41 protein-coding genes and 3 pseudogenes (1 of these 44 running past the window's edge) are annotated in these 57671 nt (G+C 67.5%); 22 read left to right on the forward strand and 22 right to left on the reverse strand.

Going from position 1 to position 57671, the window contains the following annotated elements; all coding sequences use genetic code 11:
* From NM2_RS09990 to NM2_RS10030, 9 genes are all read right to left on the reverse strand, one after another.
* Positions 1–2900 (reverse strand): condensation domain-containing protein (locus tag NM2_RS09990; protein ID WP_245717940.1); only part of this gene is annotated, 2900 nt, incomplete at its 3' end.
* Positions 2897–11983, reverse strand: a complete 9087-nt coding sequence (locus NM2_RS09995; protein ID WP_067666930.1) for a hybrid non-ribosomal peptide synthetase/type I polyketide synthase — start codon at positions 11981–11983, stop codon at positions 2897–2899. The genes NM2_RS09995 and NM2_RS09990, both read right to left, overlap by 4 nt.
* Positions 11980–17415, reverse strand: coding sequence for a non-ribosomal peptide synthetase (locus tag NM2_RS10000; RefSeq protein WP_067666932.1), 5436 nt, complete (start codon positions 17413–17415; stop codon positions 11980–11982). The genes NM2_RS09995 and NM2_RS10000 overlap by 4 nt, the downstream gene beginning before the upstream one ends.
* A complete protein-coding gene (locus NM2_RS50155; RefSeq protein ID WP_067666934.1) occupies positions 17412–17660 on the reverse strand; it encodes a phosphopantetheine-binding protein in 249 nt (82 codons plus the stop codon). Before NM2_RS50155 ends, NM2_RS10000 begins: the two co-directional genes overlap by 4 nt.
* Before the next feature lie 52 nt (positions 17661–17712).
* Positions 17713–18495, reverse strand: coding sequence for a YqcI/YcgG family protein (locus NM2_RS10010; RefSeq protein WP_084530652.1), 783 nt, complete (start codon positions 18493–18495; stop codon positions 17713–17715).
* On the reverse strand, positions 18495–19910 hold the full coding sequence (locus NM2_RS10015; protein WP_067666936.1) for a cupin domain-containing protein: 1416 nt from the start codon (positions 19908–19910) through the stop codon (positions 18495–18497). Before NM2_RS10015 ends, NM2_RS10010 begins: the two co-directional genes overlap by 1 nt.
* Positions 19911–20133: 223 nt before the next feature.
* On the reverse strand, positions 20134–21153 hold the full coding sequence (locus tag NM2_RS10020; protein WP_084530653.1) for an ABC transporter substrate-binding protein: 1020 nt from the start codon (positions 21151–21153) through the stop codon (positions 20134–20136).
* 146 nt (positions 21154–21299) lie between these two features.
* On the reverse strand, positions 21300–23075 hold the full coding sequence (locus NM2_RS10025; protein ID WP_067666940.1) for an ABC transporter ATP-binding protein: 1776 nt from the start codon (positions 23073–23075) through the stop codon (positions 21300–21302).
* Positions 23072–24886, reverse strand: a complete 1815-nt coding sequence (locus NM2_RS10030; RefSeq protein WP_067666942.1) for an ABC transporter ATP-binding protein — start codon at positions 24884–24886, stop codon at positions 23072–23074. Before NM2_RS10030 ends, NM2_RS10025 begins: the two co-directional genes overlap by 4 nt.
* A gap of 142 nt (positions 24887–25028) precedes the next feature.
* Between NM2_RS10030 and NM2_RS10035 the strand changes: the two genes are divergently transcribed.
* A complete protein-coding gene (locus NM2_RS10035) occupies positions 25029–25733 on the forward strand; it encodes a siderophore-interacting protein (RefSeq protein ID WP_067666944.1) in 705 nt (234 codons plus the stop codon).
* Positions 25734–25748: 15 nt separating this feature from the next.
* Here NM2_RS10035 and NM2_RS10040 read toward each other — a convergent pair whose 3' ends face one another.
* From NM2_RS10040 to NM2_RS10050, 3 genes and pseudogenes are all read right to left on the reverse strand, one after another.
* The gene (locus NM2_RS10040) at positions 25749–26570 is read right to left on the reverse strand and encodes an ABC transporter ATP-binding protein (RefSeq protein ID WP_245717941.1); all 822 of its coding nucleotides are present in this window, start codon (positions 26568–26570) and stop codon (positions 25749–25751) included.
* Positions 26567–27670, reverse strand: a complete 1104-nt coding sequence (locus NM2_RS10045; protein ID WP_067666948.1) for a FecCD family ABC transporter permease — start codon at positions 27668–27670, stop codon at positions 26567–26569. The genes NM2_RS10040 and NM2_RS10045 overlap by 4 nt, the downstream gene beginning before the upstream one ends.
* Positions 27667–28749, reverse strand: a pseudogene (locus NM2_RS10050) (FecCD family ABC transporter permease); the annotation flags it as partial. The gene NM2_RS10045 and the pseudogene NM2_RS10050, both read right to left, overlap by 4 nt.
* Before the next feature lie 653 nt (positions 28750–29402).
* On the opposite strand from NM2_RS10050, the gene NM2_RS10055 reads away from it, so the two are divergent.
* From NM2_RS10055 to secA2, 9 genes are all read left to right on the forward strand, one after another.
* Complete coding sequence (locus tag NM2_RS10055) at positions 29403–30092, forward strand: GntR family transcriptional regulator (RefSeq protein WP_067666952.1); 690 nt, start codon at positions 29403–29405, stop codon at positions 30090–30092.
* On the forward strand, positions 30089–30874 hold the full coding sequence (locus NM2_RS10060; RefSeq protein ID WP_067666953.1) for a LamB/YcsF family protein: 786 nt from the start codon (positions 30089–30091) through the stop codon (positions 30872–30874). The genes NM2_RS10055 and NM2_RS10060 overlap by 4 nt, the downstream gene beginning before the upstream one ends.
* Positions 30871–31506 (forward strand): 5-oxoprolinase subunit B family protein, encoded by a 636-nt coding sequence (locus tag NM2_RS10065; protein WP_067666955.1) that lies wholly within the window; start codon positions 30871–30873, stop codon positions 31504–31506. Before NM2_RS10060 ends, NM2_RS10065 begins: the two co-directional genes overlap by 4 nt.
* Complete coding sequence (locus tag NM2_RS10070; protein ID WP_067666957.1) at positions 31506–32423, forward strand: 5-oxoprolinase subunit C family protein; 918 nt, start codon at positions 31506–31508, stop codon at positions 32421–32423. Before NM2_RS10065 ends, NM2_RS10070 begins: the two co-directional genes overlap by 1 nt.
* A 186-nt stretch (positions 32424–32609) precedes the next feature.
* Positions 32610–33917, forward strand: a complete 1308-nt coding sequence (locus tag NM2_RS10075; RefSeq protein WP_067666959.1) for an MFS transporter — start codon at positions 32610–32612, stop codon at positions 33915–33917.
* On the forward strand, positions 33914–34696 hold the full coding sequence (locus NM2_RS10080) for a D-glutamate cyclase family protein (protein ID WP_067666961.1): 783 nt from the start codon (positions 33914–33916) through the stop codon (positions 34694–34696). The genes NM2_RS10075 and NM2_RS10080 overlap by 4 nt, the downstream gene beginning before the upstream one ends.
* A 40-nt stretch (positions 34697–34736) precedes the next feature.
* Positions 34737–35186: a VOC family protein gene (locus tag NM2_RS10085; protein ID WP_067666963.1), complete on the forward strand. Its 450-nt coding sequence runs from the start codon at positions 34737–34739 to the stop codon at positions 35184–35186.
* Between the two features lie 5 nt (positions 35187–35191).
* Entirely contained in the window at positions 35192–35851 is a 660-nt protein-coding gene (locus NM2_RS10090; protein ID WP_084530658.1) for a helix-turn-helix domain-containing protein, read from the forward strand.
* A 737-nt stretch (positions 35852–36588) separates the two neighbouring features.
* Positions 36589–38949: an accessory Sec system translocase SecA2 gene (gene secA2, locus NM2_RS10095; RefSeq protein ID WP_439956856.1), complete on the forward strand. Its 2361-nt coding sequence runs from the start codon at positions 36589–36591 to the stop codon at positions 38947–38949.
* 7 nt (positions 38950–38956) lie between these two features.
* On the opposite strand, the gene NM2_RS10100 is transcribed toward secA2, so the two are convergent.
* Entirely contained in the window at positions 38957–39589 is a 633-nt protein-coding gene (locus NM2_RS10100) for a siderophore-interacting protein (RefSeq protein ID WP_245717943.1), read from the reverse strand.
* Between the two features lie 196 nt (positions 39590–39785).
* Here NM2_RS10100 and NM2_RS53375 point away from each other — a divergent pair.
* Positions 39786–39896, forward strand: a pseudogene (locus tag NM2_RS53375) (glycosyltransferase family 4 protein); the annotation flags it as partial.
* A gap of 14 nt (positions 39897–39910) precedes the next feature.
* Entirely contained in the window at positions 39911–42022 is a 2112-nt protein-coding gene (locus NM2_RS10110; RefSeq protein ID WP_067666969.1) for an amylo-alpha-1,6-glucosidase, read from the forward strand.
* A 15-nt stretch (positions 42023–42037) separates the two neighbouring features.
* On the opposite strand, the gene NM2_RS10115 is transcribed toward NM2_RS10110, so the two are convergent.
* Positions 42038–42700, reverse strand: a complete 663-nt coding sequence (locus NM2_RS10115) for a YbaB/EbfC family nucleoid-associated protein (protein ID WP_067666971.1) — start codon at positions 42698–42700, stop codon at positions 42038–42040.
* Positions 42701–42703: 3 nt separating this feature from the next.
* On the reverse strand, positions 42704–43015 hold the full coding sequence (locus tag NM2_RS10120; protein WP_067666973.1) for a WXG100 family type VII secretion target: 312 nt from the start codon (positions 43013–43015) through the stop codon (positions 42704–42706).
* Between the two features lie 307 nt (positions 43016–43322).
* Between NM2_RS10120 and NM2_RS10125 the strand changes: the two genes are divergently transcribed.
* Together NM2_RS10125 and NM2_RS10130 are read left to right on the forward strand one after the other, a co-directional pair.
* Entirely contained in the window at positions 43323–46754 is a 3432-nt protein-coding gene (locus NM2_RS10125; protein WP_067666975.1) for a WXG100-like domain-containing protein, read from the forward strand.
* 14 nt (positions 46755–46768) lie between these two features.
* On the forward strand, positions 46769–47095 hold the full coding sequence (locus NM2_RS10130; protein ID WP_157121009.1) for a hypothetical protein: 327 nt from the start codon (positions 46769–46771) through the stop codon (positions 47093–47095).
* Positions 47096–47125: 30 nt separating this feature from the next.
* Here the strand turns inward: NM2_RS10130 and NM2_RS10135 are convergent, their stop codons facing one another.
* The gene (locus NM2_RS10135; RefSeq protein WP_067666979.1) at positions 47126–47509 is read right to left on the reverse strand and encodes a hypothetical protein; all 384 of its coding nucleotides are present in this window, start codon (positions 47507–47509) and stop codon (positions 47126–47128) included.
* Positions 47510–47611: 102 nt separating this feature from the next.
* Complete coding sequence (locus NM2_RS10140; RefSeq protein ID WP_245717944.1) at positions 47612–49645, reverse strand: M13 family metallopeptidase; 2034 nt, start codon at positions 49643–49645, stop codon at positions 47612–47614.
* A 309-nt stretch (positions 49646–49954) separates the two neighbouring features.
* Here NM2_RS10140 and rplN point away from each other — a divergent pair, with 309 nt between their 5' ends.
* Genes rplN through NM2_RS10160 form a run of 4 tightly spaced genes read left to right on the forward strand, consistent with a single transcriptional unit; the run spans position 49955 to position 51395 of the window.
* A complete protein-coding gene (gene rplN / locus NM2_RS10145; RefSeq protein WP_040818501.1) occupies positions 49955–50323 on the forward strand; it encodes a 50S ribosomal protein L14 in 369 nt (122 codons plus the stop codon).
* A 1-nt stretch (position 50324) separates the two neighbouring features.
* Positions 50325–50639 carry a 50S ribosomal protein L24 gene (gene rplX, locus NM2_RS10150; protein ID WP_040818503.1) on the forward strand — a complete coding sequence of 105 codons (315 nt, stop codon included), beginning with the start codon at positions 50325–50327 and terminating at the stop codon, positions 50637–50639.
* Positions 50639–51205: a 50S ribosomal protein L5 gene (rplE, locus tag NM2_RS10155; protein WP_067666980.1), complete on the forward strand. Its 567-nt coding sequence runs from the start codon at positions 50639–50641 to the stop codon at positions 51203–51205. Before rplX ends, rplE begins: the two co-directional genes overlap by 1 nt.
* Positions 51206–51209: 4 nt before the next feature.
* Entirely contained in the window at positions 51210–51395 is a 186-nt protein-coding gene (locus NM2_RS10160; RefSeq protein WP_029923637.1) for a type Z 30S ribosomal protein S14, read from the forward strand.
* A gap of 189 nt (positions 51396–51584) precedes the next feature.
* On the opposite strand, the gene NM2_RS48895 is transcribed toward NM2_RS10160, so the two are convergent.
* The 3 genes from NM2_RS48895 to NM2_RS10175 are packed head-to-tail and all read right to left on the reverse strand — an operon-like array spanning position 51585 to position 53562.
* On the reverse strand, positions 51585–51878 hold the full coding sequence (locus tag NM2_RS48895; RefSeq protein WP_157121010.1) for a hypothetical protein: 294 nt from the start codon (positions 51876–51878) through the stop codon (positions 51585–51587).
* 40 nt (positions 51879–51918) lie between these two features.
* Positions 51919–53328, reverse strand: coding sequence for a hypothetical protein (locus NM2_RS48900; RefSeq protein ID WP_157121011.1), 1410 nt, complete (start codon positions 53326–53328; stop codon positions 51919–51921).
* Positions 53329–53370: 42 nt separating this feature from the next.
* Complete coding sequence (locus tag NM2_RS10175; RefSeq protein ID WP_157121012.1) at positions 53371–53562, reverse strand: hypothetical protein; 192 nt, start codon at positions 53560–53562, stop codon at positions 53371–53373.
* A gap of 279 nt (positions 53563–53841) precedes the next feature.
* On the opposite strand from NM2_RS10175, the gene NM2_RS10180 reads away from it, so the two are divergent.
* Both NM2_RS10180 and NM2_RS47340 read left to right on the forward strand, forming a co-directional pair.
* Positions 53842–54693 (forward strand): RpnC/YadD family protein, encoded by an 852-nt coding sequence (locus tag NM2_RS10180; RefSeq protein WP_067666988.1) that lies wholly within the window; start codon positions 53842–53844, stop codon positions 54691–54693.
* Positions 54694–55024: pseudogene (locus tag NM2_RS47340) on the forward strand (IS256 family transposase); the annotation flags it as partial. It abuts the gene before it with no gap.
* 60 nt (positions 55025–55084) lie between these two features.
* Here the strand turns inward: NM2_RS47340 and NM2_RS10185 are convergent.
* Together NM2_RS10185 and NM2_RS10190 are read right to left on the reverse strand one after the other, a co-directional pair.
* Complete coding sequence (locus NM2_RS10185; RefSeq protein ID WP_067666990.1) at positions 55085–55738, reverse strand: Uma2 family endonuclease; 654 nt, start codon at positions 55736–55738, stop codon at positions 55085–55087.
* A 51-nt stretch (positions 55739–55789) separates the two neighbouring features.
* Entirely contained in the window at positions 55790–56197 is a 408-nt protein-coding gene (locus NM2_RS10190; protein WP_084530662.1) for a type I restriction-modification enzyme R subunit C-terminal domain-containing protein, read from the reverse strand.
* A 40-nt stretch (positions 56198–56237) separates the two neighbouring features.
* Here NM2_RS10190 and NM2_RS10195 point away from each other — a divergent pair, with 40 nt between their 5' ends.
* Both NM2_RS10195 and NM2_RS10200 read left to right on the forward strand, forming a co-directional pair.
* A complete protein-coding gene (locus NM2_RS10195) occupies positions 56238–56453 on the forward strand; it encodes an uS14 family ribosomal protein (protein WP_067667044.1) in 216 nt (71 codons plus the stop codon).
* A 204-nt stretch (positions 56454–56657) separates the two neighbouring features.
* Positions 56658–57671, forward strand: the 5' portion of a protein-coding gene (locus NM2_RS10200; RefSeq protein ID WP_067666994.1) for a serine/threonine-protein kinase. The gene runs 972 nt beyond the window's last position; only the first 1014 of its 1986 coding nucleotides appear in the window; its start codon is at positions 56658–56660; its stop codon lies off the right edge, out of view.

Genomic DNA, 57671 nt, shown 5'->3' on the forward strand with positions numbered 1-57671 from the left:
GCCGCGGCGGTGATGCGTTCGGTCTCCACCCTATCGAGTACGGGAATGCGTTGCAGCGCAACAGTATCGATGCGCCCGGCCGCATCGAGCGGCAGTGCGCCGGGCAGGGTGACCACGGCGTCCGGGACGAGTGCGCGCGGTACGTCGTCGTCGAGCAGGCGCAGTACCGCGCGGCCTTCGATGGCGGTGGTGCGTGAGACGTAGGCGACGGTTTCGCGCAGGCCCGAGGCATTCGTGCGTTCGAGTACGGCGGCTTCGCGCAACTGCGGCAGAGTCAGCAGGGCATCGCGGATGCGGGCGGCGAGCACCGGCCCGCGCCCGGTCCAGACCGCGGTGTCCGCGCGGTCGGCGTCGATCCGCAATCGCGTCCCGATGACGGCGCCGCGCAATCCGGTCGGCCTGCCGTCGATGTGGATCGCGCCGCGGAAACCGTGTGGTACCACCGTGTCGAAGGAGTCCCGCACGGTCAGCTCGCCGGTGCTGTGGGCACTCGCGTCGGCGTCGACCCGCAGGTACCAGCCGCGGGCCTCGTCGCCGTAGACAGTATGGGCGTGGACGGGGGCGGCCACGGACTCGCCGACGACGATGGCCGTGCCCGCGAAGCCGGACAGTTCCGCGCCGGAGCCGAGTGCCACGTCCGCGGCGTCCCGCGTGTCGCTGATCCACCCGAATTCTCGTGCTGCCCAGAGTATGTCGGCTGCGTGTGCCGCGTCGCCGAGCCAGATCGCCCGATCCGCGCCGCCGGGGAACCACGCCCGCATGGTGCGCACCTGCGCGGTCACGGTCGCGCGGTCCAGCAGGACCCGGCCGCCCGGAGCCGTCGCGAGGATCGCGGGCAGGTCGGGCGGGAGGTCGACGGGTGGCGCAGCGGTGACGTCGGCGGATTCGACACTGCCCGGTGCGTGCAGCGGGCGGGCTCCCGGCGTCCGGAAGCCGACGGCGAACCAGTTCTCGGGCCGGTACGCGCGATCGGCGGCGGAGATCTCCTGTGCCAGAGCCACATCCGAGTCACGCGGGTCCAAGGGCAGCCATACGCCGCCGCGCCGCAGCGTCGCGAGCGCGGCGATCAGCACATCGCTCGAGTGCGGATGCCCGGAAGTCGCGACGACGTCGCCCGGCCGCATTCCCGCTTCGCGCAGCACGGCCTCGTATCGCGCGACCGCGTCGGTGTCGAGACCGAAGGCCGCGTCCGTCAGCGACTCTCGGTGCGCCGGAGAGGCGGGCGACGTCGACTCGGTGGGCTGCCGGAGTCGATCGGCTCCGAGATGCGCTGCGGTGTTGTGACCGAAACGCTGGTCCGCCAGAAACTCTCGGTGATCCCCTGAAGCGGGCGGCGTCGATTCGGTGGGCGGCGTGCGGTTGTCGCGTTCGACATCCGGTGGGGCGTTGTTGCCGAAATGGTGGTCCGGTCCGGGCTCTCGGCGCGCCGGAGAAGCGGTCGAGGTCGATTCGGCGGGCGGCGCGAGCCGATCAGGATCGAGATCGGCTGCGGTGTTGTGACCGAAAGGCCGGTCCGATGGTGACTTTCGATGGACCGGGGAGGCGGGCAGCACGGACTCGGCGGGTAGCGTGAGCTGGTTGAACTCGAGATCCGGTGCGGCGCAGCAGCTTCGAAGCATCGTGGTGAAGGTGCGCGCCAATTGTTCTACGGTGTCCGCGTCGAACAGGTCGGTGCTGTAGACCAGCGCCGCGCGCAGGCGGTCGGGATGCTCCCAGATGTGCAGTTCCAGCTCGAATCGGGTGGAGCGTTCGTCCTCGTCGATGCGCACCACGTCGAGGCCGGCGAAGCGGACTCGCGCGTCGGCGAAGTTCTGCAACGCGAACAGCAGCGGGAACGTCACCTCGCTGGTGTCCCGCGTGCGGCGCAGGGCGGGCACGATCTGCTCGACGGGCGCGTCCTGGTGGGCGAAGACGTCCATGGTGGCGGCGCGCACGCGGGCCAGCAGGGCACGGAAGGTCGGCTGCCCGCTCAGGTCGACCGGGATCGGCAGCGTATTGACGAACAGGCCGATCAGATCGACGATCTGCGGATTGTCGCGGTTGGCCAGAAGTGTCGCGGCGGTGACGCTCTCGCAGCCGCCGCTGGCCCGCGAGACGGTCGCGGACCAGGCCGCCAGCAGCACCATGTACAGCGTCGCGCCGTCGCCGCGGGCCAGCGCACGGGCGGCATCGGCGGTCGTGGCGTCGATATCGAACTCGTGACGCGCCCCGCTCGAGGTGCGCGTGGCCGTGCGCGGACGGTCGGTCGGCACGGCCGAGTCGGCCAGGCCGCGCGGGAAAAGCCCGCGCCAGTGCGCGATTTCCGCCTCGAGCGCGGTCTGATCGGCTTTGCCGTGCTGCCACTCGGAGTAGTCGGCGTACTGGATGTCCAAGGTGGGCAACGCAACCGGGACATCCCCGACGCGCGCCCGATAGAACGCGTCGAGTTCGCCGAGCAGAATCTTCAGTGAAATGCCGTCGACCACGATGTGGTGCACCACGATCGCCAGCAACCGGTCCTCACCGCCGAGGTCGAGCAATGCCGCCCGCAGCGCACCGGGCTCGCCCAGGTCGAATGGCGCATCGATGAGGCCGCGCAGCACCTCGGCCACGGCGGGCCGGTCGACCAGCTCGGCGTCGGAGGCATCACTCGCCTCGACGTGATTCCGGACCAGCTCGAACCGGCCGCGCGGATGCACCCGCTGCTGGAGTTCGCCGTCCACATCGGCGAACGAGGTGCGCAGCTGCTCCTGACGCTCGATCACATCCTCGAACGCTCCGGTGAGCGCGCCGACGTCCAGCGGCCCGCGAATGCGCAGCAGCAGCGGGACGTGATACGACGGATCCGCGGGATCGAGCCTGTGCAGGAACCACATTCGCTGCTGGGCGAAGGATGCGGGAAAGTTCAATGTCTCGCTCATGACCGCACCGCACGCCGCGCGCTGGGGATGATCACGTCCACCGACCGGTGCGCGCCGCTGTCCGAACGGGCGCGTTCGACCAGTTCGGCCAGCCCGGTGACGGTCAGATTCCCGGAGGAGAAGAACTGTTTGACCGACAGGCTCACACCCAGCTCCTTGCGCAGACTGGTCACCAGCTGCATCGCCAGCAGCGATTCGCCGCCGAGGTCGAAGAAGTCGTCGTCGGCGCCCACCTTGTCGATGCCCAGCACCGCCTGCCATGCCTCGGCGATGCGGGCCTGAAGCGGTCCGTCCGGTTCGCGGTAGGGGACCGACAGGGCGGGCCGGGCGTTGAATGCCGAACCGCCGCCGAACATTCCGCGACCGGCCGGAGCCTGCTGGGGTGCGTCGGAGGTGGCGGTGAGTGCGCGGGAGCCGACGATCAGCGCGTGGTCCACCGGCGCGACGTCGTACGTGTCGGCGTCGGACTGCACTCGCACATCGGCGAATCCGGCGCCGCGCAGCAACTCGGCCCACTGCTTGGGGGAGACCAGCGGTGAATGGGTGCGCATCGAGTCGGTGAAGTACCACCAGCCCTCGAACAGACCCGCGGTCAGCATCGAAACACGGCGCTGCTGAGCGGATTCCAGCAGCAGCAGGCTGCCGCCGGGGGCGAGCAGCGAGTGCACCTCGGCGACCGTCGTGGCCAGCTCCGGGGTGGCGTGCAGCACGTTGAACGCGAGCACCACGTCGAACTGCTCGGTGAAGCCCTGCGCCTCGGCGTCCGAGGTGACGTCCAGCACCCCGAAGCGCATCCAGTCGTAGCCCTGCTCCCGGGCCTGGCGCTGTGCGGCGACGACGAACGAGCGCCCGAGGTCGGTGAAGGTGTACTCGACCGGAGTGCCGTGCACCGCCTCGGCCACCGCCCAGGTCAGATAGCCCTGGCCCGCACCGACTTCCAGGATCCGCAGCGGCCGGTCGCGTCCGGCGGCGAGTTCGCGCAGAGCCGAGCCGACCAGGCGGGTGTAGATCGCGACGTCGCTGTGTGCGAGACGCTTGTCGACCACATCGGTCGAGCGATCGTCCGACCCGTTCGCGAACATCACCTCGGTACCGGCGATTTCACCGGTGCACACCTGCAGGTAGCGGGCCGAGCAGTAGTCCAGGAAGGCCAGTTCCTCCTCGGCATCGGGGTACTGCGTCAGCAGCGCGGCCCGTTCGCGGTCGAGTTCGCCCTCGTCGCAGGGCTTCTCGGTGATGCGCAGGCGATCGCCCTCGCGCACGGCGTAACCGTCGGCGAGCAGCAGGGACAGCAGCGCGTCGAAGAAGCGCTCGTAGGGCGCGACGAACTTCTGCTCGGTGGCGATCGCCGCCGGGTCGATGAGCGTGCCCGGCGCTGTGGCGCAACCGATCTCGCGCAGGAACCGGGCGACGTACAGCGCGCAGAGCGCCTCGAGCCGCGAATCCAGGCCCTGTTCGACGTGTTCGACCGGAATCTGCTGGCGCAGTTCGTTTTCGCGTCGATCCAGGTAGCCGAACAGGTCGAAGCGGCGCGGCGCGCTGCGGGCGGGCGGGTCGATCCAGAACCGGCGACGCTCGTAGGCATAGCCCGGCAGGGTCACCTTCCGCGCGTCCGCAGACCCGGTGAGCGCCAGATCCACCGCGCCGCCCCCGGCCCAGATGCCGCCGAGCGCGGCGCGCAGGACGACCCGGTCGTCGCTCTCGTCACGGCGATGCCGCATGGCCGGTGGCGCGACCGCGTCCTTACCCGCCTGCAATTCGATCAGCCGCGTCATTCCGCGTCCGGGCCCGGCCTCGACGAACAGCGGCGAATGCTCCCGGACCAGGGTGTCGATGCCGTCGGCGAAGCGCACGGTCTGCCGGGTGTGACGCAGCCAGTAGTCGGGATCGGCGGCCTCGGCCGCGGTCAGCCAGGTGCCGGAGACGTTGGAGATCACCGGGATTCGCGGTTCGCCCAGCGATACCGTCGCCAGAACCTTTGCCAGTGCGGGTAATTCGGGATCCAGCAGCGACGAGTGCACCGCGGGCAGCGGCAGCCGGTTGACGTCGACGCCCTTGGCCTCGAGTACGGCCTCCAGCGCGGCGATCTCGTCGACGGGGCCGGACACCGTGGTGTGCAGCGGCCCGTTGATCGTGGCGATGCCGAGATTCGCGCTCAGATACTCGTCGAGCTCGTCCGTGCCGAGCAGCACGCTGGTGGCCGCGCCGCCCGCCCGGTCGAGCAGGCGGGCGCGCTCGACCACCACCCGGATCGTGTCCTCGAGACTCATCACGCCCGCGATGCACGCCGCGCTGTATTCACCGAGGCTGTGCCCGATGAGCGCGGCGGGCGTGACGCCGTAGCCGGTCAGGGTCGCCGCGAGTCCGATCTCGGTGGCGACGATCCCCACGAAAGCGACTGCCGAATCGCCGGATTCGGCGAATCCTTCCGGATCGTGCAGGTGCGTGATCAGGTCGACGCCGGTCAACGGTTCGGCGACCTTCGCCGCCGCGTCGATGACGTCGCGGAAGGCCGGTTCGGAGGTGTAGAGCCCCAGGCCCATCTGCGCATAATCGGTGCCGCCGCCGGGCAGAACGAAGACGACCGGCCGGTCCGCGCGGGCATGCGCGGGTGATGCGGCGGCGAGTGCGTCGCATGCCGCATCGATTCCGGAGGCCGCGACGGCCGTGCGATAGTCGTAGTCCTCGCGACCGACGCGCAGGGTGTGCGCGACGTCGGCCAGGGGGAGTTGCGGGTGGGCCCGCAGATGCGCCGCCAGCTGCTCGACAGCCTTTCCGAGTGCCTCCGGGGTGCGTGCGGAGAGGGCGAGAACCTCAGGGGCGCGGATGTTTTCGTCTGCTCGCGCGGGTTGTTGCGGCGCCCGCCCGAGGATGACGTGGGCGTTGGTGCCGCCGATCCCGAAGGAACTGACCGCGGCCAGCTCCGGCAGGGATTCGTCCCATTCGGTGGCGGCGGTGGCGACCCGGAACGGGCTGGCGTCGATATCGAACAGCGGGTTCGGCGCGGTATAGTGCAGGCTCGGCGGAATCGTCCGATTCTCAAGGGCCAGAACGGTTTTGATGAATCCCGCGACGCCCGCCGCGGCATCCAGATGGCCGAGGTTCGTCTTCACCGAGCCGAGCAGGCAGTAACCCGTGCGGTCGGTGCCGGTGCGGAACGCGTCGTCCAGGGCGCGCAACTCGATCGGATCGCCCACCGGTGTGCCGGTGCCGTGCGCCTCGACGTATCCGATGTCCTCCGGGGTAGTCCCGGCCGCGGCCTGCGCGGCGAGGATGACCTCCACCTGACCGGGGGCACTTGGCGCGCCGTAACCGGCCTTGCGGTTGCCGTCGTTGTTGACCGCGGAACCCTTGATCACCGCGCGGATCGGATCGCCGTCGGCCAGCGCGTCGGCCAGGCGCTTGAGCACGACCACGCCCACGCCGTCACCGGGGAACATGCCGTTGGCGCCCGCGTCGAAGGCGCGGCAGCGGCCGTCCGGGGACAGCGGGCCGTCGGTGATCGCCTGATAGCCCTGGTGCGGATTGGGATTCAGCGACGCGCCGCCCGCGAGGGCCACATCGCACTGGTAGCTCAGCAGATCCTGGCAGGCCACGTGGATCGCCACCAGCGAGGTGGAACAGGCGGTCTGCACGCTCATCGCCGGACCGGTCAGACCGAGTTTGTAGGCCACCCGGGTGGCGATGCCGCCGGGTGAGCTGCCCGAGGTGGCGGGCAGCGACGCCATCGAATTCGTCTGATCCATGACGTGCGGATAGACGTTCTCCAGGAAATAGCGGCTCTGACTGGCGCCCGCGTACACCCCGATCCGGCCGTCGAAGCGGTCGGGCACCTGCCCGGACTGCTGTAGCGCCTGATGGCAGCACTCCAGGAACAGGCGTTGCTGCGGGTCGATCAGCTCCGCCTCCGACGGGCGGTAGCCGAAGAAATCCGCGTCGAACTGGTCGATACCCTCGACCGAGGACGCTACCCGGACCAGCGTGGGATCGGTGTACTCGGCCTCGGTCCCGCCCCCGGCGAGGAACTGCTCGAGCGTGAATTCCCTTGCGCCCTCGCGGCCTTCGATCAGGTTGTCCCAGAACGTCGCCAGATCCGGTGCGCCGGGGAACCGGCCGTCCATGCCGATCACCGCGATCGCGTCGGCGTCGGGCCCTTCGGATAAATCCTCGAATTCGGTGCTGCCGGTCATCTGAACTTCCTTCCGGGCCGTGGTCAGGCTGGTGAGTGTGGCGTGGAATTCGCCGAGCAGGGAGTCGATCTCGTCGGCGCGATAGCGGTCGCGATCCGCGACGACACCGAGCGAGCGTCCGCCGCCGCTGTCGACGGATTCGAGGACGAGATCGAATCTCGCGGTGGCCAATTCGATCGGGGTGAGGGTGGCGCGCACGCCGTCGAGTGCCAGCTGGTCAGCCAGTTCGCCGCGTGCGGAGAAGACGGCATCGAACAGCGGGCCGGATTCGCCCGGCCGGGCCGCGCGCTGATCGGCCACCACGACATCGAACGGAACCTGCTGGTGCGCATAGGCTTCGATACTCTTCGCGGCGACCTCGGCGAGTGGATCTGCGGCGGTGAGATCGATATCGACGAGTACGAGATTGCCGAAATTGCCGACTACCGATTCCGCCCCCGGCGCGCCGCGGTCGATCACCGGCACGGCCAGCGTGACCGCATCGCGGCCGGTGCGATGTCCGATCGTCAGCGCCGCGGCCGTCATCAGTACCGCTGTCTCCGAGATCCCTAGTGTACGTGCGGATTCGGCAATCGCTGTCCGGTCCGATGCGGTCAGCTCCTGGACCGTTCTGCGGCCGCCGCGTGGCGGCAAGGTCGAACCCGGGCGGGTCCGCAGGGGACGTGAACGCCAGTAATCGCGGGCGGCGGTGTACTCGACGTCGTGCGAGTGGTCGGCTTCCGCCAGCGCGTAATCCAGATACCTGCCTGCCGGGTTCGGCGTGGGGACCTGGCCATCTCGCCGGGCGCGATAGGCCGCCGAGAGATCGCCGAACAGAATGTCCCAGCAGTTGTTGTCGAATGCGATGTGGTGCAACACGATCCACAACAGCCAACCACCCCCGGCCTCGTCCCGGGCCAGCCCCGCCCGGATCGGCAGTTCCGAACTCAGGTCGAACGGGCGGACCGCTTCGTCGTGTGCGCGGGCGATGGGGTCGGGTTCGCTGATTCGGGTGACCTCGAGGGGCTGAACCCCATCTGCGTGGGTGGTCCGGTCGGCATCGTTCGCCCGTGTCACCTCGAAGGACCGGACCGCTTCGGCTCGAGTGTGGCCGGTCGGGTCGGAAGTCACCTCGAGCTGCTGAACCGGGTCGGTCTCGGTGTGGGCGGTCGGTCCGTGACTGCTGGCGGGTGCTGCCCCGGAGGGCCAGTCCAGAATGTGTTGTGCGGGTGAACCGTTCGCGTCGATACGATAGATCGTGCGCAAAACGGTGTGCCGGGCGACCACGTCGGACAGGGCCGCGCACAGGGCGTCCGGGTCGAGGGCGTCGTCGAGTCGGATCGTCACCGCCAGGTGGTTGGCGGCGCTGCCGGGGGCGAGGCGTTCGGCGAACCACATGCGTCGTTGAGCGGCCGAGAGTGGTCCGGTGGCCGGTGCGGGTCCGCTCGCGAAGGTGGTCCGGTGGGCGGTGTGCTCGGGTGCGGGTCCGCCGTCGAGGGTGCGACGAGCGGCTTGCTCGATCGCCGGGCCCGCGTGCGCGAGGAGTTCGCGCGCGCAGGTCGCGACGTCGATACCGGCCAGCACGGCGCGTGCGGACACCTCGCAGCCGGCCAGTTCCCGCCGCAATCGGGCCAGAATCCTGGTGGCGGACAACGAATCTCCGCCGAGTGCGAAGAAGTTGTCGCGCGGGCCGACCCGGTCCAGGCAGAGCACGTCGGCCCAGGCGGCGGCGATCACCGTGGTCAGTGCCGCGTCCGAGGTGTGGTCCGCGTCCGAGGTGTGGTCCGCGTCCGCCGACACCGACTCGCTCAGGGCCGCTTGCCCGCGCGCGGTCAGCTCGGCGCGATCGACCTTGCCGCCCGCGGTGAGCGGCAGCGCGTCCAGGACCAGGATCCGGCTGGGCACCAGGTATCCCGCGACGCGACCGAGCAGATGGGCGCGCAGGGTCGGCTCGTCGGTGTCGGCCACCACGTGGGCGATCAGTGCGCGATGTCCCGGGCCGGAGGTCTGCGCCACCGCCGTGACGACGGCGTGCTCCACATCCGGGTGACTGCGCAGCGCCGCCTCCACGGCCGAGGGCTCGACCCGGCGACCGCGCAACTGGACCTGCGAATCGCGCCGGCCGATGAACTCCAGCGTGCCGTCCGGCCGACGTCGGCCCAGATCGCCTGTGCGATAGAGCCTTTCGCCGATAGCCGGATGCCGGACGAATCGTTCCGCGGTCAGTTCCGGATTGCCCAGGTACTCCCGAGCCACACCGAGTCCGCTGCAACACATTTCGCCGACCACCCAGTCCGGGCATTCGAATCCGCGCTCGTCGAGCAGGTGGTAGCGCGCGCCGGGAATGGGCTTGCCGTAGGGCACGCTGATCCAATCCCGGTAGTCGGCCGGATCGCCGACCCGATGCCAGATGTTCCACAGGGTCGTCTCCGTCGGGCCGCCCACGCTGACGAGTTCGGCGGCATCGAAGACGGCACGATAGTCGGCGGCCAGCTCGAGCGGAAACCAGTCTCCCCCGAGGAAACTCACCCGCAGCGGGACCGGGCCGAGATCGGCCGCCGGGTTCTCGCGGTGGTAGTCCAGCAGCATCCGCATCATCGCCGGTACCGAATTCCACAGGGTGACACCGTGTTCGGACATCAGTGCCAGCCAATGTTCCGGATCGGTGCGCCCGGCGGCATCGGGCACCACGACGCAGCCGCCCGCGCCCAGGACACCGAATACATCGAACAGCGACATGTCGTGGTGCAGCGCGGTCACCGCCAGCGACCGATCATCCGGCCCGAGGGCGAACGCGCGTGCCGTGGCACGCAGGCAGTTGACCACGCCGCCGTGCTCGACCGCGACCAGTTTGGGTTCGCCGGTCGATCCCGATGTCGGCAGGAGATAGGCCAGGCTGTGCGCGTCGGTCGTGGTCTCCGGGAGTCCGAGCCGAGGGGAGGAGGCGAGCCGGTCGACGGCCAGCGTGGGCGGTGCGTTGTCCGGCAATACTCGCTCGGTCGCGGTGTCGGTCAGCACCGCGATCGGCCGGGCGCGGTCCAGCAGCGCGCCGATCGATGCCGTCGGCAACTCGGGATCGATCGGCAGATAAGCCATTCCGGCACACAGCGCCCCGACCGCCGCCGCGATCTGCTCGGGCGATTTTGCCATGACGATCGCCACGATCGGTTCGGCCACATCGGGTTCCGGTGCCACCTCCCGCAGCCACCACGCGATAGCGGCCGCTCGGGCATGCAACTGCGCGTAGGTGTACTCGCTTCCATCCGCACCGCGCACCGCCGGAGCATCGGGACGCACCCGAACCTGCTCCAGGAATGCATTGTGCGCCAGCGCGGATTCCTCGACGAGTGACGAAACACTCTCGTGCACAGCTTCATCGGGAAGCTGGTCCGCGCGCCGAACATGATCGGCGCTGCGCCACGTCTGTCCGTCGGTCAGGGGCGTGCCGTCCGGACTGGTGGGATCGTTGCTGCGCCAGGCCTGTTCGTCGGTCGGGTGTGTGCCATCCACCCGGCTGGTGGAATCTGTGCCGCGCCGCGCTTGTTCGTTGTTCGCGAATGCCGCATCGAATCCGATCGGATCATCGCTGCGCCAATGGGTTTCGTCGTCGGCGAGGTTGCGCAGTAGGGTCGACCAAGCCGTGAACATCGCCTCGATGACGCCGGGCCGCAGCACATCCTGCACGTAGTCCCAGTTGATGTAGAGCTCGCCGAGTCGCTCCTCGAGTTGTACGTCGAGATACACCTGGGGTGTGGAGGTGATGTGGTAGACCGGCTCGAGGGCGCGCACGAGCGCCGAATCGCCCTTGGAGAAGGCCAATGTGCTGGTCAGTACCACGGGCATCAGGACCGGGCCGTGCTCGGTGCCGTGCAGCTCCCCGAGTCTGCGCAGCAGTTCCGTGCCGCTGATCACGCCGTACTCGAGCGCCTCCCACATTCGGCGCTGCGCCCGGAAGGCGAAGTCGGCGAACGGCTCCCGTTCGCTCGCGTCGACGTCGAGCAGGGTGAAGGTGGCGAATTCACCGGCGACGTCCTGCACGCCGTCCAGCAGTTCGTTGCGGCCCATGCGCGGAACGTTCAACGTGAAGCGCGGTGTGGCGCTCCAGTGCGCGACAACCTGCGCGAACGCGGCGACCATCAGCCCGCTGGCGGTGAGCCCGTGCTCGGTGGCGCGGGTCCGCAAGCGGGACCAGGTCGAGGCGTCCAGGCAGTCGTCGAGCCGGTCGAATCGGGGGTGGGTCACCGATTCCGGCTCGCGTCGCAGCGGAAGTTGTGGCGGGCCGGGCAGATCCGGCAGCACGCGTTCCCAGTACTCGTGTGCCTCGGCGATGTCCGCTGGATCGGTGAGATCCTGGGCCGCGAGCACGTAATCGCGGAACGAGCAGGTCAGCGGGGGCGGCGTCGCGCTGGGATCGTCGTAGTAGATCGACAGATCACGCAGCAGCACATGCCAACTCGCGTAATCAAGTGTCAATCCGTCGATGCCGACGTGCACGTGTGCGCGTACCTCCTCCGGCCGGTCGGTGTCGGCCAGCAGCGACAGCGTCAGGCCGAAGATCGGATAGCGGTCGGCAGCGCGGACCTCGTGCGCCATCGTTTCGCGGATCGCCGCCAGCTCCGCCGCGGCGCCCGACTCGTCGAGTCCGCGCAGATCCCGCAGGACCAGACCGGAATCGGGCACCTCGGGCAATATCCGCTGCGTGGCGGTGCGCGGGTCCACCACCGCGCGCAGCATGTCGTGCCGGTCCACCACGCGCGCCCAGGCCGCCGCGAAACGGTCCGGGTCGATCACGCAGCGATATTCGAGATACGCGTGCGTGGAGACGTTACCGAGCGGATAGAAGTCACCGCGCCCGATGAGGTAGGCCCGCTGAGTGTCGGTCAGCGGGAACGGCTCGTAGCGTTCGGTGGTCATCTTTTGTTCCTTCGGCGTGCGGCGGCCGCCCGCTGTGCGGTCTTGGCCGCCTCGGCGCGTCGGCGGGCTGCGGCGACCGCGTCGCTGTCGACCCGGACGTCCGGACCGGACTCGCCCGCATCGCCGGTTCGCCGCTTGTCCAGATGTGCGGCGAGCTGCCCGATCGTGGTGTGCTCGAACAACTCCAGCAGGGCGATCTCGATGTCGAATTCGGCGTCGATCAGGTTCTGCACGCGCACCATGGCCATGGAATGGCCGCCGAGTTCGAAGAAGTTGCGGTTCGATCCGACCGATTCGACGCCCAGTACCTCGCACCAGATCCGGGCCAGGGTCAGCTCGGTGTCGCCGCTGGGCGCGATGCGGTCGGGCGTCTCGTCCTGTGGCGGAACGGCCAACGCGGCCAGTCCTTTTCGGTCGACCTTGCCCGCATCGGTCAGCGGGATATGGTCCAGGACGGTGATGCCGCGCGGAACCATGAAGGCCGGAACCCACCGGGTGAACCACTGCCGCAGCGTGGTGACATCGCACTGCGCGCCGTCTTCGGGCTGGCAGAACGCCGCGAGTTCACCGTCGGCGTCGAGGACGACCGCGGCCCGGCGCACCGCCGGGTGCCGCATGGCCACAGCCTCCAACTCCGGCAGTTCCACCCGGTGCCCGTGCACCTTGACCTGATGATCGACCCGGCCGCAGAATTGCAGCTCCCCGGTCGCGGTGAACTTGGCCAGATCGCCGGTCCGATAGAGCCGGGTGCCGGGCAGTCCGGAAACCACGTCGGCGACAAAGGATTCCGCGCTTCGCGCAGGTGCGTTGACATAGCCGCGACCCAGCGGCAGCCCGCCGATGTACAGTTCGCCCACCATGCCGACGGGCACGGGACGCAACCGGCGATCCAGAACGTACACGCGCGCACCGGGATTGGGCACACCCATGGTGACCGCCGTACTCGCACCGCCCGAGGGGGTGTACCTGCGGCACGCCACCCCGATCGTCGCCTCGGCCGGTCCGTACCCGTGGAACATGGTGGCCTCGGGGAAGGCGGCGGCGAATCGCCGGTACAGCTCGTCGGTCAAAGCCTCACCGCCGCACCACACATAGCGCAGCGAACGGGCCCGGGTGGCGCTGTCGCGGCGGTCGAGGATGAGATCGAGCATCGAGGCCACGACGTAGAAGAAGGTGACCCTGTCGCGTTCGATCACCTCGAGCAGATGCCCGATATCGGCCTCGCGCTCGGGAGCCACGACGGCGAGCCTGCCGCCGACCGCCAGCGGCAGGAAGATCTCGTTGATCGAGATGTCGAATCCCAGCGGCGCTTTGAACAGCACGGCGTCGTACGGGCCGAATTGCAGCAGATCCTGCTGCCAGCGCAGCCGGTAACCGATCGCGCCGTGCCGGATCATGACGCCCTTTGGCGTTCCGGTCGAGCCGGAGGTGAACATCACGTACGCGAGTTGCTCCGGATCGACCGTCGGCAGCGGGTGCCGACCGGGCTCTGCTTCGGCTCGCACATCGATCACCGAGATACCCTGCGGCAGAGCATCTGTCGCGGATGGATCGGCGATCATGAGCGATACGCCCGCCTGCGCGAGCACCTGTCGGCGGCGCTCGGACGGCCAGGTCGTGTCGACCGGCACGAAGGCCGCGCCCGCGCGCATCACGCCCAGCAGCGACACGACGTAGTCGATACCGCGCGGCAGCGACACCGCGACGATCTGCTCGCGCGCGACGCCCGCGTCCAGCAGCCTGCGGGCCAGGCGCTCGGAGGCGTCGAGCAGTTCGCGGTAGGTGATCGTCGCCGAATCGGTGGTGATGGCGATCGCCGCCGGATCGCGGCGAGCGGCCTCGAGCACGAGTTCGGGCACCGCGGGCGGACGAGCGCCGCGCGGAATTCCGGTGCTCGAGACGTCGGCCGAATCCGGGTGCCCCGCGCCGGTCCATCCCGTGCGCAGCAGTTCGCGCTGGGTGGCCGGGACGATCGAGACGTCGGCCAGCGCCGAATCAGGCTCGGCGGCAAGGTATTCCAATGCCGCGGTAATCGCCTCGGCGAGACGGGCGATGGTCTCGACGGCGAAGATGTCCAGCGCGCCGGTCACCGCGCCCCGGATGCGGCCGTCCTCCTCCCAGACGTTGCACACCAGATCGAATCGGGCGGTGTCGACCCGGTCGACGATCGGCTCGCCGACGGCCCCGCCCATGCGCAGGGGTTGCACCGGCTGCTGGCCGATCACCATGGCCTGCGGGATCGGTGTCCGGCTGGCGGTGGCGTCCCAGCCGAGGTCCGCCGCCAGTTCGTCGAAGGCCACCGACTGGTGGGCCAGCGCCTCGCCGATGGTGTCGCGCACCTGGTCGAGCAGGGCGCTGAAGGCGAGGTCGGGTGAAATGCGTTCGCGCAGCAGGACCGTGTCGGCGAAGCAGCCGACCGCGTCGCGTTCGGCGGCGTCGAGGCGGCCGTGGGTGACGGTGCCGGTAAGGATGTCGGTCTGCCCCGTGAGCCGGTGCAGCACCGTGATGAATGCCGCGGTGACGAGCGCGAACGTGCTCGCGTGATGACGTTGCGCGAGCGTGCGAAGTTCGGCCGACGGTTGCGCGTCGAGGTCGAAGGTGTGCGCATGACCTGCGAAGCTGGGCGTGTCCGGACGCGGACGGTCGGCCGGCAGGTCGAGCACGGCGGGCTCGCCCGCCAGGCGCTCACGCCAATAGTCCAGTGCCGCAGCACGTTCCGCGCGGCTCGCGGGATCCTCGCGACGCAGCATGAGATCGGGGAACTGCGCGACGGTGGCGGGCACCCGCGGGGCACGCGCCTCGAGGTCGGCCGCGTACAGCTCGGCCAGTTCGGCGTGCAGGACGGCCACGCTCATACCGTCGGCGATGCTGTGGTGCGCGCACAGCAGCATCAGGTGCGGTCCGTCCGGATCCCCGGCGGGCGCGAAGGCCAGCCGCACCAGCGGTCCGGTACCGAGATCGAATGGGGCCGAGTCGATCTCGGCGATCCACTGTTCGGCGGTGCGGTCGTCGCGGCCGCGAACCGTGAGGATGTCCACGGTGTCGTCCGGCTCGTCGACGACGGCGAACGGAGTGTTCTCGTGCACGACGAATCGGGTTCGCAGCGCGGCGTGCCGGGCCAGCAGCCGCTTGGCCGCGCGTCGCAGCGCCTCGATGTCGACCGCGCCGCGCAACCGCATCGGGAATCCGATGTTGTAGGCGCTCGAGGCCGGGTAGAGCTGCATGAACAGCCACATCCGCCGCTGTGCGGCGCTGAGCGGTATCCGCATGCCCGGCTGCCAGCTGGGCGTGTCGGCGATGGTCGAGACGTGCTCGCGCGTGTCGATCACGGCCGCCAGCTGGGCGGGAGTCGTTGCCTCGGAGAGCAATTCGCGGATCGACAGATCCACGGCACAGGCCGCGCGCAGGCGGTCGACGATGCGCGCCGCCAGCAGCGAGTGTCCACCGAGGTCGAAGAATTCGTCATCCACGCCGATCCGGTCGAAGCCGAACTCAGCGGCCCAGATTCGCGTCACCGTGGTCTCGGTGGCCGAGCTCGGCGCGACGTAGGGTGGCAGCGTGATCGGCCGGGTATGGACCGAATCGCTCGGCTCCGCGGCGACGTATTCGGTTGTCGCCGTTGGTGGGTCGGCCGCCCAGCAGCGCTGTCGCAGATACGGATGACCGGGCAGGGCGAGCCGGACCGGGGTGTGCCCGCCGCGCAGGATGGCCGGATCGATATCGGTGCGGTCGTCGAGCCAGGCCCGGCCGACCGCGCGCAGTGTCGCGAGATACTTCTCGCCGGTGAGCAGATCGACGTCGACGCCGGGCGAGGTGTCCGCGGCCGATGCGTCGGCGGCCGCCACCTCGAAGTTCGAGGACTCGTGCGAGTCCTCGCGCAGTACGCGTTCGGCGTCGGCCGGATCGGTGACGAGGAACGCGGCCCGCACCGCATGGGACCGCCGACCGGACTGCAACGTCCACGCGAACGCGCGCAGATCCGTATCGTGATGCGTGGCAAGGTAATCGGCCAGTTCCTTACGCATATCGCGCAACTGAACGGTACTGCGGGCGGACAGGGTCAGCAGTTCGGCGGCTCGCTGCGGCGCGGCGGGCGCGCGATGCGGAGCCTGCGCGAGGACGGCGTGGGCATTGGTGCCGCCCAGCCCGAAGATGTGCACGCCCGCGCGTCGCACCCGCCCGGACTCGTGCTCGGGCCAGGCCCGCAGTTCGGGGTTGACCGTGAAGGGGGTGGCGTCGAAGTCGATGCGCGGATTGAGCGGCGCGGAGTTGATACTCGGCGGCAGCTCCTCATGCGTGAGCGAGAGCAGCACCTTGGCCAGGCCGAGCGCTCCCGCGGCGGCCCAGGTGTCGCCCACATTGGGTTTGTGCGTGCCGATCAACACGCGGTGACCGCGATCGTTCAGCAGGCCCTCGATACCCTCGCTCAGGGCCGCGATCTCGATCTCGTCGCCGAGTGCCGTTCCGGTGCCGTGGGTTTCGAGGTAGTCCAGATCGTCGGCCTCGATCCCCGCGACGCTCAGCGCCTCGGCGACCGCCTCGGCCTGCGCACCGGGGTCGGGTGCGGCGAATCCGGCCTTACCCGCGCCGTCGTTGTTCACCGCCGTCGCTTCCAGGACGCCCAGAATGGGATCCCCGTCGGCGATCGCGTCGGCGAGTCGCCGCAGCGCCAGTACCGCGACGCCGTCGCCAGGTGTGGTGCCGTCGGCGTCGGCGGAGAAGGCGCGGCAGTGTCCGTCGGGCGAGTTGATGCCGCCCTCGCGGTAGCGGTAGCCGGTGTACTGCGGCACATAGACCGTCGCGCCGCCGGCCAGGGCCAGATCGGATTGCCCCGCCAGCAGGCTCTGCGCGGCCAGGTGCACCGCGACCAGCGAGGTCGCGCATCCGGCCTGCACGTTGACCGCGGGACCGCGCAGGCCCAGCGACCAGGCGATGCGCGCGGCCAGGAAATCTTTGCTGTTGCCGAGCAGATGGTCCATGCGCGCGGCCGGATCGCGGCGCTCGAGCGGGAGCAGATGGTGCTGGTAGTACGAATCCGGGCCGGATCCGGCGAACACGCTGATCGCGCCGTCGAATCGGGCCGGGTCGATGGCCGCGGATTCCAGGGTCTCACTGGCGCATTCGAGTAGCAGCCGCAATTGCGGGTCGGTCGTCTCGGCCTCACGCGGGGTGAGGCCGAAACAACCCGGATCGAACTGTTCGATGCCGTCCAGGACCGGCCGCGTGCGGACCAGCGCCGGATCGGCGATCTCGGCCTCGCTCAGGCCGGATCTGCGCAGTTGCTCGTCGGTGAAGGTGGTCAGCGCCTCGCGGCCCTCGCGCAGCAGTGCCCAGAACTGCTCGGGCGTCTGCGCTCCCGCAGTGCGCAGCGCCATGCCGACCACCGCGACGCTGTCCTCGCCGATCGGGCGCTCGCTCATCGATTCGGTCATGACGCGTCCGAGGCGGTGGTGTCGGTCAGCCGCAGCCAGGCGGCGAGCGTCGGCTCGGACATCATTTCGGCGAACCTCAAGCGGATTCCCTCGCGCTTGAGCAGACCCGAAATCTTCATCACGCGTACCGAATCCAGGCCCAGGGCCATGAGATTGGCGTCGGAGTCCAGAGATTCGGCGTCGGCCCCCATCGCTTCACCGACCAGTTTGCGCAAGAGATCGTCAGGGTTCGGCTTGTCGGACATCAGTATTTCTTCTTCCGTCGAGATTCGTGCGGTAGTCGATCCGATGAGCCGCTCAATCGGAAGACGGTGATTGTTGCCGCATGCGGTGCAGGAACGGGCAGCCGCCGCTGGGCACGTCCGATTCGTTGTCGTCGGGAAGGAAGTACTGCCGCCATTCCCGGTTGTCCGCATCGCCGTAGTTGCCCAGCACAGAGGACGGTTCCAGGCCGTCGTCGAATGCGACCAATCTCTTGCGAATACGCTTGCGCGCCAATTGACCCGCTCTGGTGTCGGGTTTGATGTTCTCGAACACCCACTGCGGTTGGAAGGTGATGTAGAAGATCGGGCTGTAGCGGCTGCGGCGACGGACATGCGCCGGATTGCTGCAGACCACGAACATCGGGGTGCCGTCGAAGACGTACTCCCACATGGGATCGTCGGTCTCGGGCGGAATGTCCTCGGGCCACGGGACCCGATCGCCGTCGTGCAGGTCCTGGAGGATGTCCCAGAACGTCCGGTAGTATCCGGCCAGCGAATCGTTCGGTTCCTTGGTCTGGAAGAAGACGATCAGCGAGGTCTCGCGGGAGATGGACTTGTACATCGAGAGATATCGCCGGAGAATGACGCGGAGTTCCTCGCGCGCGCTCTGATCGTAGAGTTCGTCGATGAATCCGAATCGCAGGCCCTCGGTCAATGCCCCGCGCACCGCGAATGTGCACGGAAAACCGTTCTCGGGCAAGCCGATCAGGTCCAGCAGCTCCGTGCCGTGCTTGATACCCCATTCGGGCAGGGGGCCGAATGTCATTCGGCGCAGGGCATCGGATTCGGTTGTCTCGCTGGTACTTTCACTCCCCATCAGATGATCTTCCGTAGTAAATCATCGGGAATGATCGGCTGGTGGTAGGTGCATACTCCGGACAGCACGGTGGAGCCGTGCAGTCGCGAGACCGGGATGAGAATCTTGTCGCCGGTGAACAATTCGATCTTGTGGGTGGCGTTGTTCCAGAAGTGCATCTGCCCTTCCTCGATCATCACCAGCCGATGCTCGTTGTGCACATGCGTGGTCGAGGTCTCCTCCTCGCTCTCCACGAAGGTGTCCAGATCCACCACGATGTTGTTGTCCTCGAGGTAGCGGTGGATCTTCTCGGCGTACTCCTGATGCAGTTCGATCTGATCGGCCCAGCTCAGCTGGGCGGCCAGATCCTGGTGCCACAGCTCGTGCAGGCGCTCGGCGGCGATGAATCCGCGCCGGAACGCACGCGGGGCGTCCTCGCCGTAGGAGACCACCAGCGCATCGAGGACCTCGGGCAGGAATTCGTCCAGGTCGACGGACCACCCGATACCCAGGTCGAATCCGGCGAAATTCGTCTCCGCGCGCAGGCCCCGCTCGAGGATCGGCCGCAGCGCGGCGGTGTCGCGCTGTCCGGCCAGGTGCGAAAACGCAGCCGCGCCAACGAGTTCGGGCAGGCGCCCGGGATCGGCGGCCAGCGACAGCAGGTGATTGCCGCGCGCGAGCGAGGTGCCCAGCAGTAGCTGCCACTGCCCGCCCGGGGTCTGCGCCAGGTCCGCGGCGTCCAGCAGGTCGCGGTAGGCCGAGCGCAGCGATATCCACTGCTGATAGGTGCCCAGCAGTGCGGCCTGCAAGCCGTCGAGGCGACGCGGGTATTCGCCGATGCCCCTGCGGCCCAGCGCCTCCCGGACGGCGGGCATGAAGCCGTGGTACTGCATGGTCACGAATACGGCGGATTCTCTTGTGCCGCTGAGCTTTTCGGTGAGTTTCGCGGCCTCCGGAGTATTCTCCGACAGGCGCTGCGCGGCGTTCCGCACCAGCTCCAGCGCGTCCGCGGCGGTGGTGGCCCGCTCGCCCTCGGCATCGTCGAGGAAGTCGAACAGGTGGCGTTCGAGGACCGGACGCGCGAGCGCCGATCGCACTCGGTTGTCCCGGCTGTAGAAGTCGGCGCGGTCCTGGGAGACGGTGTCGATGCCGTCGGCGGGCGCGACGAGGGTGGACTCGAGGTCGTAGATGTTGCGCAGCATGCGGTGGCCGAGCAGGGCGCTCAGGCGCAGCGCCTTCTCCGGCGGCATCGTGTTGTGGTACTTGACCCATGCCAGATCGTCGGGCCGCACCGGCCTGCGGTACGGGTTGCCGGGCGTGGTGAGTTCGCTCCATTCCGCGGCGCGAAATGCCGGATTCGAGGCGAACGCGACGACGATGGCGTTCGGATCGGTGGTGTCTGGGAGGTCCGGCAGCGGCCGGTGGACAGTGCCCACGTCTTATCTATCCCTTCGATCACAGGCACCCAGTACGGATCGAACCGTCTAAGGGAACCCTTAGTGAGGCAAGGCTACATTAACAATTTGAAACGTCGGCGTCGAGTCCTTGTGCGATGTCGCACGGGTAATCTATTGCGGCACAATGGAATGCGTGCCAATTCTCGGCGCACAGCGGTAGCGCCGCGACGAGAATCGCCGCGGCGCCAGCGCTGTCGTTGATTCAGAGCTTTCCGAAGACTCCGTCGAACTTGGTCAGCAACCAGGCCGTGGTCCGCGCGGTCGGAAGCCGCAGTGCGGAACTGACATCCGCGTCGGTGGCCAGATAGGTGCCGTGCTGTACGGCGGGCAGCTGCTTGAACAGGGCCTGATCCTCGAGCTGCGCGGACGCGCCCGGTGTCATGTATCCGACGGACAGCAGATCCGAGTTCAGCAGGTCGAGTCGTTCCATGCTGATCTTCCCGTTCAGGCCGCCGAGGCCGCCGGTCAGGCCGTGCAGCGAGTCGGGGATCTTCATGCCCAGGGATTCGAAGAACTTGTTGGCGTTGTCATCCGGATTCGTGATGACCTCGATATTCGTCGGATCGACGAAGAGGCTGACGGCGAACGTCTTTCCGGCCAGCTTCGGATACTTCTGCTTGGCGTCGGCCAGCGCCTTGTCGGTGGATTCGATGACGGGCTTGGCGTCCGCCTCGCGGCCCAGCAGCTTGCCGACCAGGGTGGTGTCGTCCTGCCAGGAGTCCAGCGCACCGGCCTTCAGCGACGGGATCGTCGGCGCCAGTTTACTCAGCTTGTCGTACTCGTCCTTGGACAGGATGAGCCCGCCGCCGAGAATCAGATCCGGTTGCAGCGCCGCGATCTTCTCCTCCGGCACCGTCCCGCCCGGCCCGAGGGGCAGCTTGGTGACCCCGGCGAGATTCGAATTGCCTTGATCCCAGGCGTAATCCGCATTGGTCATGGGGTTGGGCAGATATCCCGCGGGCTTGGTGTTCAGGCTGATCAGCGCGTCGGTGAAGGTCGGGGACAGTGACACGATGCGGGTCGGCTTGTTCTTCACGACGGTCTGCCCGAAGGCGTGGTCGACGGTCACCGCCTGATAGGCGGCCGTGCTCGACGTCGTGGAATCCGAGTCCGTGTTGCCGCACCCCGCGGCGAACGCGATCGCGCCCAGGGCGAGTGATGTCGCGGCCACTCGCCGGAGAATCGGGCGCGTCCGCTTGCGCAGTGTTGTCGGTGAAGCCATGGAGTGCAGTACCTCTCAGAAATTCTTACTTAGGTAAGGCAATCCTATAATGGTCACCCGTTCAGGTAAAGATCGTCGATGCGGGATGGGCTGTCCGCTGGATCACCCATCCCGCCCCGACTGCCGCGTCGGCTCGCGCGGCCCGCTCAGGCCGGACGCCCGCCCGCGGGCTCGCTCGCACGATCGCGCAGCCGCCACGACCTGGCCCGCTGCTGCTCTCGCCAGAACCGGGCGTACTCGCCGTCCGCAGCGAAAAGCTCTGTGTGCGAACCGGATTCGATGACCTTGCCGCCCCGCAGGTACACCACGTGATCGGCGTCGGCGATGGTGGAGAGCTGATGGGCGATGATGAGCAGGGTGCGGCCCCGGCCCAATTCGCCCAGGGCCGCGGCGATCGCGGCCTCGTTCCGCGCGTCCAGGGCCGAGGACGCCTCGTCCAGCAGGACGATCGGCGCGTCCTTGAGCAGTGCCCGCGCGATCGAAACCCGTTGCCGCTCACCACCGGACAGGATGTTCCCGCCCGCGCCGACCGGGTTCTGCCAGCCCTGCGGCAGGCGCTCGACGATGGAATCGACCTGAGCCAGACTCGCCGCCCGGCGGACCTCGGCCTCGGTGGCGTCCGGCTTGCCGACGCGGATGTTGGCCTCGAGCGTGTCGTCGAAGAGGTAGACGTCCTGCGGTACCAACGCGATTCGGTCCATCAGGTCCTCACCGCGCAGGTCCCGCACGTCCACGCCGTCGACCCGCACGCTGCCCGAGTTCGCGTCCCAGAACCGGGCGACCAGGTTCACGATCGTGGTCTTACCCGAACCGGACGGTCCGACCAGGGCGGTGGTGCTGCCCGCGGGCACGGTGATGTTCACCTGGGAGAGCACATCGATGCCCTCGCGGTAGCCGAAGCGCACATCGCGCAGTTCGATCGCGTTACCCGTGCTCGTGGCCTTCGCCGACGAATCCGGCTCGGCCAGTTCGGGATGCGACAGCAGCGCATCGATGCGGCCCAGTGCGGCGGCGGAACCGCCGATCAGCAGCAGCGCCGTGGAGATCTTGCCGATCGGGCGCAGCGCCCAGATGCCGAAGACCGCCGCGGTGATCAGCCGCGCCAGCTCGTGCGGTCCCAATTGCCAAGCGCCGCTGCCGATCACGACGGTGACCGCGAGCACGATGACGTAGCCGAGCTGGACGCTCAGCTCGCCTACGTTGAGTCCGGCCGTGGCCCGCAGGATCTGCTTGTTCGTCGTCGCGTGCCGGTTGCGCAGCGCGCCGGACAGCTCGCCCAGACCGCGATCCTCGCGGCCGCTGGCGCGCAGCACGGGCTGGGTCTGCGAGAATTCGATCAGCCTGGCGTTGGCGTCCGCGACCGCGGCGGCCTCGTCGGCGTCCGCCCGCGCGATCGGCTTGGCGACGGCGCGTTGCAGCACCCACAGCAGCGGGACGACGATCAGCACGGCGAGGGTGATCGGCCAGTCCAGGAACAGCAGGACCACCAGCACGATCACCGGCGGGATGACCGTCTCGGCAATGGTTTTGAGCGCCAGGACGACTCCCAGCGGCGCCTGGCTGCCGCCGGTGACCAGCGCGGTCACCGATCCGGCGCTGGTCGAGTCGAACCAGCCCAGCGGCAGCGCGATGATCTTGTCGGCCAGCCGGGCGAACAGCTCGCGCCGCAGCGTCGCGGCCACGTGCGTGCCGAGGTGTTCCATGACCGCGTTGACCACCCAGTAGGCCGCGACCACGACCGTGAGCGGGATCAGCCACCACCCGGCCGCGCCGATGTCGCGGCGCAGCAGCTCGAGCAGCACCGGAACGCACAGCGCCACAGCGATTCCCTCGAGCACCGCGTTGCCGGCGCTCGCGGCGATGAGCAGGCGGATGCGCCGGCGCGCGGCGTCGCCGAAGATCTTGTCGAGAAGGGCGATCATGCGCGCGCTCCGATCGTCGTGGTCTGCAACTGCCACAGCTTCGCGTATTCGCCTGTGGCGTCGAGCAATTCCTGATGGGTGCCGCGTTCGGCCACCGCGCCGTCCACCAGCACCGCGATCTGATCGGCGTGCACGACCGTGTGCAGGCGGTGCGCGATGACCAGCAGGGTGCGGCCGCGAGCCAGCTCCGAGAGTGCGTCCTGAACCGCCGCTTCGGATTCCGGGTCCGCGTACGCGGTCGCCTCGTCCAGGACCAGCACCGGGGTGTCGGCCAGCAGCGTCCGCGCGATGCTCAGGCGCTGCCGTTCGCCGCCGGACAGGGCGGCGTCCTCACCGAGCACGGTGTCGTATCCGTCCGGCAGCGCCAGGATCCGGTCGTGGATCTGGGCGGCCCGCGCGACGCGTTCGATGTCCTCCTGCGTGGCGTCCGGGCGGGCCAGGGCGATGTTGGCCCGCACGGTGGCGCGCAGCAGAGCGACGTCCTGGAAGACGAATCCCACTGTGCCGTAAAGCGTTTGGGCGTCCAGAGTCGAAATCGGCACGCCGTCGATCTCGATGCTGCCCTCGGTCGGATCGTAGAACCGCGCGAGCAGCTGACCCACGGTCGACTTGCCCGCGCCCGAGGGGCCGACCAGCGCGGTCATCGTGCCCGGGGCGAGTTCGAGATCGAGTCCCCGCAGGACCGTGCGCTGCCCGTCGTAGGAGAAGCTGACATTCTTCATCGAGACGCGTCGTGCGCCCTCGGCCGTTGGCAGCGTCGCGGAATTCGCGGGCTCGGCCATCTCGGGAACGTCCAGGATCTGGCCGATGCGTTCGGCCATCGACTGCGCCTTGTTCGGCATCGGGATGCCGATGCGCAGCTTGGGCAGAATCAGGTTCAGGTACAGCGGGGTGGTGACGTCGAACAGCGTCAGGCCCAGCAGCAGGAATGCGATGACGTTGACCGGCTTGGCATCCCACGTCGCCAGCAGCAGCGTCGCCAGGGCCAGCACGATCAGCGCGACCGTGCCCGGCGCGACGGTGGCGCGGGTGCACGCGCGCAGCGTCGCGATGTTGTTGGTGAGGCTCTCGTCGGCGTCGGCGTACTCGGCCGCCGCGCGCCGGAACCGCGCGTGGGCGCCGTAGGCGGTGTCGGGGGTGGGATCGCTGTCCTCGTCGGCCCGGTGGAACACCTTGGACACGGTGATGCCCTGCACGAGCTCGACCGCCGCCGAACCCATCTGCGCCGAGGCGCCGGCCACCACCCCGTACGATGGAATGATCTTGCGGGTCAGGAAGTTTCGGATCAGCTGGGCGATGGTGACCAGGACGACCACGGCCAGCGCCAGCCGCCAGTCCAGCACGAACAGGTAGAGGACCACGACGATTCCGGCGACCACGGATCCGGCGAGTTCGGGTTTGCGGTGGGCGACCTCCTCGTGCAGGCCCGCGACGTCGTCCTGGACGACGGCCTTGGTCTTACCCGCGGCGTCCGAGGAGTACCAGCCCAGCGGGAGCCGGGCCAGGTGCCCGGCCAGCCGCATTCGCAGCGACAGGCCCAGATCGGCGTCGGCGCGGTGGGCGACGATCGAGGACGCGATACCGCACAGCGCGCCCAGCACGAGCGCGATCGCCGCGACGAGCACCCAGACCCACAGGTGCGCGCGCGAGGCGCCGCCGTCCAGGATGAGTCCGGCGATGTTGACCGTGGCGATGACCGGCACCACCGCGAGCGCGGCCGACAGCGATTCGGCGACCGCCGCGACAGTGACCGGCCCGCGTACCTGCTCTGTCAACGTATCGACGCGATGCTGAGCGTCGTTGGGTACCATGGAAACTCCCTAGTGGTCACGACGTCGCTGCGCCTCGGGTACGCATAAGCGGAGCCGTGCAATCGTTTGCGATCTTTGGTTAGGCTAAGCTTAACTCAAACATCGCGGCGTGGAGCGACGCCCGCTCACCAGGAGGAATCTCGTGCCATCCATGCCCGGATTGCTGGCCACCCTCACCGAGAAATCTTTCGGCCATCGCGCGAGCATCGCGGCGATCGAGCAGATCTCGCCCAATTTCCGCCGCGTCGACCTGCGGGTCGAACCGCTGAAGTCGGGTTGGAAGGCGGGACAGGACATCCAGTTCCGGATCGACGACAACACCTTCCGGCACTATTCGGTGATGGCCGTGGACGATACGGGCACGGCGATTTCGGTGCTGTTCCACCAGGGCGTCGATGGTCCCGGGAGCCGCTGGGCCGCCGCCTTGAGCGTCGGTGATGACGTGATCGCTCTCGGGATGAACACGCCCGCGCCGAAATATCGGGGCGATCGGCATCTCTATCTGGGCGACGGATCCGCCGTCGGCGTGATCCACGGCCTGGCCGCGACACAGAATGCGAACGGCACGGCGTCGGGTGCGGTCGAGGTGCCCGCCGAGGATCGCGAAGCGCTCGCGGGACTGCTGCCCGGAATCGACGTACTCCCCGCCGAGCCGGTGCCCGGCACTGCGGTAGCCGAATGGATCGAAGCGACGGCATCGACCGAGGCCCGATACGACGCGGCCTCGCTCTTCGGCCACGCGCAGTCGATCCAGCGACAGCGCCGAATCCTGTTGGACCGCACCGAATTGTCGAAGAAGTCGATCACCACCAAGCCGTACTGGGCAACCGGAAAAGTCGGCCTGTGAGCGACTCCGCGCGGCTCAACTCGCCGTGACGGGTGTCGCCGGGCCGAGGGCGCGGCGGCGGCCGACCGGGACGATCAGGGGGCGACCCGAGACCGGGTCCTCGATCAACTGTGCGTCGAGGTGGAAAACCTTGCGCAGCAGGTCGATATCGATGACCTCCTGCGGTGTGCCGGATGCGGCGATCCGGCCGTCGGCCATCACCACCAGCCGATCGCTGTAGCGCACCGCGAGATTCAGGTCGTGCAGCACCATGACGACGGTGCGGCCCAGTTCGGCGGACAGATTGTCGACCAGGTCCAGCACCTCGACGGCGTGCGCGAGATCGAGATAGGTGGTGGGCTCGTCGAGCAGCAGGATGTCGGTGCCCTGCGCCAAAGCCATTGATATCCAGGCCCGTTGGCGTTGTCCGCCGGAGAGTTGTTCGACGGGCCGGTCGGCCAGGTCGGCGATGCCGGTCTGGGCGAGGGCCGCGGCGACCTCGGCCTGGTCGTCGGCGGACCACTGCCGCAACCAGGATTGGTGCGGGTGACGGCCGCGGGCGACCAGGTCGGCGACGGTCAGGCCGTCCGGGGCGATCGGCGTCTGCGGGAGCATCGCGATCGTGCGGGCCACATCTCGGGGGCGCAGCTCCGCAATTGGCTTGTCGTTCAACAGGATTCGCCCCGTCGAAGGCGCGAGCAACCTGCCCAGCGCGCGCAGCAGCGTCGATTTCCCGCAGCCGTTGGGACCGATGATCGTGGTCACCTGCCCCGGTGGAACGTCCAGACTGAGCTTGTCCAGGACGACGTGGTCGCCGTAGCCGAGGGTGATCTCCCGGGCGCAGAGCTGGGCCGTCACAGGGTTGCCTTCCGGTTGCTGCGGACGAGCGAGAACAACAGGTAGCAGCCGCCGAATCCGGCGGTCACGACGCCGACCGGCAGGTTCTCGGGCAGGATCGCGCGTGCGAGAAGATCACTGCCGGTAATCAATACGGCGCCGGTCAGGGCCGAGCCGAACAGCGGCTCACCCGCCGCACCGGTGATCCGCCGCGCGATCTGCGGCGCCGCGAGCGCGACGAAGGCGATGGGACCGCAGGCCGAGGTCGCCAGGGCCGCCAGCGCGGCCGCGGCAGTCAGCAGCAATCCCTGATTCCACTGCACCCGCACGCCGAGCGAACGCGCGATCTCGGGGCCGAAGCGCAGGGCCGCCAGCGACCGCGCCGCGGCCAGGGTGATCGCCAGAACGATCACGAAAGCTGTCGCGGTGGGCCAGAATCGGGTCCAGCTGGTGTCGTCGAGCGAGCCGTTCAGCCAGACCTGAGCCCTGCCGACGTCCTGGATCTGCGCCGAGACCAGCAGCCAGCCGACGCCCGCGACCAGCATCGCGTTGACGCCGATGCCGATGAGCGCCAACCGGAATCCCGCCACTTCACCGCCGCGCCAGGCGAACAGGTAGATCGCGGCGGCGGTGAGCAGACCGCCGAGCAGCGCGGCGAGCGGCACGCCGAACAGGCTGGCGGCGAACGCGCCGCCGGCCACGGTCGCGGCGGTGGCGGCCAGGCTCGCGCCCGCGGTGATCCCGAGCAGATCCGGCGCGGCCAGCGGATTGCGCAGCACGGACTGGGTGATCGCGCCCGACAAACCGAGTGCGGCGCCGACGATCAGCGCGGTGGCGGTGCGCGGCATCCGCAGCTCCCAGACGATGAACCGCTGTGCGCCGGTTCCGCCGCCGGTCAACGCATTGATCAACTGCGGCAACGGAATCGGGTCGCCGCCCAGCCACACGTCCAGGACCGCCAGTACGACGAGCGCCACGGCCAGAGCCAGCACCGTGGTCAGCACGGCGGGCCGGCGGACCGCCGAGATCGGCCCGATCCGGACGGCGGGTCGCACGGGACGGTGCGGCAGAACAGTTTTCGCGTCGCGCGCGACCGCGACGCCCTGCGGAAGTTCGGTCACGACGTCACCAGCTTCCGTCGGCGCACCAGTGCGATGAACACCGGGGCTCCGCAGATCGCGAGGGTGATGCCCACTTGGACCTCACCCGGCCGGGCGATCAGGCGTCCGGCGGTGTCGGCGGCGACCAGCAATACCGCGCCGAGCAGACCGGAATACGGCAGCAGCCAGCGCTGATCCGGTCCGGTGATCGCGCGGGCGATGTGCGGGACGACCAGTCCGACGAAGGCGATCGGTCCGCAGGCCGCGGTCGCCGCACCCGAGAGCAGGACGACCGCGAGCAGCCCCGCGCCCTTGGCGAGCCCGACCTTCACCCCGAGCGCCCGCGCCACGTCCTCGCCCAGGCTCAGCGCGTTCAATCCCCGCCCCGCGAACAACGCGATCACGACGCCGATCGCCAGGAACGGCAACACATCCCAGAACACGTCCAACCCACGCCCGGCCGCCGAACCCACCACCCAGAACCGATAGGTGTCCAGGGTCGCGGTGTCGGTCAGGACCAGCGCGTTGGTGAGCGCCTGGAGCAGAAAGGTCACCGCCGCACCGGCCAGCGCCAGGCTCAGCGGACTCGCGGTCCCCGAACGCGTGCCGAGCGCGGCGACCGCGAACACCGCGACCCCCGCGATCGCGGACCCCGCCAGCGCGAACCACACGTACCCGCTCGGAGTGCCCAATCCGAAGACGTTGATGGCCAGCACGGCCATGAACGCGGCCCCCGAATTCAATCCGAGCAGCCCCGGATCGGCGAGCGGATTGCGCGTGTACCCCTGGATCAACGCGCCCGCCAACCCGAGTGCCAGCCCCACCACCAACCCCAGCACGGTACGCGGAACCCGCAGCGACCGAACGATTTCCGCATCCGCACCGCCCCCGGCGCCGAACACCGCGTGCCAGGCGTCCACGGGCGGGATCGTCCGCGCACCGAACGCGATACTGGCCAGCACGACCAACGCCAGGACGACGAGCAGTACGACCAACCCCACGACGCGGCGTCGGCGCACATGTGCGGTGAGCACCGACGCCCGTTGTGACGCATCCGGCGGCGTCGTAACTTCTGCCCCGGTCACGCTCACTCCTCGCCGATCAAATCTTGGTAAGCCTAACCTACATTAACCGGTGGCGGAATCGTTCCTGGTGATGGCCGCCATTCAGCAGGAAGTCCTGGGTTGTCGGTTCCATTCCGCCGCTTCCGCTTTCGTTCCGCGTTTGCGCGGCGGGAGTTCGCCGCGACGCGCATCGGACCGGATGTCCGATGCGACCGTCGGGGTCGAGGTCAGGGAATGTGCCCGGCAGTCGCCGCCATCTCCGTACCGTCAGTGCCGGGTTGGGCTGTGCTGCGAATCGAATCGTCGCGGAGGTCCGGCTCGCGACCGTCCGAGGTGAGATCGTCGAATGTCCGCCGGGCAGTCGCGCCTACCGTCGTCTCCGCCGCGGATCTGTTCGGGCTTCCGATTCGTCGGCGTCGAGTTGGAGTCGTGCTGCGGATCGGATGTGATCGGCGCGTGGATCCTGCTCGCGACCGTGCGGACGGGCCATGTCGTCGAATGTCCGGCCGGCGACTGCACACGCCGTTGTCGCTGCCTGCGGTTGTCATCTCTCCACCTGCGCGGCGGGCGTTCGCAGGGTGGGGCGGCCGCGATTCGGACTGTTAGCTCCTCGTTACGCCGGAATCGAGCTTGTTAACTCCGCGGACGCCCTCTTCCGCCGGAGACTGTATTCAGTGTATACAGAGTATATGTCACCTGCGTCACACAAGCCCGGCACGAAGGACGACGTTGCCAGTCAGCTGCGCACCGCGATCGTCGAAGGTGTCTATCCGCCCGGGCATCGCCTGGTCCAAGAGGAATTGGCCGATCGGTTCGGGGTTTCGCGCATCCCGGTGCGGGAAGCGATTCGCACGCTCGAGGGGGAGGGGTTGCTGCGGTCCGAGCCGGGGCGCGGCACCTATGTGACCGCGCTGGACATCGAGGAGATCGACGAGATCTACGATCTGCGCCGCCTGATCGAGCCCAGCTTCGCGGGGCATGTCACCGAGCGGGTGTCCCGGCGCGATCTCGGGCGGTTCGAGGCGATGGCGACGGAGATGGACGGCGTCTCGCGGATCGGTGCGGCCGCCTGGTCCCGAACGAATCTGGCGTTCCACCTGGACATGTACCGGCTGTCGGGGCTGCCGCTGCGCTACGAATTCATCTCGCAGATGTATCACCGGCTCGAGCCCTACTCCCGCTTCTACGTGCACGGCACCCGCGCGTACGGCCGTGTGCAGGACGAGCACAAGGCGATGGTCCAGGCGCTCGCCGACGGTGACGCCGACGCGTTGGCCGAGCAGATTCTCGCGCACATCGACGGCGGGCAGACCGGTCTGCATCACGCGTGGGAGAACTCCGCGGACGAGATGCGGCTGTACTGGAGGAGTAACGCATGAGCGCGCTTGTGCATCTGGACACCGATATCGGCGAGGGGTTCGGCGCCTGGGGCAACAGCGACGAATCCGAACTGATGGATCTGGTCTCGGCGGCAAACATCGCCTGCGGATTCCATGCCGGGGACCCGGACATCCTGCGGCGCACCACCGCTCAGGCCGCCGAGCGGGGCGTGTCGATCGGCGCACAGGTGTCCTATCGGGATCTGGTCGGCTTCGGCCGCCGGTTCATCGACGTGGCCCGTCCGACGCTGGTCAACGACATCGTCTATCAGATCGGCGCATTGCAGGCGTTCGCCCGGATCGCGGGGACCGAGGTGACCTACGTGAAGGCGCACGGCGCGCTGTACAACGTCGCCGCGGACAATGTCGAGCAGGCCGCGGCGATCGTCGAGGCGGTCGAAATCGTCGATCCCGCACTGCCGCTGCTGTGCCAGTACGGCACCGAGGTGTGGAATCGCGCCTTGGAACGCGGAATCACGCCGATCGCAGAGCTTTTCGTCGATCGCGGCTATACCGCCCAGGGGCGCTTGGTCTCTCGGCGGCATCCCGGCGCTCTGTTGACCGATGTCGAGGCCGCCGCGCGGCGCGCGGTCTCGATGGTCACCGAGCGGGAGGTGACCTCGGTCGACGGCGATCGTGTGCCGGTCGCGCCGCCGGAGGCCACCGCGCTGGCACTGTGCGTGCACAGCGATACCCCCGGTGCCGTGGGCATGGCACGGGCGACCGGAGAGGCATTGCTGGAGAACGGTTTTCGTCTGGACCCGATCGGACGTTCCCGTTGATCGCCCAGGCCGCCGTGCATCGGGCGGGCGATCGTGGCTGGCTGGTGGACGTCCCGCCCGAGCACATCGCGGCACTGGTACTCGAGTTCCGTCGCCGCGAATGGTTCTCGGCCATACAGGATCTCGTTCCGGCGGCGGCCTCGATTCTGGTGATCGCGCACTCGGCCGGGGAGATGAATCCGCTCCGTTCCCGAATCGACTGCCTGCTGGGCGAATTCGATGGGACGGCTGCCGATACCCGCGACGACGGCGACAGTGTGGTGGTCCCGGTCGTGTACGACGGGGAGGACCTCGATCACGTGTCCGAGATGTTGTGCCTGGACCGCGAGCGGATCGTGGACGCGCACACCACCGCGACCCATCGGGTCGGATTCTTCGGTTTCGCACCGGGATTCGCCTATATCGACGGGACCGCGTCTCAGCTGTCGATGCCGCGCCGGTCCTCGCCGCGGCCTCGGGTCGCCGCGGGCGCGGTAGCCATCGCCGGAACGCAGACCGTCGTGTATCCCGGTGGCACGCCGGGCGGATGGCACATCATCGGGCACACCGAGGAACTGCTCTGGAATATCGAGTGGGACAACCCGAGTCGGCTCGCGGTCGGCGATAGGGTCACCTTTCAGGCGGTGCCGTGATGACCGCATTGCTCGATTCGCGGACGTGGGATTCGAATACCGGCGCGACGACCGCACAACTTCGCATCGTCGAGCCGGGCCTGTATACGACCATTCAGGACGCCGGGCGTCCGGGCCTGGCCCATCTCGGCATCGGCGCATGCGGTCCGGCCGATCGCGGTGCGGCGTCGCTGGCCAACCGACTCGTCGGCAATCCCGAGGATGCCGGTGTGCTGGAAAATCTGCTGGGCGGGTTGACGATCACCGCGACGGCCTCCCGGTACGTGTCGGTGACGGGCGCGGCGGCCGAGGTCCGGGTCGACGGGCGAATCGTCGCCGAACCCCAGCGCCTGTATCTGCTTGCGGGACAACGCCTTTCCATTTCCCGGCCGATCTGGGGTCTTCGCGTGTACATCGCGGTCGCCGGGGGAGTCGACGGTGAGCGGGTCTTCGCCTCCTGCGCCACCGACTCCCTGTCGGGCCTGGGACCCTCGCCGGTGCGAGCGGGCGACGATCTCGAACTCGGTACGGCCGTGGACGATCCGCCGCACACTCCGCTGGAACTGATCGGCCGAGCCCTGCCCACCGGCATTATCGACCTCGGATTCCGTTGGGGGCCGAGACATCACATGTTCGGTTCCGCGGACACGCATGCGCTCACCTCGACGATCTGGTCGGTGAGTGCGGACAGCAACCGCGTGGGCGTTCGGTTGTCCGGTCGGGCACTGTCCATCGGCGCGGTGGATATGCCCAGTGAAGGTATGCCGCTCGGCGCGATTCAGGTCCCGCCCTCGGGCGAGCCGATCGTCTTCCTGGCCGATCATCCCGTCACCGGCGGTTACCCGGTCATCGGGGTGGTCACCGAATCCGACCTCGATCTGCTCGCCCAAGCACCACCCGGCTCGCGGGTGTCGTTCTCCCCGCTGGCCGGAACATAGCCGCCCGACCCATGACCGTCAGACATCGATCGAAGAAGGAGACAACTCGGCGCCCGGCAACGGATACAGGCGCAGCGAAAAACCCCGACGTTCACGCCGATCGGCAACGTGGCGAACGCATCCTGCCCCGGACACTCGACCACGGTGTTGCCGCTCGACGTCACCTCTACTCATGGAGAAACTACCATGGCCATTCCAGTCACCGACGCCTCGCCGCCGGGCACGCGGGAGGCGATTCGATTACGCCCCAGGCGCGCCGCGCTCGCTGCCGCGGCCGGAACCGCCGTCGAATACTACGAATTCGGCGTATACGGATATCTCGCGGTCATCATCGGGCCGCGGTTCTTCCCCAGCGACGATCCGACCGCCTCGCTGCTGTCGACGCTGGCGGTCTTCGGCAGCGCCTTCCTCATGCGCCCGCTGGGCGGAATCATGCTGGGGCGCTTGGGCGATCGGATCGGGCGAAAGCCGGTGCTGATCACCACGGTCGTCGGTATGGGATCGGCGACGGCGATCGTGGGTCTGCTGCCGACGGCCGGGAGCATCGGCATTCTCGCGCCGCTGGCGCTGCTGATCGTCCGGCTGGCCCAGGGCTTCTTCGCGGGCGGAGAGGTAACCGGTTCGGCCACATACCTTTCCGAATCCGCGCCCGAGGGACGTCGCGGTTTCTTCGGCGCGTTCACACCCGTCGGCGTCGCGATCGGCGGTGGCGCAGCGGCATTGGTGGCCGGGCTCACCACGACGCTGCTGACCGAGGAACAGCTGCGGGACTTCGGCTGGCGGATTCCCTTCGTGCTCGCGCTGCCGCTGATCGCGGTGACCCTGATCGCGCGACGCAAACTCGAGGACTCCCAGGCATTCGTCGCCGAGTCGGGTCCACCCGCCAAAGCGCCACTGCGCGAGGCCATTACCGAGCACACCGGCGCTCTGGTCAGGGTCGTTCTGCTGTCCATCGGCTCCAATACGGGCTACTGGGTCGGCCTGGTGTTCATGAACATCTACCTGACCACGTATCTGGGCTACTCGAAGTCGAACACGTTCTGGATCATGGGCGCGATCAACCTGTTCGTCGCGGTGCTGATGCCGCTGTTCGGCGCGCTGTCCGACCGGGTCGGCCGCAAGCGCGTGATCGCGGTCGGCTTCCTCGGATACGCAATCCTGGTGCTGCCGACCATGATCGCGATGGATCGCGGAAGTTTCGCGCTCGCCGTCGGGGCCATGGTGGTGCTCGCACTGCCGATGCCGATTGTCCAGTCGGTCACCTATCCGACCTACGCCGAACAGTTCCCGACCCGCGTGCGCTACACCGGTCTGTCGCTGTCCTTCAATATCGGCACCATCGTCGGCGGAGGTTTGACCCCGTATCTGGCGACCTACCTGATCGATCGCACAGGCAGCCTGCTGACACCCGGATTCCTGCTCATCGTCGCGGTGGTGCTCGCCCTGATCGCGCTCGCGACCGTGCGCGATCCGGCGAAAGTGCGGGCGCGGTGACGAATTCGGCTCCCGCGACCCCCGAACAGCTGCGCCGGTCGATCGCCGAACGCACCTGGACCGGCCCCACCGCGGGCGTTCTCGACGGATACCAGCAGGCGAATCTGGTCGTCGTACCCGCCTCGGCCGCAACGGAATTCGCCGAGTACTGCCGGGCGAATCCGTCGGTCTGCCCGCTGCTGGCCTCGTCCGCGCCGGGCGATCCGAGGCTGACCTACGACGGCTGCACCGTCGATGTGCGAACCATGGTGCCGCGTTACCGGGTATGGCAACACGGTCGTCCGGCCGGTGAGCCGTTCGATCTGACCCCGTGGTGGCGGGAGGATTCGGTCGCCTTCGCCCTCGGTTGCAGCCATACCCTCGACGGACCGTTGCGCCGCGCGGGCATCCCGGTCGCCGTGACGGCCCCGCCGGTGTACATCACCGGCCTGACCACCCGGGGGACGACGCGATTCGACGGGGCCGTGGCGGTCAGTATGCGGCCCGTCGACGACGATCTGGTCGACACCGCGATCGCGGTCACCGCGGCCCTTCCCACGGGGCACGGAGCGCCGGTGCACGTCGGTGATCCGGCGGAGATCGGCCTCGCCGACCTCACCGCTCCCGACTTCGGGGTGTTTCCCGGAATCACGGCGAATCAGACGCCGGTGTTCTGGAACTGCGGTGTCACACCGCAACTCGCCCTCCCCGAGGCTGGACTCGAGTACGCGGCGACGCACTATCCGGGGCACATGCTCGTCCTGGACACGGTGGTCGGAGCAGCGCAAACGCGTCGATGAGCATTTGACTGCACACTGAAAGAGAAATAAGATGCACACTATGACTACGGCAACCTCGGAAACCGGCACCCTTCCTCCCTTCCATCTGGCGATCCCGGTCGTCGACATCGAGGTCGCTCGCGAGTTCTACGGCAACGTCCTGGGCTTCCCCCGGGGCCGCTCCGACGAGAAATGGACCGACTGGAACGTGCGCGGCCATCAGGTCGTCACCCATGAGGTCGGCGGCGATCCCGAGGCGGCCGTTCGCGGTACCAATCCCGTTGACGGACACCAGGTTCCGGTTCCGCACTTCGGGCTGGTGCTGTCCGTCGAAGAGTTCCAGGAACTTGCCGGGCGGCTGCGCGCGGTCGGCACCGACTTCGTGATCGAGCCCTACGTGCGGTTCGCGGGTGAGCCGGGCGAGCAGTGGACCATGTTCTTCCGCGATCCGTCCGGAAACGCGTTGGAGTTCAAGGCGTTCCGCAATCTCGACCAGCTGTTCGCCGTCTGAGCCCGATGGCGCGGGATACCGGCGAGATCGGCGGCGGGGACGACACCACCGGTGACGGTGTGCTCGCCCGCGACTTCCTGCTCCGGGTGGGCGAGCGCATCCGGTCCACCCGGATCGATCGCGGTCTGACCGTGCAGCATCTGGCCGACCTGTCCGGGGTCAGCCGACGGCTGCTCACCCAGATCGAGCACGGCCAGGCCAATCCCAGTCTCGTGGCCGTCACCCGGATCGCGCGCAGTCTCGGTACCGAGTTCACCGAGCTGATCGGCGACGCCGGACCTGCCGACAGCGCCGTGGAACGCGTTCCGCCGGAAAAGTATTCACTGGTCTGGACCTCGCCCGCGGGCAGCTCGGCGCACCTGCTGGTCTCCACGACCGGCGTGCGCACCGCCGACCTGTGGTCCTGGACCCTGTCTCCCGGCGACACCTATCGCGGCCTGCCCGACCCGCCCGGCTCGTTCGAACTCTTCCACGTCACCCATGGCCGCCTCAGCGTGCTCGCCGACGGCATCGAAGTCACCATGGCCCCCGGCGAATCCGGCCGCCTGCGCAGCGACCGCCCGTACAGCTACCAGAACCACGGCAAAGACCCGGTCGTCTTCCTCCGAACCGTCGCCCTGGCGGGTGGAACCCGGGCCGCGCGCCCCAGGGAGCATGATCGCTGAAATCGCCTCTTGCCGAGTGGAACAGCGGCGGACACCATGTCTGGTACATCCGCGATCTCGTGCCGCGAACGCTCGGCGGCCACATGCTCGTCTTTCCAGTGCAACCGTCCGGTGCGAACCGCTGATCACGAGACTCTCGCCACGGTGGAGCACGGATTCGCGAATGCTGCTCGCGGCCGGCGGATTCTGCGACAGCAGGCGGTCGCAGTTGCCGTGCGCCGCGAATGACACCGGACACAGGTGTGATCGATTCGGCGCCGAGGCATCCTGCGGCTGGCGGGATGCCACTCGCGGAAGGGGTTTCGTGCCGCGCGTGGTCCACTCCTCATCACGTCGGGTCTTGATCGCGAGTGGTCCACTCGGGCACGAGTACGAGTCGGCTGTCGAGTTTCAGCCTGATCGAGTAGACCGTCGAGTGCGTGGGAGAAGGCACCACCTGTTCGATCTGCGGTCCGGTGTCGCGGATGATTGCCCGATCTTCGTGTCCTGCTCGACCGTCTGTGCTTGCCGCGATATTGCGCGGGTGTGCGTCGCGTCACGGTATAGGTCGGAGTTACCCCCGAGGGGCACCGGTCGGCGTGTGCCCGGAGCCAGGTTCTGCCCGGGGGCGACGAACCTCGCGGCGGTACGCGAGGGCTCGGTGCGGTTCGCCGGACTCCGGTCGCATGTGGTCCCCGGCGGGTCACGCGCGGGTATGGGTACTGTCGGTCGTGCGGACCGAGACTACGGAGGTACGGGTGGCGGGCGAGCGTGGGAGCGGATGGCTGCGGGGGATCGGTGATCGGGTTCGGCGGATCATCGAGCGGCCGGGCAGTGTGGATCTGCTGCGGTATCGGCCGGTGGTCGAGGCGGCGGGCGAGTTCGAGGACGAGTTCCGGGAGTTGTCCCCGGAAGGGCTGATCGAGGCGGCCGGGCGGGTTCGCGCGGAACCGGATCGGCCGCTCGAGGCGGACGAGTTGGCGCGGATCTGCGCGCTCGGACGCGAGGCCGCGCGCCGGGCGCTGGACGAGCGTCCGTTCGACACCCAGCTGCTCGGTGTGGTCGGACTGCTGCGCGGTTACGTCGTGGAGATGGCCACCGGTGAGGGAAAGACGCTGGCCGGAGCGCTCGCCGCGGCCGGGTTCGCGCTGCGCGGACGCCGGGTGCACGTGGTCTCGGTGAACGACTATCTGGCCCGCCGCGACGCGGAGTGGATGGGTGAGCTGTACGCGCTGCTGGGCGTGACGGTCGGATTCGTGGATCAGCACACCGAGCCGGACCAGCGCCGCGACGCCTACGCCTGCGACGTGACCTATGTGCCGGTCAGCGAGGTGGGCTTCGACGTCCTGCGGGACCGGCTGTGCACCGACCCCGCCGAGATCGTGCTGCCCGAACCCGACGTGGTGATCGTGGACGAGGTCGACTCGGTCCTGATCGATGAGGCCACGGTGCCGCTGGTGCTGGCGGGCGCGATCGGTCACGGCCCCGACGACATCGACGTCGCGCACGTGGTGCGCGAGTTGGTCGAATCGGTGCACTACGAAGCCGACGGCGACCGCCGCAACGTCTTCCTCACCGACGCCGGCATCGACCATGTCCAGGAACTGCTCGGCGATGTGGATCTCTACACCGTCGAGCAGGCCGATCAGCTGACCCGGATCCAGCTCGCCCTGCACGCGCACGCGCTGCTGCATCGCGACGTGGACTATCTGGTCCGCGACGGCAAGGTCGAGCTGATCAACGCCGCCCGCGGCCGGGTGGCGCGCCTGCAACGCTGGCCGGACGGGCTGCACGCCGCGGTGGAGGCGAAGGAGGGCCTGGACACCACGCCGACCGGCACGATTCTGGATTCGATTCTGGTGCAGGCGTTGATCGGTCGCTATCGCACCGTCTGCGGGATGAGCGGTACGGCCGTGGCCGTGGCCGATCAGCTCGCCGAGTTCTACCGCTTGGAAACCGGCGCGATCCCGACCAATGTGCCGTGCGTCCGCACCGACGAACCCGATCGCCTCTACCTCACCGAGGACGCCAAATTCGACGCGATCGTCGAATACGTCCGCTCGGTGCACGAGGAGGGGCGTCCGGTGCTGCTGGGCACCGCGAGTGTGGCCGAATCCGAGCGGATCGCCCGCACCCTGGTCGAGGCGGGGATCGGCGGCGTGGTGCTGAACGCCAAGAACGATGCCGAGGAGGCCGGAATCATCGCTCGCGCAGGCGAATACGGTCGCGTGACGATCTCCACCCAGATGGCCGGCCGCGGTACCGACATCCGGCTGGGCTCGGCCGACGGTGAGGACTACGAGCGGGTCGCCGAACTCGGCGGGTTGTGCGTGGTGGGCGCGGGCCGCTACCACACCGGGCGGCTGGACGATCAGTTGCGCGGGCGGGCCGGCCGGCAGGGCGATCCGGGCAGTTCGGTGTTCTTCACCAGCCTCGAGGACGAGGTGCTGGTGGAGCATGTGCGACCGGTCCAGCCTCGGCAGATCGATGAGGACGCGCGCGTGCACGACGGGGAGGCGCAGCGGACCATGGATCACGCCCAGCGGGTCGCCGAGGGCGAGCATCTGGCGATCCACCGTAACACCTGGCGCTATCACCACCTCATCACGATCCAGCGCGACGAGGTTCTCCGGCATCGCGCCGATGTGCTGCGAAACGGCTTGGCCGCCAAGCGAATCCGGGAACTGTGCGCCGAGCGCTACGAGAGTGCCGAGGCCGAGGCGGGCGAGGCGGCCACGGCCGAGGCCGCCCGGCTGATCGTGCTGCACCATCTCGATCGGCGCTGGAGCGAGCACCTGTCCTATCTGGCCGACGTGCGCGAGGGCATCCACCTGCGCGCCCTGGGCCGCGAGACCCCGATCGACGAATTCCATCGCATCGCCGTCGAGGAGTTCGGCAGCTTCCTGTCCACGGTGTACGACCGGGCCGCGGACGCTTTCGATCGAGCCGAGATCGCTTCCGACGGTGTGGATCTCGAATCGGCGGGGGTCGAACGTCCCTCCTCCACCTGGACGTATCTGATCAACGACAATCCGTTCGGATCACACGAGCAGCGGTTCGTCGACTACGCCGGCGGCAAGGTTCGCGAGGGCGCGATCAAACTGGGCCTGCGGGACTGAGGCGCGCTCACCGCCAGTACGCGCGGGCGGCGATATTGTCCTTGGGCAGTGTGGATTTCAGCGATTTGGCGATCGATCGCGTGGTCGCCGCATCGCAGGCCGCCCAGCCGAAGGCATCGGGCGAGCAGGTCAGCGATTCGGCGGCCTGACGCAGCGACTGTCCGTCGCCCGCCCGATCGACCCAGGTCACCTCGGTCTTCGGCCCGGTGCGCACGGGCAGTTCACGATCCGATTCGTGCTGCCACTCCAGCCAGACCCGGGTCGGCGTCTCGCCGATGGCATCGAGCAGCGAGTTGATCGCGGGCAGCGACGCGGTATCGCCGAAGATCACGAACTCCGGCGGAACCGGCTGGGGGACAGCGAATTTCGATCCCATCACGGTCGCGTCGATGACGTCCCCGGCCACGGCGTCGCGCGCCCACTGCGAGGCCGGGCCCGCATGCAACGCGAATTCGATGTCGAACGCGTCGCGGTCCGGATCCGGGTCGACCAGGGTGTACCCGCGCTGCACCAGGTTGTCGCCGCCGCTGGGGAACCAGATGCGGATCCACTGGGTGGGGTGCACCGGATGTCCGGCCAGCAGACCGCCTCCAGTGAAGCTCAGCCGCAGGTAGTGATCGGATGCGGTTAGGTTAGCCAAACCATACAGAGGAGTCACGCGGATGATCTTCGGATTCGGCGCGGCCGTGGTTCCGGTATCGCGCGGGCGCAGGATTGCCGCGTCCGGTCCGCTGCGAACCGTTACTCTTGATCATCGGAGCGATCACCGGAGTCGCGTGTCCGGCCGTACCAGCCGGACCACATTGAGGCAGGCGATGCGGCCGGTGCCGGAACGATTGTCCGAAGCACGATGCCAGCTGTTCCCGGTGCAATGGGAGGAACCGTCCGGAATGGTGATGATCGAGGCGATGGTGTACGGACCGGTGACGATGTCACCGGGCAGCGCGACGGGTACGCGCGGATGAGCCCGCTCAACGCCGGCGAACCCGCGACGCTCGGCGGTGCGGGAGGCGCGATCACATTGGTGGAGGGCAGTACGTTCTGCCTGTCCGACCGCGTCGGCGATGTCGAGCTCGGCACTTCGCACGGGCTGTTCTATCGCGATGCGCGGGTGGTGTCCCGCTGGGAGCTGCGGGTGGACGGGCATCGGCCCGAACCGCTGTCGGTGCTCAGCCCGGAGGCGTTCACCGCGCGATTCGTCCTGCGCCGCCCGCCGCGCGCCGGTAAGGCCGACAGCACCCTGCTCGTGGTGCGCGACCGGCTCGTCGCCGACGGCCTGCGCGAGACGATCACGCTGGAGAACCTCGGCCGCGAACCCACCGCCGTCGTGCTCGAACTGCACGCCGAGAGCGATTTCGTGGATCTGTTCGCGGTCAAGGAGGGGCGCGGCGGTCACGGTCGCTCGGAAGTCCTGGTCACCGATGACGAACTGCTGTTCACCGACCGGGCCGATCGGGCCCGCGGGCTGGCGGTCACCTCCTCGGAACTGCCGCAGGTGCTGCCCGGTTCGCTGTCGTGGCGGGTGGTGGTCCCGCCCGGCGGGCGCTGGCGGACCGAGATCCTGGCCCAGCCGACCATGGCCAATCAGCGTGTCCGCCCGCCGTTGCAGCCCGGCGAGCACTACGGGGCCAGTGAACCCGGCCGCAAGATCGAGGCGTGGCGCGATACCGCGACCAAACTCATCGCGGGCGATCCGCTGCTCACCTCGGTCCTGCAGCGCACCGAGAGCGATCTGGGCGCGCTGCGCATCCACGACGACACCCGCGAGGGACGCACCTTCGTCGCCGCCGGGGCGCCCTGGTTCATGACCCTGTTCGGCCGGGACAGTCTGCTCACCGCGTGGATGGCGTTGCCGCTGGACGTCGGCCTGGCGCTGGGCACCATGCAGCAGCTGGCCGAGATGCAGGGGCAGCGGGTGGATCCGCTGACCGAGGAGGAGCCGGGCCGGATCATGCACGAGATCCGCCGCGGGCCCGCCAGCGGTCAGGTGCTCGGCGGCGAGGTCTATTACGGAACCGTCGACGCCACACCGCTTTTCGTGATGTTGCTGGCCGAGGTGCGGCGCTGGGGCGCGGATCTGGAAGCGGTGCAGGCGCTGCTGCCCGCCGCGGACGCGGCGCTGGAGTGGATCGAGCATTTCGGCGATCGCGACGGCGACGGTTTCGTCGAATATCAGCGAGCCACCGATCGCGGCCTGGCCAATCAGGGCTGGAAGGACAGTTACGACGGAATCAACAACAGCGCGGGACATCTGGCGGAGACGCCGATCGCGCTGTGCGAGGTCCAGGGATATGCCTACGCCGCGCTGACCGCGCGTGCGGAACTGGCCGAGGAGTTCGGCGAGTCGGAGACCGCGGCCCGCCTGCGCGACCGGGCCGCGGAATTGCGTCGTAAATTCGCCGAGGCATTCTGGATTCCCGAAAAGGGTTGGTACGCAATAGCTCTGGATCGGCACAAGCACCGCGTCGATTCGCTCACCAGCAATATCGGGCACTGCCTGTGGTCGGGTATCGCGACCGACGAACATGCCGCGCGGATCGTGGAACATCTGTCCACGCCGCAGATGGACAGCGGATTCGGTTTGCGCACACTGGCTTCGGGCATGGGCGCGTTCAATCCGATGAGTTACCACAACGGTTCGGTCTGGCCGCACGACACCGCCGTCGCCGTCGCCGGACTGCTGCGCTATCGGCACATTCCCGGCGCGATCGACCTGGCCACCCGGCTGGCCGACGGATTGCTGGACGCCGCGGCGGCTTTCGGCGGGCGACTACCCGAATTGTTCTGCGGTTTCCCACGATCCAGATTTCCGGCCCCGGTCCCGTACCCCACCTCCTGCTCACCGCAGGCGTGGGCGAGCGCGGCCCCGCTGCTGCTGGTCCGCTCGTTCCTCGGACTCGAACCCGACGTGCCCCGCCGCACCCTGACCGTGCTGCCGCATGTCCCGGACCGCTGGGGCCGGGTCGAACTCACCGATCTGCGCCTCGGCGGAACGGTGCTGGACCTGGTGGTCGACGGTGATCAGGTGAGCTCTTCGAATCTGCCGGAGGACTGGAAGCTCGTCACCCACTGAGCGAGCGGTGCTGGGTCACCACCCGGATTCGGTGACACCGCCGCGCGGATCCGGGGCCAACTCCTCCATCTCGGCGAACCCCGGGGACCGCGGTCGGCTCTCGGGGGGCGTCCGCGGTGCGGTGTTCCCGGGGTCGGTAGCCGATGCCGACTGAGCCGCTGAGCTTTTCGTGGACGACCACCCGGATTCGGTGACGCCGTTGTCACTGCGCCGAGGCAGCTGCTCGGCATTCTCGAACGAATCGCGTGGCGCGGCGCCATCGAGACGCTCGGAAGAATTCGGGGGCGCGAGGGAGATCTCGGGCGGCTCGGGAAGGTGTGCTGTGAGATCGGGCATACCCTCGACGATCTCGTGCACCTTCGGGAAACGTCCGCGCATCTCCCGCAGCGGTGCGTTGAGTTCGCGGCTCTTGCGGGCCAATTCCGCGGCGGCCTCCTGGGCCGCGGCGGTCATCGCGCGGGCGATCTCGGCATAGCTCAGATCGGAGACGTTGCCGTTGAACTTGGTCTCGATCACCGTGCCCTCGGCATTCACCGTCACCGACACTCGCCTACCGCGCGCGGTACCTGTCGCGGTGAGTTGGGCGCGCCGCACCTGCAGGTCGGCGATCAGCGCCATCTGCTCCCGGAAGGCGGTTCTCACCTCCGCCAGTTGCGCCTTCGCGAACTCATTGGCCATGCGCTACTTCTGGAAGCCGTGGGAGTTGCCCCGGTCGGTGTCGTCGAGATACTTCGCGGACGTCTGCTGACCTTCGGCGTGACTTTCGGAATGGTCGGCCAGCCCGTTGGTGATCTGATGCAGCTGTTTCTGCGTATCCAGATAACCGTTCTCGACCGCGAATTCATATCCGTACTTGTCCTCACCCCAGGGGGAACCCAGGCCGTCGGCCTTGGCCTGCAAAGTGGTGAGGGCATTGGAGATTCGATCACTCACGTGCTGCGTCTTCGCCGCGGCGTGCTGGAGCAGAACCGGATCCACCTGAACTTTGCCCATGGCTGGCCCCTCCGACCGGTGCGCTCGAATGTCGTTCGAACATGGCGTTTCCCGAATCAAAGATAGCCGTCCGGCCGAACGACCGGCAAGCCGTTTCGAAAGGCCTTACGAACCAAAGGTTTCGGGGCTTGCCGTTTCGGGTGCGTCGTGCGTCGGTGACCAATACCTGTGCGGATAGTAGACTCCCAGTACTGGGAAGCATCGTTCTGGATGGTGTTGGAAGCGGCCCGATCCGGAGTCTGCGACCGACTGGTCGTCGTGGTCCACCGGGAGGGGGCGGTGCACGATCACGTAGGGGGTGGGTGCCATGGCCGGAGGCGGAATAGACAAACCATCCGGCCTGGACTATCTGCTCGACATGCTGGGCCTGCACTGGCCCGACGGCGACGAGTACAAGATGTGGGACCTCGCCGACGCCTGGCACGACGCGGCGAAATCACTCGACGACATCGACGCCGATATCGATGCGGCCATCGCGGCGGTGCGGGCGGCCTATCCGGACGGTACCGGCGGCGACGCGATGATCGAGCAGTTGCAGTCGATGCGTACCGGATCGCAGTCGATCGATCAGTTGGTCAGCTGGTTCAACCACGTCGGCGACAGCGCCCAATCGACTGGTGACTCCATCGAGGGCGGCAAGATCAATTTCGAAACGCTGCTGTTGACGACAGCGGCCATGCTTCTGGCCGACGAGGGCTGGGGGCCCTTCGCGCCGGCGGCACAGGCGGGCACGATCGCCATTGCCCGGGTCGGTGCGTGGGCGGCGATGCGGCAACTGCTGAAGGACATCGTCGAGGCCGGGCTCAGGGACGTCCTGATCACGACGATGAAGAGTCAATGGCAACGCCTCGTGATGCACCTGGTGCTGGACGCGACCCTGCCCGCGTTGGTGGATCTGGGCAATCAGGAGGCGCGGGTCCTCAGCGGCCATCAGGACGGCATCCACTGGGGTGATGTCGGCAAGACCGCCGTCGTGGGGCTCGCGGGCGGTCTGACGGGTGGTCTCGCCGGTGGCCTCATGCAGGGATGGATGCGGAACCTGAGCAGCGGGATGTTCAAGGGTCTTGCGTCGGGGATCACCGGCGGTGTGGCCGGGACACTGGCCAGCGGGCTGACCGACATGGCGTACACGGGCAAGTGGGAGTTGAATCCCAGTGCGCTGGTCGCGGGGGCGTTCTGGGGAGCGCACGGTTCGCTCGGCGGACACCACACCGTCGAGGACGGCAGCGCCCCCCATACGCGAGTGAATCTCACCGATGAGGGTGGTGCGCCGCGTGAGCGGGTCTCGATTCCCACGGATGGTCAGGACGGCAGTTCACCGCATGTCGAGCCGGCCGGGGAACATTCGCCGTCCTCGGTCGAGGAGAATTCGGGTACCGGGCAGCACGGCGGCGACGATTCGACGCGTCCGTCGGAATCGGAGCGCGGTTCGGAAAGTTCTGAGACACAGGATCATTCGACGTCGACGCACGATCGTCCGGTGGATTCGCAGTCCACGCACGACACGTCGTCCGAGAGCGGGTCGAAGGTTCATTCGACGGGTTCGGACGAGGCGCGTCCGGAGTCGCATTCGGCCGAGTCCCACCCGGCGCAGTCGCACAATGCCGAATCTCGTTCCGAGGGAACGAATGTCACTGCCGCCGGTGATCACTCGGGAGCGCGTTCGGACAACGCCGCTCGGCCGGAGTCGCCGGTATCGGCGCGTTCGGGAGGTTCGACGGGCGACGGTGTGCGTGCGCCGGGCTCGAGTGCACGCCCCTCGGCCACCGGAGACGGGTCGAGCGCCTACCGGCCCAGCCGATCCGAAACCGCCCCGACGCGAGACGAATCCACGTCCACACCGGCCGAGCGGCCGATGGCGGGCAGCGGCGAGTCGTCCGGGACCCGGCCGACCTCGGATCCGCCGACCGCCGAATCCGTGTCCGCGGACAAGCCGTTCAGTGCCTCGCTCGATCAGCCGGTCTCGGAAGCGCCTCGCGCCGATGACGTTCCGGTCTCCGCGTCCCGACCGGTGGATGACGTGGAATTCACTGTCCCGGACGATATCTCGGGTATCCACGAGACACCCGCGCCGCCGGAACCGTCGACCCGCGCCGGTCTGGCCGACGACGCTGCGCGTCCGGGCGTTCCGGAACGCCCGTCGAGCCGCACCGGCGACCGCCCCGAGTCCTCCTCCCCGATCCGCGCCCGCAGCACGGGCGCCGAACGTGCCCCCCGCGCAGGCGAATCCGCCTCCCGGGCCGGTGAGTCGAGCACCCGCCCCGCCGAATCCAGCCCCCGGGCAGGCGATTCCAGCCGCACGGATCGCGCGGGCAGCTCCGGCCATCCCCGCGAACTCGTCGGCGCGCGGGCCCGCGGTGACGACGACGCACCCCGCCCGGAACACCCCGGCGACGACGACGGCACCCGTCCCCCAGATCATCCCGGCGAGGACCCCCACGTCCGCGCCGGTCTGCCCGAGAACCCGCGTCCGGGCGACGAGGGAACCCACCCCGCCGAGCGCACCCCGGAGGAGCACCGCACCGGCGACCACGACGAACCCGCGACACGTCCCGCCGATCACGAACGGGAAGAGCCGCAACGAGATTCGACAGATCAGGAGCATCACGAGGACGGTTCGCCGCATCCGGACGAGACCGGGCCGCACGAGCGCCCGAGCGTCGAGGACGCATTCCGCGATCACGCCGAACCGACCGATGCCGGACTCTCGCTGCACGCGCAAGATCCGGAACTGAGCAGGCTGGCGGGTCGCGTCCCCGCCGACGACCGCTACTTCACCGTCGATGCTCACGTTACCGCCGACGGCCACGTCCGCATCGGCGAACACCGTTACACGCCCGAGGAATTCGGCGACATGCTGCGCCAGCACGGCTGGGACGGCGAGAAGCCCATCCGCATGATCGGCTGCGACGCCGCGGAAAACGGCTTCGCCAACCGCCTGGCCAACCACCTCGACACCGACGTCCTGGCCCCCACCGAAAAGGCCTGGTCCGACGAACACGGCCGCGTCTACACCAGCACCTCCGTCAAGGACGACAACGGCAACCCCCGCCCCCGCATCCCCCCGGACGGCGAATGGCACACCACCCACCCGGACGGCACCAGGACTCCCGCGAGCGAGGACGGTTTCGTCCCGGGGACGCCGGAGAGTGCCAAACACGGTCTCGACCACGACGCCGCAGTGAAACGAGGCCCGGAGCCGTCCGAATCCGAGTCCGAATTCGACCGAGGTCTGCTCCTGCCTGACACCGGCAAACGAGTGGTTCTGGGCGATGCCACCTATGTGGTCGATGAGCTCAACCGGACCGAGGTAGCCGTTGCCAAGATGGAATTGCCGGAAAATTACAAGAAGCGTGGAGTCTCACACCTCGATCACCCGGTGGGCTGGATCGGTGGGGTCGATCATCGTGGTCATTTGATTCCAGAGGCCGGTGTGAAGAATCATAAGGATGTCAACGTCTCGGAAAACATCATCGCGCAGCACGGAAACTCGAATGTGTCTGCCAAGAAGATCTGGGAGAATGCGTGCAACAAATTTGTAGCGGAGAATCCCGGAATATACGCGAGAGCGGAGATTCTGGATCGCGACGGCGCCGGACGGGTGAACTATACGGAGTTCAAGCTGTATGATGCTGATGGAGAAGAGATTCGGGAGTTCAGTGTGGTGCTCGATAATCCGGCTCTGAAGGGCGAGGAGGGGCGTGCATATCCGCTGCACTCCAATTATTTGTCCCGCTGAAATCTGGTAAGTCCGTGGAATGGAGTGAAATGTCGGCAGTACCCCCCGAGGAGCAGAAGGTCCTCGATGCGGCAATTGGCCAGCAGGTCCTGCGGGAGATGTACGAGGACGACACCCGTGCCACCCTGAAAGTGGAACTTCGCGATAAGCGGATCGGTGTTTCGCTTTCTGCCGATACTCAGTCGGCGATAATCCCGCCGGGTGAGCTGATTCAGGCGATCGCAGATCTGGTGACTGCCCACGAACGTGCATCCACGGGGTTCACCGGGGTGACTTATGAGTATCTGAAGGACGCCCAGGGACAGTGGACGATGGTTGCGCAGTTCGCCTACGCGAATTGACCCGCGACATTTGCCGAGCGGTGTCGGTCATCACGCGCCAGTTATGACCGACACCGCTCGGTCTTTTGCCGCGCTGTCCACCTCGCCGAGGAGAAAATCGCGGGCCTGGACGTGGCGGACCAACTCCGGTTCCGGGGACAGGCCGTGTTTGCGGAGGTAGTGGGGGACCGAGCCTGCCCAGATCCAGGTGCCGTCGGTGCGGTAGTTCAGCGGGACGTCGCGGTCGGTGGGGGCGAATTCGTCGACGTCGAAGCTGCGGGCGGCCAGGATTATGGGGGCGGACTCCAGGTAGGTCAGCAGCGCCTCGGTCAGGGCGGGGTCCAGGGGGGCGCGGTCGGCGATGGGGTGGCCGTTCGGGTCGCGGCCGTCGTAGACGCGGGCCAGGCGCGGGGGCGAGGTGGTCGGGTCGCTCATCTGGATGTCGTCCCCTCCGATGGGTTTTCGAGTCCGCGCTTCGATCGTAACCGGGGCGGGGGTGATTCGCGGATGGTGATCGGCCCGCCCCGGGGGACGGTGCTAGAGGCTCACGCGCTGGTCCTGGGCGAGGAACAGTTTGTCGCTCTCTTTGACGCCGAAGGTCTGGTAGAACTCCGGGAGGTTGCGGACGACCTGGTTGCAGCGGAATTCGTTGGGGGAGTGGGGGTCGGTGGCCAGGAGCGACTGGGTGTACTGGGTGGTTTGCTTGCTGCGCCAGTTGCGGCCCCAGGCCAGGAACACGTCGGTGTAGTTCGGGGCGTCGGTCTTCAGGTCGATGCGGAAGGCGGACAGGGAGATCATCAGTCCGCGCAGGTCGGCGAGGTTCTCGCCGACCGTGAGCGCGCCGTTGACATGCTCGGTCGGTGGCAGGCCCTCGGGGACCAGCACGTCGTACTGGGCGATGAGCTGTTTGGTCTTGGCGTCGAACGCGGCTTGATCCTGCGGGGTCCACCAGTCCTTGCGGTTGCCGTCGCCGTCGTACTTGGAGCCCTGATCGTCGAAGCCGTGGCCGATCTCGTGGCCGATGACCGCGCCGATCGCGCCGTAGTTGACCGCCGCCTCGGCGTCCTTGTCGAAGAACGGGGCCTGCAGGATCGCGGCGGGGAAATTGATCGAGTTGGAGGTCACGTCGTAGTAGGCGTTGACCGTCTGCGGGGTCATACCCCATTCGGTCTTGTCGACCGGGGTGCCGAGCTTGTTCATCGCGCGCTGGGACTCGAAAGCATTGATCGCGAGCAGGGATTCGACGAGTTTGCCGCGGGTGACCTTAACCTTCGAATAGTCCTCCCACTTGTCCGGGTAGCCGATCTTGACCGTGATCTTGCCCAGTTTGGCGATGGCGGCATCACGCGTCGCCGGGGACATCCAGCTGGAGTTGCGGAAGTTCTGCCGGTACGCGGCGAGCAGATTGTCGACCAACTGCTTGGCCCGGTCCTTGGCCTCGGCGGGAAAGTACTTGGCCACGTAGAGTTTTCCGAGCACCTCGCCCAGATTGCCGTCGACCACGCCGACCGCGGATTTCCACAGTTCGGGTCGCTGCTGTATGCCCGAGGTGACCTTCACGTACTCGAAGTTGGCATCGGAGAGCGTCTTGGTCATGTACCTGGCGTAGCTGCGCAGCAGGGCCAGCTTCAGGTAGTCGCGCCAGATCGCGATATCGGTTGCGGCCCAGATTTTCCCGGCGGTGGTGACGAAGGACGGCTCACCGACGACGACCTTCGCGAACAGGTCCTTCGGTCGATTTGTGCTTCCGGAAAGCCAAGGCTCCCAATCGAATTCGGGGGCAAGCGCCTTGACCTCGTCCCAGGACCTCAGGTTGTAGGTGGCGTCGCTGTCCCGGGTCCGCACGTTGTCCCAGAATGCCGCGGCGATCTGCTTCTCCAGATCGAGTACGCGCTGCGCCGCGCCGTTCGGGTCGGGCAGGCCGCCGCCGGCCGCGAGCTTGCGCAACAGGGTCGAATAGGCCGCGAGATACTGTGCGTACTGCGGTTTGCTGTAGTACTGCTCGCTCATGCCCAGGCCGGACTGGTCGATCGAGGGCAGGTAGGCGTTGGAATTCTTCTGGTCGACGGTGACGCCGAGCCCTATCAGCCCGCCCAGCGGCAGGGCGCCCATCACCTTGGCGAGATCGGGTTTGGTCGCCGCCCCGTCGATCTCGGCGAACAGCCCGGCCAGGGGGGTCAGGCCGAGTTTGTCGAGAGTGGCCTCGTCCATGCGCGCGTCGTACAGATCGCGGATCTGCTGCTCCGCGGTGCCGTCCTTCGGATCCTTGATCCCGTTGATGACATCCTTCAGCTGCCCCTCGACCCGGTCGGAAACCTCGGTGAAGGTGCCGAAGCTGGTCTTGTCCGGCGGCAGTTGATAGGTGCGCAGCCACGTGCCGTTGACGTGCCGGAACAGATCGTCCTGCGGACGCACGGCCTTGTCCATGCCCGACAGGTCCGGCCCGGTGGGCGGTTTCGAGGCGGAATCGCTGTCCTTGCAGGAGGCCAGGGCCGCGGCAACCGGTACGGCGCCGAGCGCGACCAGGAACGAACGGCGATCCAGATGAACCGGACGACGCGACGAACTCACAGAGAATCCTCTCCCGACTACTGCGTGGCGAAAGTGGTTGGCCCTAGCTCGGCCCGAGGCTACTGGAATCTCCTGAGAAGCGGGTGAACGAGCCCGCGATGACCCGGATTTGGGCCCGACCTGCGGCTTGGCTACACTGATCCGGTTGCTTGCGGGACAGCTGTGCCCGCACTTCGGCCGCGAACCCACAGTGGTTGATCTCCGGATCCTGGTAAAACCGCTGGCAGGCGCGCGTGCGAAGGGTAACTGACCATGCCCGTCGGGTCGGAAATCCGGCGTGCATTTCGTCCAGGTCTAGGAGGAGCTGAAGTGATTCAGCAGGAGTCGCGACTGCGCGTCGCCGACAACACGGGTGCCAAGGAGATCTTGTGCATCCGGGTGCTCGGTGGTTCGTCGCGTCGCTATGCCGGTATCGGCGATATCATCGTCGCCACCGTGAAGGACGCCATCCCCGGCGGCAACGTCAAAAAGGGTGAGGTCGTCAAGGCTGTCATCGTGCGCACCGTCAAGGAGCGCCGTCGTCCGGATGGCTCGTACATCCGCTTCGACGAGAACGCCGCGGTGCTGATCAAGGCGGACAACGATCCGCGTGGCACCCGCATCTTCGGCCCCGTCGGCCGCGAGCTGCGTGAGAAGAAGTTCATGAAGATCGTCTCGCTGGCCCCGGAGGTGCTCTGACATGAAGGTGCACAAGGGCGATACCGTCATCGTCGTCTCCGGTAAGGACAAGGGCGCCAAGGGCAAGGTCATCCAGGCCTACCCGGCGACCGAGAAGGTCCTGGTCGAGGGCGTGAACCGGATCAAGAAGCATGTCGCGAACTCCGCGAACCAGCGTGGCGCCAGCTCCGGCGGCATCGTTACCCAGGAAGCGCCCATCCACGTGTCGAACGTGATGGTCGTCGACTCGGACGGCAAGCCGACCCGCGTGGGCTACCGCACCGACGAGAACGGCAAGCGGGTGCGCATCTCCCGTCGCAACGGGAAGGACATCTGATGACCACCACCGAGAACAAGATTCTGCCCCGCCTCAAGGTCCGGTACCGCGAGGAGATCCGGGACGAGCTGAACAAGGAATTCGGCTACGCCAACGTCATGCAGATCCCCGGCGTGGTGAAGGTCGTGGTGAACATGGGTGTCGGTGACGCCGCCCGTGACGCGAAGCTGATCAACGGCGCGGTCAACGACCTGACGCTGATCACCGGTCAGAAGCCCGAGATCCGTAAGGCCACCAAGTCGATCGCGCAGTTCAAGCTGCGTGAGGGCATGCCGATCGGCGCGAAGGTCACTCTGCGTGGCGACCGGATGTGGGAGTTCCTGGACCGTCTGGTGTCCATCGCGCTGCCGCGTATCCGGGACTTCCGTGGTCTGTCGCCCAAGCAGTTCGACGGCCACGGCAACTACACGTTCGGTCTGAGCGAGCAGTCGATGTTCCACGAGATCGACGTGGACAGCATCGATCGTCCCCGTGGTATGGATATCACCGTGGTGACCACCGCGACCAACAACGACGAGGGTCGCGCGCTGCTCAAGCACCTCGGCTTCCCGTTCAAGGAGAACTGAGCACATGGCTAAGAAAGCTCTGATCAACAAGGCCAACGCGAAGCCGAAGTTCGCCGTTCGCGCCTACACCCGCTGCCAGCGTTGCGGTCGCCCGCACGCGGTGTACCGCAAGTTCGGCCTGTGCCGTGTGTGCCTGCGCGAGATGGCGCACCGCGGCGAGCTGCCGGGCGTGCACAAGAGCTCCTGGTGAGCTCGCGCTGCTGAGGCAGCGCACGCACTGAGCGCAACAATCGAATCGCCGAAGGGTGCGGACTCCAGAGAGTCCGCACCCTTCGCCGTGCCCAAACCAGCTCGCCATCTGCCGCATCGTTTTGCCGTACCGAGCCCTCGTGTCAACCCGGTCGATCTCGATGAGCATGTGAACGGGCCGAAGCCGCAGTCAGTTGGTCTTCGAACTCGGCAGATGCGGCCCGATATAGCCGATGTAGATCTTTGCTGACCGCAGGATGTCGTCGTAGTAGTGCATACGTGGGCTGATCATGGCGAATTGCGCGATCTTGAAATGAGCCCCCATGAAGATCCGGCCACGCGCGTTTACGCTATCGGGAACTGGAAGCAGCCGTGGCGAGCGAAACTTCGGGTTCTTCTGCACATCACCTGACTCGTCCCGCGCGTGCTTGTTCGGCGGAAAGCCATGGAGTTCGCCGGGCGTGTCACTGAGGTATGCCTCCACGCTTCCGGTCCAAGTACGAGCCACGCAGGTGCTGGCGTAGTCACGCAGAGCTAGCAGCGCATCCCAGCAAAGTCCGGCCCAGGTGCCGAGAGTGGGTCGTGGACGTCGAGGCCTTGCGTTGTGGACGCATTGCCGGTGAACTGTAGGTGATCCAGTTCGCAGAAGCGTTCCAGCAATTCGTCGAAACCTTCTGTCTGATGTCTTCTGCTGAGGGCGTGGCTTCCCAAGCAGTCGCCTGGTTGGCAACGCGGGCGAGTTCGCCACGGAAGTGTCGTAACTGACGATCGAGCTCGGCCCGCTGTACCTCGGCGATCGCGCGGTCCTGCTGTTCGTCTTCAAGGCTCCGTCGCAGGTTTGCAATTTCCTCCTTCTGTAGGTCCGCCTCGTCTTCGAGCGTTCGGACCCTGTTGCGAACGGTGTTGGCCGCGCGGGTGAGCCGGTCCGTGTCGGCCGCGCGGTTGCCCAGAGCTGAGACAGTTTCGACGGATAGCTCGCCGGTGCCCAGTACCTCGGCGACCACATGACGCAGTGCGTCGAGAACTGGCTTGTCGATTGTTGTTTCGACGAGCGCTGTCGTCGCGGGCACTACAGGTGGTGCATGCAGTTCAGGTTCGACAGGTGCTTGCAACACCTCGACCGCTGGGATGGCGGATTGTTGAGGCGCAGCATCGAGTTGGTCGAGCAGGCGGGCGTCCAGTTGCTCGCGCAGGCGTCGGTCAAGTCGGGCCACTGTGGTGGGGAGCGAAGCGGTCAGCGACAGCTCCCGGGCCCGTCGGCCGAGGAGGCGTTGTAGGACTCGCACGTCGTCGCGGACGATGCGGCCGGTGCCGAGTACCCGGTGCCGGACGGACTCGAGGGGGTTCGATGGGTCCGCACCGGGCTGGAACGTTCGTACTGTGCCAGGGGCTACCCGATGCGATGACGGCGTCAATTCGTTGTACTCGTTGGTCGCTTCCGCATCGAGTACGTAGGAGGCCGCCAGCCCCACCGTCTCCTTCAAGAGCTTTTCGACATAGCCGGACCATTTGTCCACCGGTAGTTCCGGGGAGGTACCCGCGATGAATAGGTGTCCGCGACGGTCAGGGTCTGTGAGGGCGTCGAGCACTGAACTGACTTCGTCAATCCGGACAATGCGCGGGCCGGCACCGAGCAAGTGGTTGCCGTCTCGGCCGGGGAGCACTTCCAGTAGGTCCCGTGCAAGTCGAGGTGCCTTTGCGGCAGGTCCTTTCTCCGGGCTTTCGAGATCGATCCATACCCAGCCGTCCCGCTTCGAGCGGAGACGGTGGACTGTCAACTCGGTCGCCCAACCCGAATCCTGGACGAATCGGTGCCGTGTTGTCTGTGAACCATCGCGAGACTGTTCGAGTAGAGCGACGCCGACGACACCTGGAGCGATGTCTTTCGATGCACCGAATTGCAACACGTCGGGGTCCCAGCGCTTGGACAGCAACCACGAATTGAGTTGTTGCGTAGCCAGTTCGAGCAGCTCGGCTCATCCCGAACGCGGAAGAACGAACGGTATGCGAGCGGCATCTGGACAGGCCTCCTCGAAACCCGACTGCTCGGATTCGAGCACGGCGGCATTCTCGTTGACAGTGCGAAATTTACCATCGCCGAAGCCGTTTGGTGTCATCGTGGCGATCTCGACGCGGACTTCCACGTGAGCGCTGTCGGCGACACTCACAGCGAGTTCCGGCAGTGTATCCGCTGAACCCGATGCGGCCCGGCACATCTGTTGCCTCGACGGTGTCGATCTGCCTTCGTCCCTCGCCCCTCGAACCGCACCCGTGGCATCGGCCGCGGTGACTCTCGCTCGTGCGGACACGTCGAATGGTCGATAGCTCTGCTGCGCTCGTCCGGAGTGGAGTCGTCCAGATGGCTGCGGTCTGCTCTGGTCTGAATCCTTCTGTGTCCGTTGAAAATTCGGATTCAAACTGTCGGTGTTCGTCGGTAGTCTTCGCCCATGCCCTCCGTTCTGCACGAGGCGGTTGCCGATCTGTTTCGGCAGCGTCCACGTTTAGCGGCCGATCTCCTGACGCTCTCCGACGAGTGCGCCGTCCCCGAGTTCGACCACGCGCGACTGGAATCCGGCGACTTTCCGGATATCGACCCGACCGAGTACCGCGCAGATGCGGTCGTCGCGTTGACCAATGGCAACAGCCCGGTACTGGCTGTGGTGATCGAGGTTCAATTACGGCCCGACCCGGAGAAAGGCTGGAGCTGGCCAGTCTACCTCACCACGCTGCGCGCCCGATTGCGATGCCCCACAGTCCTTTTGGTTCTGTGCGCCGACGATCGCACTGCCGCCCGCTGTCGCCGGCCACTCTTACTCGCTCCCCGCTGCACCCTGGTACCGGTCGTCTTCGGCCCCGCAGACGTGCCGGTGATCACCGACCGCGCGCAGGTCGGCCGAAACCCCGAGCTGGCCGTGCTGTCAGCAGTTGCCCACCGCAATCACCCCGATCGTGAGCAGATCCTCGCGGTCTTCGCCGCCGAGATGGTCGACGTCGCGAACGGTCAAATGTACATTGACCTGGTACTCGCGATACTGCCGCGGGCGGCCCGGAAACTCCTGGAGACTCTTATGGCAACCGGCACCTACCAGTACAAGAGTGAGTTCGCGCGGCGGTACTACGCCGAGGGAGAAGCAAAGGGAGAAGCCTCAGCGCTGCTGACGATCCTTCGTGCCCGGCAGTTGCCTGTTCCCGAGGAGGTCGAGCAAAGGGTGCTGTCCTGCTCGGATCTCGACTTGTTGAGTTCGTGGGTGCGGCGCGCTGCTACCGCAGCCACCATCGAGGAGGTCTTCGAGGAGTAGTTGCAGGCCGGGGCGACCCGGTTGCTGCTCGATGAGATCGTCCGCGACGGTGCCCGCCACATACTTGCGGCCGTGTTGCGGCCGAGGTCGCTGTTCATGTGGCCCAGTTCGCCGCACAGCTCGACGAGAACGGTTACCGTCTGGTGGTTCGCAACGGCTACCACGCCGAGCGGGAAGTCCTCACCGCGGCGGGCGCGGTGAGGGTCACAGCCCTCCGGGTCAACGACAAGCGGGTGGTCCGGAAACTGGTGTCCGGCAGCGGTTTTCCTCCGTGATCTTGTTAGCCCGGGCGCGGAAATTGCCGCAGGTCACCGAGATGCTGCCGCTGCTGTGCCGCCGCCGCGGCATGACCGCACCGGTGCCGGCTGTCGGTGATGGTGCGTTCGGCAGTTCAGAATTCGAGGTCGGACCACGGGATATGAATGGGAAAGGGGAATTTCGTGCTGATCGCCGCCGAGTCCTTCGGTACCCATTTTCCGGTGAGCAGGTAGTTGGCCGGGTAGAGGGGATGGACGCCAGCGGGCAGGTCGCCGTGGGTGCTTTCCAGGGCGAAGATGCGGATCATGGCGATCGCGCTCTGTTCTCGCTGCAGTGTGACTTCCCAGTACCAGGGGATCCCCGCCCGCGCGTAGCGGGCCCGCTTCTCGTCCATATCGGCCTGTGAATTCGACGGCGACAAGACTTCGCCGACCAGGAGTACGTCTGCGGCACGGACATCTTGATAGGGGTTCGGCAGGCACCGAGTGACGAGAAAGTCCGGGGTCACGAAATCGGATTTCCCCCTCGAGCCGAAGAAGATATTCGTTTCGGTGTGCGCTCGCCAACACTGTTCCGGGTCTGCGGACATCGCTTCCCGGGCGCACCGGCGCAGTCCGCTCCACAGCAGGTTGGTGAACTCCTGATGTTCAGCCGGACCTCTTCGCAACCAGACGACGCGACCTTCCCACAGCTCGATCTGACCGGCAATCTCGTCCGGCAATTGTTCGAGCTCCTCCCACGTCATGTACTCGGGGAGGTCGGGCCGTTCGACGTGCGGATGGGACATGCCTCGATCGTAGTCGCGATGCGGAGTTACCGGCTGCGCTCCGCGTTGTCCTCAGGTGGCGATGCGGTCCGGTTGCGCGGTGTCGCTCGGGACGGCCGTGGTGCGCAGCGTCTTCAACACGGTGACCATTTCTCGCACCTCATCGGTGGAGAAGAGGGCTTCCGGGCCGGTGGGGGCGAGCGATCGGAAGGGGGGCTTCCACAGGGCGCCGACATCCACGATGCCGTTTTCGGCGATCACATCGATGAGCAGGTTCAGGAAGTGGAGCTGGTTGGCGGAGAGGTTCTTCCCGGCCTGGAACTCGTCGAAGGCAGCGGCGGCGGTTTCGCGATCGAGACCGGTCAACCCGCGTAGAAACAGGCCCAGCCCGCCGTGCTCGGTTTTGACAGTGGATCGCGACAGTCGACCGCACACATGCCCTGCAGAAGCACGGTTTGTTCGCAAACCAGAACTCCGCATGCAAACTGCGGAACTCGTTCACGATCGATACTGTTACTCGATTCTTCGATCTGGACTAGACCGGCATGCGCTCCGCGCTTTGAGGTCCGGTGCCGCGAGGAGATCCGTAAGGCGACCAAGTCGATCGCGTAGTTCGAGCTGCGCGAGGGTGTGCCGTCCGCACGCGGTGTACCGCAAGTTCGGCCTGTGCCGTGTGTGCCTGCGCGAGATGGCGCACCGCGGCGAGCTGCCGGGCGTGCACAAGTCCAGCTGGTAGTTCGTACCGGATCTGAACAAACGCCGGCCCCGTGCCGACAACAGCGAGAGCCCTGGCACAGCGCATTGCGCTGTGCCAGGGCTCGCGTATTTTCATCGGCGCGTGATCGCGACGCGTAAAACGCGTTGATATCATCGGTGTGCGACCGTTTCACGACGTGGATTTCTCGCGGCGAACGCGAACCATCAGCGCGGGAGGTGGTCGGTGAGCGCCAGGGCGTTCGGCCGCTACCAGCTGCAAGAGCTGATCGGTGAGGGTGGCATGGGCCAGGTTTGGCGGGCCTACGACACCGTCACCGATCGGATCGTGGCCATCAAGGTGCTGCCGGAACATTGTGCGAGCGATCCCAATTTCCGGGAACGATTCCGGCGCGAGGCGCACGACACCGCCCGGCTGCGGGAACCGCATGTGATCCCGATCCATGGCTACGGCGAAATCGATGGTCGCTTCTACCTGGACATGCGCCTGATCGACGGCATCGATCTGAGAACCCTGCTGAAACGCGACGGTGCCATGCAACCGAAGACGGCGGTCGCGGTGATCGCGCAAGCCGCGTCGGCGCTGGATGCGGCACATGAGCAAGGTCTGGTGCACCGCGACGTCAAACCGTCCAACCTGCTGGTCAACGACAGCGGTTTCGTGTACCTGATCGACTTCGGCATCTGCCGCTCGGCCGAGGATCCCCGGCTGACCCGAACCAGCACGATGATCGGCACCCTGGCCTATATGGCTCCGGAGCGATTCACCGACGACGTCGTCGACGGCCGATCGGATGTGTATGCCCTGACCTGCGTGTTGTGCGAATGCCTGACCGGAACCCCGCCGTACCCGGGTACCAGTGCGGAACAACAGATCGCGGCACATCTGACCGCCGAACCCCCCGCGCCGAGCCTGCGGCGGTCCGACCTGCCGGGCGGGTTCGACCATGTCGTCGCCCGCGGCCTGGCGAAAAGCCCGGACGACCGCTACTCGACCGCCGGAGAGCTGGCCGTCGCCGCCGGTACCGCGCTGGCCGACACGCCGCCGACGGTCCCGGCGACACCGTTACCGAAACCGTCCGAGCATCGCTTCCTGGCCTCGCTTCGATCGAATCGAATGCAGCGCACCCGACTCGCACAACGACGGAAACGTCCTGTCATCAGGGCGATGGTGGTCGCGGTCGCGGTGCTGATCGCCGCTGCCGCGGTGGCGGGACTGTGGCGGCTGAGCCACGGGGCC

The organism is Nocardia miyunensis NBRC 108239, from assembly GCF_001613065.1.
Taxonomy (GTDB): Bacteria; Actinomycetota; Actinomycetes; order Mycobacteriales; family Mycobacteriaceae; genus Nocardia; species Nocardia miyunensis.

What these genes read in the sequence shown, in the direction of transcription:
- NM2_RS09995 (WP_067666930.1), bottom strand. Translation starts at nt 11,983, where the DNA reads ATGACCACCGAACGCTACGAGCCGTTCCCGCTGACCGACACTCAGCGG.
- NM2_RS10180 (WP_067666988.1), top strand. Translation starts at nt 53,842, where the DNA reads ATGCCCTCCGTTCTGCACGAGGCGGTTGCCGATCTGTTTCGGCAGCGT.
- NM2_RS10185 (WP_067666990.1), bottom strand. Translation starts at nt 55,738, where the DNA reads ATGTCCCATCCGCACGTCGAACGGCCCGACCTCCCCGAGTACATGACG.
- NM2_RS10020 (WP_084530653.1), bottom strand. Translation starts at nt 21,153, where the DNA reads ATGGCTTCACCGACAACACTGCGCAAGCGGACGCGCCCGATTCTCCGG.
- NM2_RS10120 (WP_067666973.1), bottom strand. Translation starts at nt 43,015, where the DNA reads ATGGGCAAAGTTCAGGTGGATCCGGTTCTGCTCCAGCACGCCGCGGCG.
- NM2_RS10055 (WP_067666952.1), top strand. Translation starts at nt 29,403, where the DNA reads ATGTCACCTGCGTCACACAAGCCCGGCACGAAGGACGACGTTGCCAGT.
- NM2_RS10125 (WP_067666975.1), top strand. Translation starts at nt 43,323, where the DNA reads ATGGCCGGAGGCGGAATAGACAAACCATCCGGCCTGGACTATCTGCTC.
- NM2_RS10075 (WP_067666959.1), top strand. Translation starts at nt 32,610, where the DNA reads ATGGCCATTCCAGTCACCGACGCCTCGCCGCCGGGCACGCGGGAGGCG.
- NM2_RS10060 (WP_067666953.1), top strand. Translation starts at nt 30,089, where the DNA reads ATGAGCGCGCTTGTGCATCTGGACACCGATATCGGCGAGGGGTTCGGC.
- NM2_RS10160 (WP_029923637.1), top strand. Translation starts at nt 51,210, where the DNA reads ATGGCTAAGAAAGCTCTGATCAACAAGGCCAACGCGAAGCCGAAGTTC.
- NM2_RS10090 (WP_084530658.1), top strand. Translation starts at nt 35,192, where the DNA reads ATGGCGCGGGATACCGGCGAGATCGGCGGCGGGGACGACACCACCGGT.
- rplE (WP_067666980.1), top strand. Translation starts at nt 50,639, where the DNA reads ATGACCACCACCGAGAACAAGATTCTGCCCCGCCTCAAGGTCCGGTAC.
- NM2_RS10085 (WP_067666963.1), top strand. Translation starts at nt 34,737, where the DNA reads ATGACTACGGCAACCTCGGAAACCGGCACCCTTCCTCCCTTCCATCTG.
- NM2_RS10135 (WP_067666979.1), bottom strand. Translation starts at nt 47,509, where the DNA reads ATGAGCGACCCGACCACCTCGCCCCCGCGCCTGGCCCGCGTCTACGAC.
- NM2_RS10070 (WP_067666957.1), top strand. Translation starts at nt 31,506, where the DNA reads ATGACCGCATTGCTCGATTCGCGGACGTGGGATTCGAATACCGGCGCG.
- NM2_RS10115 (WP_067666971.1), bottom strand. Translation starts at nt 42,700, where the DNA reads ATGGCCAATGAGTTCGCGAAGGCGCAACTGGCGGAGGTGAGAACCGCC.
- NM2_RS10000 (WP_067666932.1), bottom strand. Translation starts at nt 17,415, where the DNA reads ATGACCGAATCGATGAGCGAGCGCCCGATCGGCGAGGACAGCGTCGCG.
- NM2_RS50155 (WP_067666934.1), bottom strand. Translation starts at nt 17,660, where the DNA reads ATGTCCGACAAGCCGAACCCTGACGATCTCTTGCGCAAACTGGTCGGT.
- NM2_RS10010 (WP_084530652.1), bottom strand. Translation starts at nt 18,495, where the DNA reads ATGGGGAGTGAAAGTACCAGCGAGACAACCGAATCCGATGCCCTGCGC.
- NM2_RS10110 (WP_067666969.1), top strand. Translation starts at nt 39,911, where the DNA reads ATGAGCCCGCTCAACGCCGGCGAACCCGCGACGCTCGGCGGTGCGGGA.
- NM2_RS10190 (WP_084530662.1), bottom strand. Translation starts at nt 56,197, where the DNA reads ATGCGGAGTTCTGGTTTGCGAACAAACCGTGCTTCTGCAGGGCATGTG.
- NM2_RS10025 (WP_067666940.1), bottom strand. Translation starts at nt 23,075, where the DNA reads ATGATCGCCCTTCTCGACAAGATCTTCGGCGACGCCGCGCGCCGGCGC.
- NM2_RS10030 (WP_067666942.1), bottom strand. Translation starts at nt 24,886, where the DNA reads ATGGTACCCAACGACGCTCAGCATCGCGTCGATACGTTGACAGAGCAG.
- rplX (WP_040818503.1), top strand. Translation starts at nt 50,325, where the DNA reads ATGAAGGTGCACAAGGGCGATACCGTCATCGTCGTCTCCGGTAAGGAC.